The organism is Mycobacteroides sp. H003 (assembly GCF_001440135.1).
In the GTDB taxonomy this organism is placed as follows: domain Bacteria; phylum Actinomycetota; class Actinomycetes; order Mycobacteriales; family Mycobacteriaceae; genus Mycobacterium; species Mycobacterium gwanakae.
This window is the reverse complement of sequence record NZ_LJYL01000020.1, coordinates 57,271-111,889: the sequence shown is the minus strand read 5'-3', so window position 1 is coordinate 111,889 and position 54,619 is coordinate 57,271. Positions and strand designations below refer to the sequence as shown.

Sequence of the window (54,619 nt, the reverse complement as noted above, 5' to 3'; positions counted from 1 at the left end):
CTCTCCGAACTTGAGGACAACAGCGAGCCCACCGCACCCGACGAGGCCATTCGACCTCCCACGGTGGTGCCCGCGAATCGGTCCAGACACCTGGTGCAGCTGCTCGCCGAGGTGATCGGCGCCGACCACGCCGACTCCATCGACACCGCGATACCCATGGTCGCGATGGGCCTGGATTCATTGCAGGCGGTGGAGTTTCGCCGGCGCGTGCAGGCTGAACTCAACTTCGAGCTGCCCGTACAGGATCTTCTCGGGGGCGCCTCCGTTGACCACGTGATCGAGACTCTCGCCGCCCAGACACGCTGACCTTTACCCAACAAACTTGTTGGGTACACTGGTGGCATGGCAGCGACACGACGTGGCACCACCGGCAAGGCCGTTGTGGCGTCCGAGCCCGCGAAGAAGCGTGCGTCAACGACAAGCCGATCGGTGAGCACCCCCCAACGTGTGGTCGTCGGCAATCTGGCGATCGCCACACAGCCCGCGGACGATCCGCTCGCCCCGCTTCGGGTGTCATACCTGGTGGATGCCGTGGGGGGAGCCGCCCAGTTGGCCCGGATCATCGGAGTAAACCGATCGCAGCCATCACGATGGATCTCCGGTGAGGAACGACCTGGCGGCCGCACCGCCCCACTCATCATCGACCTCGAGCATGTGGTGTCCCGGGCCCGTCTGGTGTGGGGCGACCCGGCATCGACAACGTGGCTGGAGAGTGCGAACAGCTATCTCGGGGGCGCACGCCCCCTGGACGTATTGTTGAGCGAGGGGCCTGGTCGGGTCCTGGATGCGCTGGATGCGGTTACCGCAGGGTCCTTTTCATAGATGCTGGCATACCGGATCTTCCCGTATCTCGCCAACGCGAAGACGGGACAACCTGGGCATCCGCTGTATCAGCACCGGCCGCAACGCGGTGGTCGAATCGATCATCCCGACTACTACGTCTGGTATCTGGGAACACGACCCGAGGTGGCTTGCGGGGAGGTGTTCGGCGATCTACAGGTCTGGGACGACTCGATACTGGAGTTCCCCCTACTGGGTGCGCGCAGGGCCCTCGGGGTGTTCAGTCTGCCGGATGACCTCCGGGTGTGCGATCTCGATGATGCGAAACAACTTGTCAGGCTTGGACTTCGCCCCACTCAAGTAGTCGCGCGCAACCTCGCCATCACCCAGGCATGGGGACATCAGATCTGGTCGGAGACCATGGCCGACGGTGCGGATCAGCGATGGCAGGCCGTCCGATGGTGGTCATACCATCGCCCGTCGTGGCCGGTACTGGCGAGCTGGCTCCGTCCGAAACTGGAGCAGGTAGAACTCCTGGACCTCGACCACCCGGCCATCATCGACGCGGCTGCGGCGCTGAACCGTCCGATCGCCCGCTGACGACTAGCGCCCCAGGATTCTTCGCACGGATTGTTCGGGGCGGAGATCCAAGCGGCGCAGTAGCTGTGCGTTGAGCGCGACGACCACGGTGGATGCCGACATCAGAATGGCCCCCACACTCATCGGCAGCACGAATCCGATCGGCGCGAGCACACCCGCCGCCAACGGAACCGAGATCAGGTTGTATCCAGCCGCCCACCAAAGGTTTTGCTTCATCTTGCGGTAGCTGGCACGCGACAACTCGATAACCGAGAGCACCGATCGCGGATCGGAGCTGCCCAGGATGACGCCGGCCGATGCGATCGCGACATCGGTTCCAGCTCCGATCGCGATACCCACATCGGCCTGTGCCAACGCGGGGGCGTCGTTGACACCGTCACCGACCATCGCCACGGTGTGTCCTTCGGACTGCAACTGCGCCACCGCTGCCGCCTTGTCCTCCGGACGCACCTCGGCGAACACCCGATCCACACCGAGCTCAGCAGCCACCGTGTTGGCCACGGCATGTGCGTCACCGGTGATCATGACCACCGATACACCCAGCCTGTGTAGCGCCTCGACGGTGTCACGGGACTCCGGCCGGATGTCATCGGCCAAGCGCAGCGCGCCGGCGACCTGCCCGTCGGTCAGCACATGCAGAATGATCGCGCCTTCGGTACGCCATCTGTCGGCGATCGGTAGCTCTTGCGCACCATGCCTTTTCAGTAAAGCAGGGCCACCCACGGCGACCTGCACGCCTGCGACGTCCGCGGTGACCCCCAGGGCAGGCTCGGAGGAAAAGCCGCTCGCGGCAACGATCGACAGTCCCCGTCTGCGAGCGGCCTCCACGATGGCGCGGGCCAGTGGATGCTCGCTGTCGGTCTCGGCCGCGGCCGCCAGCCCCAACACGGTGTCGGCATCGCGTCCGTCGGCAGGTTCGACACCCGTCACGGTGGGGGCACCCTTGGTCAGCGTTCCGGTCTTGTCGAACAGCACGACGTCCACGGTGCGCATCTGCTCCAGGGCCAGGCGGTCTTTCACCAATACCCCGCCCCGGGCCGCACGCTCGGTGGCGATGGAGACGACCAGAGGAATGGCCAGACCCAACGCATGCGGGCAGGCGATCACCAGCACCGTGATGACGCGAACCACCGCGGTGTCGGGCTCCCCCAGGATCGTCCAGGCCACGGCAGTCAGCGCGGCGGCACCCAGAGCGAACCAGAACAGCCATCCCGCAGCGGTGTCGGCGATCCGTTGCGCGCGCGAGCTGGAGGCCTGCGCATCGGCGACCAGCCGCTGGATCCCGGCCAGCGTGGTGTCATCACCGACCGCGGTGACTTCCACGCGCAGGCCCGAATCGGTGGCCACGGTTCCGGCAACCACCTGATCGCCGATCTGACGGCGCACCGGATGCGACTCCCCCGTCACCATCGATTCGTCCAGATGGGCACTGCCCTCGGTGATTCGGCCGTCGGCGGGCACCGAGCCACCCGGACGCACGACAACGATGTCACCGACCCGAAGATCGGCCGGCGCGACGGGCACCACCGCATCCCCCTCGACGCGTTCGGCACTATCGGGCAGCAGTGCCGCCAGCGAGTCGAGCGCCGACGTAGTCTGCGCCAGCGACCGCATCTCGATCCAGTGCCCCAGCAGCATGATCACCACCAGAAGCGCCAGCTCCCACCAGAAATTGAGCTGGTGATCGATCAGGCCGAGACTGGCGCCCCACGATGCGACAAAGGCCACCGTGATCGCCAGGCCAATCAACAGCATCATTCCCGGCCTGCGTCCGCGCACCTCGGCGACCGCCCCGGTCAGGAAGGGCTTGCCGCCCCAGAAGTAAATAACGGTGCCGAGAATCGGCGATATCCACGGGATCCAGCCGGTGGTGGGCAGTTGGTAGCCGATGACCATCGCAAACATGTCGTTGAACGCGACCACCGGCACCGAGAGCCCCAACATGATCCAGAACAACCTGCGGAACTGCCCAACATGATCACCATGGCCCGCGTGGTTGTGATGCTGATGTTCGGTGTGATCCGAACCGGCCGCGCCGCCATGCCCGCCATGGTGATCCGAGTCGCACGTTGCGGCAGGCGCGTGAGACAACGGATGTTCAGGGTGATCCCGGTGCGTACTCATACCCCTGATTAAATACCCCCAGGGGGTATAGGTCAAGGGATCAGCACTGGATATCGACGTGATACACGCTGTACAGCCACACCCGCCTGGTCGGCCCGGACGAGATGTTCGGGTAGATGCGCGGGTTGCCGAAGACGTCGAGATCTTTGCGTACCCGCGTGGCCACACATTGCGACAGTGGCTTGTTGCCCGTCTTGGTGACGATGACCTTGTTGCCCTGAGCCTTGAGGCCATCGATGACCTGTTCGGCATCGCCTAGGGCGCCCGGGCCGGCCTGGGCGACCGGTGCCGCAAGCAACCCCGCGACAAGCGCAGCCGCGACCAGTGTCAATCTGGGCAGCAGACGCCCGGGAATACGGGCCGCCCGGCGCGCGATCAGCATTGAACGTCGACGTACACGGTGCGGTATATCAGCTGTGCCCCTACCCCGTTGGCACGTTTCGCGCGGTTGGGGTCGGCGATGCGAGGCTGAGTCCACCAGTACTGGGACTCTCCTTCTCGCACCGATGTCACGGTGCACATCTGCAGCGGTTTGTTGCCCGTGCGCTGGACGACGACCTTGTCACCTTGGCGTTGCAACTGCGTGATGACCTGGAGCGCATCGGGTGACGCCGGACCGGCCGAGGCGGCTGCAGATGTGGAGACGGCCAGCCCCGCCACGAGGATTGCTGCCGCCAGGATGGACCGACAAGGAAAAATGTTGCGGTACATGATGTTCCCTAGCACTGCACGGTCACGTACATGACGTGGGAGGCCAGCTGACGCTTGGCCGGGCCCTTGCGCTGCGGCACCTGGTCGTAAATGTGCCGCCCGACCAGTATCGAGGTTGCGGTGCATTGCGACAGCGGCTTGAGCGGCCCACTGCGGTTGATGATGACCTGATCTCCACGGAGTTTCAATGCGGCAATGAGGGCCTGGGCGTTACCCGGCGCCTGCGGCCCCGGTTGCGTCGGGCCCGCGGAAACAGGCACTGCCAACGCGATGGCGGCGAACCCGGCCGCCAATGCCGATCCGCCGAAGCGACCGGCGACTGCGCGCGGCGCAGCCAAAGATGATGTAGCCACGATAATCGTGTCCTTATCTGAAAAGTGTTGGAGTCATGAATGATTGGCGAAACGCCAGCGCGTCGCAGCCCGCGGGGCAATGGGCATGCTTTCGTGCGCTAGCGGTGGCCGCCGGCGGGAATGCGGAAAGCTCTCAGCGCCGCATCACGCAAAAATGCAAGAGACGATCACTGCCGTCACTCAACAACAAATGGGGCTGCCCCCGCGGCGGACCGTGCGCTGTTGGACGCCACATCGCGTACACCGCGAGTGCCACGAACGCCACTACCGTGAGCGCGATGGCCCACCCCGAGAACACGCCGGACACCGCCGCGATGACCGCGGGCAGCGGGTAACAGTCGTGATGGTCCTCGGCACCGGGCAGAGAGGCGAGCGCATACGGCACCTCGGCGAGATGAACAGATGCAGCCGGCGTGCCCGTGGTTCCAGCGGCGGCGTCTCGCGCCGCGGGACACTTCAGCACCGGCACCAGCACGACCGCGATGATCAGCAGGGCCCGCAGCATCACCGATGCCATGCCGAAGCCCGGGCGCAGCGCTGCGCGTTCGCCGCCGGGTGCCATCACTTCACGGTACACCTACACCCCATACCCGTAGCGGGTATGCGTCGATACGGGTCAGGCCTCGCCGACGTCACCACGGGCGGCGCGCTGCAGAGCGGCCACCTCGGCGTCCATGCGGGGCAGGATCTCGGGAATCATGCCCCGCATGGGCAGTTCGCCGAGCGATGTTGACAACACCGGTTTGAGCCAACGGGTCACCCCCACCCAGCCGGGGCAGTTGATGCGCCGACGCCGCTTTTCGATGCCCTTGACGAAGGCCTTACCGCACGCTTCGACGGAAGTCACGGTTCTCAATGGCGGTGGCAGCCGGGTCAGCATCTCCGAGAACGCCGACAGGTTGGCCTTCTGGTCGTTCACCATCGAGGTGTCGATCCACGACATGTGTGCCGAACCCACGTCAACGCCTCGATGCGCCACCTCCAGACGCAACGCGTTCGCGAAGTGTTCGACGGCGGCCTTGGAGGCGTTGTACGCCGTGACCCCTGGTGCCGCCGCGTAGGCGGCCAGGGAAGACACGATGAGCACGTAGCCCTTGCGCTCGATCACCGAGGGCAAGGCTGCGCGCACCGTGTGAAACACCCCGAGGATGTTGACATCGATCAGCTTCTTGAAGGCCGCCGGGTCCACCTGCAGCACCGAGCCGAACGTCAGCAGGCCCGCGTTCGCCAGCACCACATCGATGCCGCCGAATCGCTCGACCGCCTGGGCGACGGCCCCTTCCAGCGCTGCCAGATCGCACACGTCGGCGACCGCCACCAGTACGCGATCCCGGCCCAGATCGTCGGCAACGGCCGCAAGCTTTGTCTCGTCCAGATCGGTCAGCACAAGGTTGGCACCCTTAGCGTGCAATCTGTGTGCGACTTCCACACCGATGCCGCCGGCGCCGCCGGTGATCATGACCGTCTTGCCGGCAATGTTGTTCAGCGTTGAACCCATGGCCCGACGCTACAGCTGCACTCCCAGTAGGGCATCCACCGCATGACGTACGTGTGCACCCGCCGCGGCATCGTGCCCACCGTAGGCCAGCGCATCGGTCACCCAGTTATCCAGTGCGGCAAGCGCTTTTGGCGTATCGAGATCATCGGCGAGATAGCGCCGCACCCGAGACACCACATCGCGGGCGCTCGGCGCGGCGGGCAGTGCCACGGCATGGCGCCAGCGGGCCAACCGGGCCTGCGCGTCGGAGAGCACGGCATCACTCCAGGACCGGTCGGCGCGATAGTGGCCGGCCAACAGCCCGAGCCTGATCGCTGCCGGATCCACGCCGTCGGCCGTCAACACCGAAACCTTCACCAGGTTCCCCCGGCTCTTGGACATCTTGTGCCCGTCCCAGCCGATCATCCCGGCGTGCACATAGTGACGCGCGAAACGGCGTTGCGCCGTAACGGCTTCAGCGTGCGCGGCACTGTATTCGTGATGCGGGAAAATCAGGTCGCTACCGCCGCCCTGGATGTCGATACCGGCACCGAGCTCACGCAGCACGATCGCCGAGCACTCGACATGCCAGCCCGGTCGGCCCGATCCGAACGAGGCCTCCCAGCTCGGCTCTCCCGGCCGTGCCGCGCGCCAGAGCAGAGCGTCGAGTTCGTTGGTCTTGCCGGGCCGGTCCGGATCTCCGCCGCGTTCGGCGAACAGCCGCGACATGGTCTCGATGTCGTACCCCGACTCGTAGCCGAACTGCTCGGTGGCATCAACCCTGAAGTAGACGTCCGGATACTCGGGATCATCCACGACGTACGCGGCGCCCGAAGCCAGCATCTTCTCGACCAGTTCGATGATGCAGGCAATCGACTCGGTGGCGCGCACATACTCCCGTGGTGCCAGCACCCGCAGCGCGGTCATGTCGCCCCGGAACAAATCGGTTTCCCGGTCCCCCAGTTCGCGCCAATCGATGCCATCCCGGTCGGCACGTTCGAAGAGCGGGTCGTCGATATCGGTGACGTTTTGTACGTAATGCACATCCAGGCCCGCGTCGAGCCATTGCCGGTAGATCAGGTCGAACGTGAGATACGTTGCGGCGTGGCCCAGGTGGGTGGCGTCATAGGGCGTGATGCCACACACGTACATGGTCGCGCTGGAGCCAGGACCGGACGACGGCGTCACCGGCCGCACCTGACGATCGGCGGTGTCGTACAGCCGCAGCTGCGGACCACGACCGTCGAGCTCAGGAACTGGCGGCGACGCCCACGACTGCATGCGCACAGCTTATTGGGCCGCCAGGTTGCCGCGGTGCGTGAGGTACTTGACCCCAGGTATATCGACTGGTCTACTTCCGGTAGACCGATCGGTTTTCCCCGTGCGGATCACCAGAAGCGCCACGCCATCACCCGAGGAGCCTCAATGCAGAAGGCAGCAGAAAAATGGGACGCGATCGTCATCGGGTCTGGTCTCGGTGGCATCTCTGCGGCCGCGCATCTCGCCGCGATCGGCCAGAAGGTGCTGGTCCTCGAGCAGTACGACGTTATCGGTGGCTCATCCCATGTGTTCCGGCGTAAACGTGAGTGGGAATGGGATGTGGGCGTGCACCACATGGGCGACTGCGGCCCGGACGGCATACTTCCTGCGTTATTCAAGAGCCTGGGCGGCGAAGGCCGTGTGGAATTTATCGAACTCGACCGCAAGGGCGTCGAGACGTACACCCTGCCGGGGCACACATTCACCACGCCGCGAGGATGGGACAACTACCTCGCCCGGCTGATCGATGCTTTTCCCGACGAGGAACGGAAGATCCGGCGGTTCGTCACGTTCGTTCGCCGCGCCGGCCGTGGACTAGACCGGGACCGTGGCCTGTCCAGTCTGGGCCGTACCGCAGCGGGAGTGCTGCGTTCGGGTATCGCTGCCCCGCTGCTGGGCCTGCCCATGTCGCGCGTCTTCCGGCTCTTCGGATTCTCCCCGGCCCTGCGGATCGTCCTGTCCCCGCCGTTCGGCAGCGTCGACGCACCCCCCAGCAGACTCCCCTTCGCCGTTTACGCGGTATTCCAAACCATGTTCATCGAGGGCGGAACCTGGTATCCCAAGGGTGGAGGCCAAGTGCTCTCCGCACATCTGGCCGATGTCGTGCGGTCGGCGGGCGGCAAGGTGCTCACCAACGCAGCGGTTTCCCGAATCATCATCGAGTCGGGCGCCGTCACCGGCGTACGCCTTGAGGACGGTCAACAATTCTCCGCAGCTGTCGTCGTCTCCAATGCCGATATCAAGAAGACGTACCGTGATCTTGTCGGGCACGAGCACGTGAAAAGTCGCACGGTGCGGCGCGTCGAGAAATACCGCATGGCCCTGCCGTTCTTCAACGTGTACATCGGTTCCAGCCTCAATCTCGCCGAGACGACGCCACCCCGGGACGCGTTCGTTTTCCCGACACTGGTCGACTTCGACGAGCTCGAGCGCCGCATCAGTGCCCCGGGCCTGACGCCGCAGGAATGGCTGGACCTGATCGGCGACCTTGCCCCGGCATACATCCATTGCTCGAACCTGAAAGATCCTCACGGCACCCGCTATGCGCCGTCCGGGTACTCCTCGATCGAGATCATGCTGCCCTTGCCGTACAACCCACGGCTGTGGCACATCGAACCAGGATCGGAGTCTTCATATCGCCGCGTCCCCGAGTACCAGCAGATGAAGGAAGACCTCACCGACATCCTCATCAAACGGGCCGCCACCGTGTTCCCCGGTTTCGAAGACTCGATCGTCTACCGCGAGGCCAGCACACCGCTGACCCAGGAGCGCTACACCCGATCCTCGGAGGGCTCCGCCTACGGAATCGAATTCAACACACGGCAGTTCGGTCCGCTACGGCCCGGTGTTCGCACCGAGATCGAGGGACTGTTCCTCGTGGGCTCAAGCACCTCGTGGGGCCCCGGCACAGAGGCGGCACTGCTCAGCGGGCGGTGGGCGGCCAGCGCGATCACGGGGCGTGATCTACAGCGCGAAGTACGCGGCGGAGCACGATTTGTGAATCCCAGTGATCTCACACCAATCGAAACTGGTTGGGATGCACTCGAATTCAGTAAAGCAATCGCAACACACAATCGCCCGCTGAGCGCCGCGGTAGCGGAGTGATTCGATGACCCACTCGACAGCCCGCACCAACGGGCCTAAAACCCCTCAGCGCCAACGCACTCGCACACTTGAGTGGGTCATGCTCGCGCTGGCCATCATCAGTTTCGTGGGGCTCAACGCCTCTGCCATCGGATTCTGCATCCAGCATGGTCCCGATGCGAAGCTCTTCTTCACATCCTGGTTCGCCAACTGGCCTTCCTCACAGCTTTTCGGCGATATCGGCGTGGTGCTGGTGGCGTTCTGGGTCTGGGCGATCGCCGACCACCGGCGCACCCGAACCCCTTACTGGTGGCTGTTGTTCCCGGTATCCATCCTCGTAGGAATCGGCTGCGGGATACCTCTCTACCTTTGGTTACGCGAGCGCCAGCTCCGCCTCGACGATGGCGTGGCGCCCAGCGGTTAGGCGCGCCCGGCGACCGCGTCCAGCAGCAACGGCGCCAAATCGGGCCTGCACATGATGAGATCCGGCAGATACGGATGTGGCTCGTTGTACCGCAGCGCGGACCCGTCGAGCCGGGAGGCGTGCAGACCGGCCGCCAGCACCACCCCGGCCGGGGCCGCGGAGTCCCATTCCCATTGACCGCCACCGTGCAGATAGGCATCGGCTTCGCCGCGTACCACCGCCATGGCTTTGGCCCCGGCCGACCCCATCGAAATGAGCTCCATGTTGAGCCGCTCGGCCATATCGGTGAGGAACTTCGGCGCCCGGCTGGCACTGACGACCACCCGGATCGGATCCGAGTCAGCGCGCGCTGAAAGGGTCACCCGGGTCTCGTCGGTACGGAACACGGTATCCAGTCCGGGCAGCGCCACCGCGGCGTCGGTGATCGACCCTCGGTGATCGTCGGCCTGCCACAGCGCGACATGCACCGCCCAGTCGTCGCGGCCCTCGATCCCGAACTCGCGGGTCCCGTCGAGCGGGTCGATGATCCAGACCCGCTGTGCGCGGAGGCGGGTCTTGTCGTCGACAGCCTCCTCGGAGAGCACCGAGTCCGCGGGCCTTTCGGCCGCCAACCGCTCCAGCAGCAGCGCGTTAGCACGCTTGTCGCCGGCCGCCCCGAGACCCTTCGGGTCGTCGAACCCAAGCTCGGCACGCACCTGCAAGAGCAGCTGTCCGGCTTCGTGGGCGAGTTCTGCGGCAAGCGCGGCATCGGAAAGAGTCACCCGGTCAGTATTACCCGATCCGGATTTGTCTGACCTCCTCGGCATACTCAGGCGCATGCCTGCCGCTATGCAGTATGGAATCGTCCTGACGACGGGAGACGCCGGCGATGTCGCAGAGCTGGCCATGCTGGCCGAGGAAGCGGGCTGGGACGCGATCTTCGGCTGGGAGCCGGTGTGGGGTGTCGACGCGTGGGTGGCATTGACCGCGGCGGCGATGCGCACCACCCGCATCAAGCTCGGCACCATGCTCACTCCGCTGCCACGCCGCAAGCCGTGGGATCTGGCGTCCACCACAGCGACGCTGGACCGGTTATCCGGAGGCCGCGTCATCCTCTCGGTGGGAATGGGTGCGCTGCATGACAATTGGCTGGCCTTCGAGCGCGATCAGGGCCGCAAGACCCGCGCCGAACTGCTGGACGAGGGCCTCGACGTGCTGTTCGGTCTATGGGCGGGCCAACCGTTCGGTTACGAGGGCAGGCACTACCGGGTGACACCGACGACGCACATGGTCCCCGATCCCCCGGTACAAGTGCCCCGCATCACGACCTGGTGCGTGGGCGTGAACGGGGCTCTCAGGTCCATGTCCCGCGCTGCCCGCTGTGATGGGTTGTTGCCGAACATCACCACCGCGGATGGACAGTTCGACTTCAATCCGCCGTTGGCCGGCTGGCTGGATTCGGCACGCGAGATTCACTCGCTACGAGTCGAATTGGGGCGCACCGGCCCATATGACGTGGTGTACGAGACCACCACCGATTGGAAGGATCTCGACGCCACCCGAGAGAAGATCGAGACCCTGCACGACGGCGGCTACACCTGGTACCTGGACTCGGACTGGCACACCGAACACAACGATCCACTGGCCGCGTTGCGTGCACGCGTCGAGAGCGGGCCCCCGCGCTAGACGTCAGTGCTTGACGTCGGGACATAAGGTCTTCGGAGCGATATCGACGATCGACGCCACTTCCCACCGAGGCTGGATGCCCGGAAACACTGTGGCGGCGGCGATCGCGTCCTCCTTCGAGGACCCCGCTCTCAACGCATCGCAGGCGCGATATCCACTGGCAAGGTATCGAGCGGAAGCGCCACCGAAAATCGCAGTGCCCGGCGTGGTGTCATTCAACATCTGCAGAAACTCGACCTCGCCATCAGCACGTGCGGGCGCGGCGAAGCCGACCGCCCCAACAACCGAAGCGGCAAGAATTCCGGCAGCCCAAAACCGGCGAAAGTTTGTGATCATGATGTCCCCTCTGATGAGAAGACGATCCTATGATCTCGTTCGCCCTGGTGGAGTGCGTTTTTCCTTAAGTCGATCGATCCCAGATTTCAAGATCACGGGGCGAATTCACCCGTACAGATCGCCATCGGCGGATCAGGGAACGCGAAGGAATGCACGACTCCGGGCTTGCCCTTGCATTGCGAGGACTCCTTCGTTCCGGGAATCAGGAACAACACCATGAACGCCTTCGGCGCCTGGCAGGAATCCGCAGCGACGAACACGGTGCTTCCCATCACCACTGCCGTCTGATAGCAGGAGCCGATACGCAGTTGCGGCGCAATGCAATACGAGAAATCACCGGCCGTGAACCCGGTATATGTCTGCCTGCACTTGCCGCCGGGAACGACCTCGATGACACGCCAGGCCGCCTTGGGATCCGTACAGGCAACCGCCTTGTAGTCCGATGGCGCAGCCAACGCGATGCAGTCGCCGACCACCGCGACCTGCCCCGGAGCCTTGGGCGCGCCCGTCGGCGCAGGGAGCGGCACAGGCATCTGGGGCGGCGCCATCGGCGTACGGGGCGGCTGCGCGGTCGGAGTCTGATAGGTGGGTTCACCACCTGCCGTGGGTGATTCAGGGTTCGCATAGGACACCGTGGTGGTCGGCGCACTGACCGACTGACGCGGATCACTGTCCCGGTTGAGAATCACGACCAGCACCACTGCGAGCACCACGACGACCGCGCCCGCGATCGAGGCAATCAGAATCCACGGTCTGGACTTTTTCTGCGATCCGAAGGGATCTTGTCCCGGGAGTCCGGGATACATCGGGGGAACCGCATAGTCCTGCGGTACCCCGTCATAGAGGCGACCGATCGAATCGTCCGGGTAATCCGCCGGGGCATAGCCGTACGGAGCCGTCGTCGGCGGCGGCGCCTGCCAGTGCCCCTGAGCCGGCCCCTCCGGCGCACCCCACTGCCCGGCCGGTCCCTGCTGATACGGGTCGTGCGGTCCCGTCACGTCAGCGCCCCCTTTTGCCCGTCCCTTCCCGGAACATCATGCTTGCCGACCAGGCTAGACGATCGACAATCAAAAGGCGGGCCACGGTATGGGTCTATTGCGATCGGGCATCGGCATCACCGGTTCATTCAGCATCATCACCGCGCGTAGGCGCACCGCGGTCACCTCGGCCGTGGTGATGTGGGTCGCGAGCGCGGCCCCCAGATCGCCGCGCAACGACTCCTCCAGCCGAGTCACATCGTCAAGCAACTCCGGCTCCACGGGCTTGCCCGCCCAACCCCACAGAACGGTCCGCAGCTTGTCCTCGCTGTGCAGACAGATCCCATGATCGACCCCGTAGACACCACCATCGGCACCTCGCAGAATGTGGCCGCCCTTGCGATCGGCGTTGTTCACCAAGGTGTCGAACACGGCCATCCGGCGCAGCAAGGCGTCATCAGCGTGCACCAGCACGATCTCGGCGCCATCGGCGTCCAGTGCACGCAGGATCGGCAAGTAGTCCTGCGGCACCGCCTGCGGCAGACAGATATCGACCAGATCGAGCGCCCCCTCGGCCAGCTCCGGCTCGTGGATCCACCGCTGTACCATGCCAACACCCGCCGGACCATCTCGAAAAACCGTATACGGCACCACATTCCAGCCCAACTCTGCCGAGATCAGGTACGTCGCGACCTCGCGGCCAGCCAGGGTGCCGTCCGGGAAGTCCCAGAGCGGCCGCTCGCCCCGCACCGGTTTGTAGACACAGTGCACGCTGTCCCCCGAATTGCCCTGAGCCTCACACAGAAACGTGGCATTGCTCGCCGAGCGAATGCGGCCGATGACGGTGAGTTCGCCATCACAGATCGCGGCGTGATCCTCGGGACTAGCGCTGGGCCCCGCATCGTCAGGACTCGGCGTCATCTGCCGCCCCGGGCACCGTCCCCCGGCGATAGCCGTTGGTGCGGACGCAGATATGCCCGGCCGGGTCGAGCGGTTCCTCACACAGCGGACACGGTGGGCGGCCCGCGGAAACCACCCGGGTGGAGCGCGTCGCGAATTGTCGCGCGGCTTCCAGGGACAGGAAGACCCGCACGGCGTCCGGGCCGTCCTCCGAGTCATCGAGCACCACCGAGGCGTCGAACTCCTGCTCGCTGACCGCGAGTAGTTCGACAACCACCGAATTGGCCTCGGCATCCCAGCCCAGCCCCATGGTCCCCACCCGAAACTCGGCGTCCACGGGCATCACCAGCGGGTTGAGATCCTCGACCACATCGGGCTCGGGCGGGATCTCCGTCCCGAACCGGCGATGAACCTCCGACAGCAGCGTTCCGATGCGCTCGGCCAGCACCGACACCTGCTGCTTCTCCAGCATCACGCTGACGATCCGGCTCTCGTGGACGGCCTGTAGGTAAAATGTGCGATTCCCGGGCTCCCCAACCGTTCCGGCAACGAAACGGTCCGGGCTGCGGAATACATGAATCGATCGGGGCATGGTGTCTCCAAAACTACCGGTCGATGAACCCCTCGTGCGAAGGGTTCTAATCGGTTGTGCCGCCCACCGGGGCATCGGACGCCGCTCCACCGGGCTTCGCGGGCGGCCCGGCGCTCAGGGCGTTGGACAGGTCGGGGCCGGTGTGGTTCATGTGTACAACAAAAGGCCGCAGCTCGGTGTAACGCACGACGCTCATCGACGCGGGATCGGCCACGATGCGCTGGAATGCGTCCAGGTGGGTGCCGAGTGCATCGGCGAGCACCGACTTGATGACATCTCCGTGAGTGCATGCCACCCAGACGCAGTCACCGCCATGCTCCTCGGATAGCCGCCGGTCGTGCTCACGCACAGCCGCCACCGCCCGTGCCTGAACCTGGGCCAGCCCCTCGCCGCCCGGGAACCGCGCGGCGCTGGGCTGCTGCTGGACGACCTTCCACAAGGGTTCGGACAACAGCTCCTTGATCTCGCGGCCAGTCCAGTCGCCGTAATCCACCTCCACCAGCCGATCCTCGACCGTTGGCGTCAGATTCAGTGCCGCCGCCAGCGGCGCCACGGTCTGCTTACACCGCAGCAGCGGTGAGGTGATGATCGCCTGAACCGTCACGGCGCCCAGTCGGTCGACCACGCCGCGCGCCTGGACCTGACCCTTCTCGTCGAGCTCGACCCCTGTGCTGCGGCCCGCGAGAGTGTGCGCGACGTTGGAGGTGGAACGCCCGTGGCGTAAGAGAATGACCGTCACGATGCGCTCACCACCCCGGCGGCCAGCAGACCCATCACCGTGACGCCCACCACCACGCGATATCCGACGAACCAGTACATGCTGTGGTTACTGATGAAGCGCAGCAACCAGGCGACCGCCGCGTAACCGATGACAAACGCGATCAGGGTGGCGACCAGTAACTGCAAGCCCGTCGCACTCATGCCCTCGGTCACCGGATGGAATGCGTCCGGAAGCGAGAACAGCCCGGAGGCCAGCACCGCCGGTATCGCCAGCAAGAATCCGAATCGAGCGGAGGCCGGCCTGTCCAGTCCGAGGAACAGTCCCGCACTAATCGTGGCGCCCGACCGGGAGACACCGGGTATGAGCGCCAATGCCTGTGCGCTGCCCACGATCACGGCGTCTTTCATGGTCAGTTGCTCGGTGTGGCGCACCTGACGCCCATAGTATTCGGCGGCGGCGATGACCAGCGCGAAGACGATGAGCGAAGCCGAGATAAGCCACAAATTCCTTGCACCGGAACGAATTTGATCCTTGAACGCCAGGCCCAGCACTCCGATAGGCATGGTGCCGACGATCACGTACCAGCCCATCCAGTAGTCAAAAGTTCTGTGCGCCTTGACAAACAGTCCGTCAAACCAGGCACGAAGGATGCGCCAGATATCTTTGGCGAAGTAGAGCAAAACCGCCGCCTCGGTACCCAACTGGGTCACCGCGGTGAAGGACGCACCCGCATCGTCACTGAAAAACACTCGCGACACGATGGCCAGATGGCCCGACGACGAGATCGGCAGGAATTCGGTGAGTCCCTGGACCACCGCCAGCACGATCACTTGCAACCAGGACATTGCCGCCACTGCCGAATCCACGACAGCGACCGTACTGGACGCGCCGGCGAATCGCCCTAGCCGGCCAGCAGCCGGGCGAGGCGGCTGATGCTCACCGGCTGCGCGTCGGCGACCAGATCACGCACCGCCGCAACGATGCTGCGTTCATCGGTGACATCGATATCGGTGATCGGACGGGTTCCCACCGCCACCACATCGCTGTCATCGGGAACCAGCTCGGTAAGGAAGGCTCGGTAGATCTCGACACGCAGCAACGAATCCTCGATGCGGAAAGCGAAGCTACGACCATCGCCCACCTCACCAAATCCATTCGCGTGCACGCCCGTCACGAGGACCTCGACGGTGAAGACCGGACTGTCGGCAAGCGTCATAGCCCTCACGATAGCCCCCAGCTACCGACTGCTAGCACCGAACGCGCCGAGAAAGTCATCTCCTGCCCGGCAACCCCAGGTCGATTGCGATGATGGACGCAATGAATCATCTACCGGTCCGCGCCATGCGCGGTATAAGGGGCACTGCCGCCGCGCTAACAGCCGTCATCACGGTGGTCACGGGTGCCGTATCGGGCTGCTCATCTGGCGATGATGCCGGCAATCCCGCCGATCCAGCCGTCATCACCCCGGCCTCCGCGGCACAGTCACCCCCCGTTGTGACGGCACCGGCCGGAACGGTGCACCGATTCACCGGCCGATCCCACGCCGTGTTGTTCGACACGTCGACCAACACAGTGTCAGTTCTGACCGAAGACGGCCGGACAGTGACCGTGTTCACTCGAGACAACCTCGATGCACCCCGTCACACGGTCGCGCTGCCCTCGCCGGCAACCGCCGCCGTTGGCGATGACCACGGCACGCTGTACCTGGCCACCGCGGGCGGCTACTTCACCGTCGACATCGCCTCGGGACGCGTGGACAAAATCGACATCCCGGGCGACGGAGCGACCGAGTTCTCGGCCATCACCCGTCGTCCCGACGGCCGGATCGTGCTGGGCAGCACCAACGGCTCGGTCTACACCCTCGATGCCCAGAACCGGGTGGCCGCTCGCGCAAAGGGCTTCGCCCATATCGATTCCCTTGCCTACCAAGGCAACACCGTCGCCGTGCTAGACCGCGCGCAGAGCTCGGTAACCACCCTGACCCAAGCCGGGGACGGCACCGCGCATGCCCTCCGGGCAGGCGAGGGGGCGACAACAATGCTCGCCGACGACAAGGGGCGTCTGTTGGTGGCCGATACCCGCGGCGGCGCTCTGCTGGTATTCGGGCTCGCCGATTCGCTCATCCTGCGCCAGCGCTACCCGGTTTCCGGCGCCCCCTACGGGCTGGCGTACTCCCCCAAGCTCATCTGGGTGTCGCAGACGGCGTCCAACACGGTTGTTGGCTACGATTTATCTACCGGCATCCCCGAGGAAAGGGCCCGATTCGCGACTGTGCGGCAACCTAATTCACTGGTCAGCGACGGATCCACGCTGTTTGTGGCATCCGGCGCGGGCGACGGGTTACAGGCGATCGATATCAGGAGCGCGGCATGAGCCGCGCCGCGCGCAGCAGCTTTCCCTCGGGCTGGGAGAGCGAACCCGATGACGAGTACGACTACTACCCACTGCGGCTGCCTCCGGAAATCACCAGGATCACCGCATCACTCCGGCTCTCGATTCAGGCCGAGTTCGGCGGCTGGGAGCTGACCCGGGTGCGGCTCTATACCGATGGAAGTCGCCGGGTCCTACTACGCCGCAAGAAGATACGCGGCAATGTGGTCGGCGGACCGTTCACGGCCCCGGTGATGTGATGCTGTACTCCATCCTATTGCGGCTGTTTTTCGTGGTGCCGCCCGAACGGGTACATACCCTGGTGTTCGCATCGTTGCGTGCCGCGGCGGCCTTCGCTCCGACGCGCCGGCTGATGAATCGTCTGTGCGCGCCGTCCGATCCCATCCTGGCCAGCGAGGTATTCGGGGTGCACTTCCCCGCTCCCATGGGTTTGGCCGCGGGATTCGACAAGGACGGCGAGGGCCTCAAGGTGTGGGGTCCGCTCGGCTTCGGCTATGCCGAGGTGGGCACGGTGACCGCGATCGCCCAACCGGGCAATCCGAAGCCCCGGCTCTTCCGGCTCGCCGCCGACCGTGGCCTGCTCAACCGGATGGGCTTCAACAACCACGGTGCGGCAGCACTCGCGCCCCGGTTGGCGACGCGAAAGGCCTCGGTGCCCATTGGCGCCAACATCGGCAAATCGAAGATCGTGGAGGCCGCCTTCGCATCCTCGGACTACCGGGTCAGCGCACGATTGGTGGGGCCCGCCGCCGACTTCCTGGTGGTCAACGTGAGCTCCCCCAACACCCCTGGGCTACGCGACCTGCAAGCCATCGGCGAGCTGCGCAAGATCCTTTCGGCGGTGCTGGAGGAGACCACCACCCCGGTGCTCGTAAAGATCGCCCCCGATCTCTCCGATGCCGATATCGACGAGATCGCAGATTTAGCAGCGGAACTGGGCCTGGCCGGGATCGTCGCCACCAACACCACCATCAGCCGTGCGCGCTTGAAGACGCCGGGCGTCGAAGGCCTGGGCGCCGGCGGCGTTTCCGGGCCACCGGTAGCCAACCGATCCCTCGAAGTGCTGCGACGGCTACACCGGCGAGTGGGAGACCGTCTGGTGCTGATCAGCGTCGGCGGCATCGAGGATGCCGACGACGCCTGGGCACGGATCACCGCCGGGGCTTCACTGCTGCAGGGTTACACCGGCTTCATCTACCGGGGTGGCTTCTACGCCAAGCGGATTCACGACGGGATCGCCCAACACCTGCGCGACGGCGGGTTCGGCAGCCTGCACGAGGCGGTTGGCTCCGCCTCCTAGCCGACCCCCGCGAGGCAGCTAGCGCTGCTCGTAGGTGCCGTGGATGACAGCGCGGGCGATCGCATGCCCAAACAGGTTGAAGCCCAGATACGCCGGAGTGGCACTCTCCGGCAGCTCCAGCTTCGGCACGCCCACGGCGTGCACGGCGATGTAATACCGGTGCGGTCCGTGACCGGCGGGCGGTGCCGCACCGATGTACCGCTTGAGGCTCGCGTCATTGGCCAACGTAATCGCATCCCCCGGCAAGTCGCTTCCGTTGCCCACACCGGCGGGCAGCTGCGTCGTCGTGGCGGGCAGGTTCGCCACCGCCCAGTGCCAAAAACCTGAACCGGTGGGGGCGTCGGGGTCGTACACCGTGACGGCGAAGCTCTGCGTTTCCTCGGGGAATCCGGACCAGCTCAGCTCGGGCGAAACGTCCTGTCCCCCAGCGCCCATGATCCCACTCACCTGCTCGATGCCGAGTGGCTGTCCATCGGTGACGCTGGCAGATGTCAGGGTGAAGGTCGGCAGCTGCGGCAAGGAATCGTACGGAGAGGCCATCTGGGCGTCCTTTCAGTCGGTCGTAATCAGTGGTTGAGCAGGAAGTGCTGAAGAACCTTGGTACCGAAAGTCAATGCGTCGACCGGCACGCGCTCGTCGACACCATGGAACAACGAAGCGAAATCCAGTTCGGGCGGCAGCTTCAGCGGCGCGAAACCGAAGCATCGAATACCCAACCGGGCGAATGCCTTTGCATCAGTACCGCCGGACAGCATGTACGGCACCGTGCGGGCCTCTGGATCGAATTCGAGCACCGCGGCATTCATCGCATCGACAAGGTCACCGTCGAACGTTGTCTCGTAGGCGGGGAGTAACTGCACCCATTCGCGTTCGACGTCGGGCCCGATGATCTCGTCGACCTCACGCTCGAAAGCCTCCAGCCGTCCGGGCAGCACCCGGCAATCGATGACGGCCTCGGCGGTCGCCGGAATGACATTCGCCTTGTAGCCGGCCTTGAGCATGGTCGGGTTGGCGGTATCACGCAGGGTCGCGCCGACAATCTTGCCGATCGAGCCCAGCTTGGCGACGGTGCCCTCCAGATCCGGTGAGTCCGGGTCGAAGTCGTAACCGGTCTCCTCGGCGACCGCGGCAAGGAACTGCGTGACCGCTTCGGTCAGCACCAGCGGGAACCGGTGCCGACCAAGCTTGGCGACGGCTTCGGCGACCGCCGTAACGGCATTGTCCTCATGCACCATGGAGCCGTGGCCGGCCCGCGCCTTGGCGGTCAACCGCATCCACGCGATGCCCTTCTCCGCCGTCTCCAGCAGGTACAGACGCCGCTCACCGCCTTCCTTGCGTGGCACGGTGAGCGAGAAGCCGCCCACCTCTCCGATGGCCTCGGTGACACCCTCGAACAGGTCGGGGCGATTGTCGACGAGCCACTGAGAGCCCCATTTGCCGCCGTTTTCCTCGTCCGAGACGAAGGCCCAGATCAGATCCCGCGGTGGGACCGTCCCTGATCGTTTGAGGTACCGGGCGATGGCCACCATCATGCCGACCATGTCCTTCATATCGACGGCGCCGCGTCCCCACACGTAGCCGTCGGTCACCGCCCCGGAGAAGGGATGCACGCTCCAGTCGGCGGCTTCGGCGGGAACCACATCCAAATGACCGTGGATGAGCAAGGCGCCACGATCCGGATTCGCCCCGGGAAGCCGTGCGAAGAGGTTTCCACGGCCGGGCGCACCCGCCTCGACGTATTCACAGGTGTATCCGACCTCTTCCAGCTGCTGCTGGATCCACCGGGCGCATTCGGCCTCGCCCTTGGTGGTCTCCAGCTCTCCGGTGTTAGAGGTGTCGAAACGGATCAGCGTGCTGACCAGTTCGACGACCTCATCCTCGGGCGCCGGTTTCACAGAAGTCACAACTACCTTTCCTACCATTGTCGGGAGCTGAGCACCGGTCGCCAGGTACCGGGCGTCAACGCGTCTGCCGCCGGTTTGGGCTCTGTACAGTGTTTCCGCTAGCCTGTGACGGCAGCCAACGGGCCTAGTGGCCCGGATTGCAGCAGGATTGTCCGAGTGGCGGAATGGCAGACGCGCTAGCTTGAGGTGCTAGTGCCCTATTAACGGGCGTGGGGGTTCAAGTCCCCCCTCGGACACAAAGCAATTAGCTGGATGCGTGCAAAAATCCACTTCGAAAACAAATCGGAGTGGATTTTTGCATTTGCCAGTGTCGGGTCACCGCCGACATGCCCACACAGCCAAGGTCTGCTGCGCAAGGGCGACTACGCCAAGTCCGGACTCGGGGCTGGAATCCGGGCGCGTCCTCAGCCCGTCAACAGGCCACTCAGCCCGCAAGCCAAAGGGGCCCACGAGAAAGCCAGTGAGGTGATCAAGGAGTTCAAAGCAGCGAAAGACCAACTGCCGCAAGCGCGCCCAGCCGCATCGTCAGAACCGAGCTGTCACTAGCGGCGCTCGTGCTCGTCAACGTCGTTATCAGTTCGCCAATTGGCCGCGGCGCCGCCGGCAGGGCCGTTCTTTTCGAGCGTCACGCGTCATCCGCTTCAGCCACTCACTGGCTGCGAGGCCCAAGCAGCCCGCGGATCCACCAACTGAATGCGTTATATATTTACCAGTCGACTGAAAAATATGTGCTAAGTTCGCGACATGTACGCGACGCAGCCGGCAACTCGGCGCACCCATGCCGAACGACGCGAAGCAACCCGTCTCGCGCTGCTCGACGCCGCGGTTGCCTGCCTGATCGAGGACGGGTACACGGCGCTGACCACGCGTAAGGTCGCCGAACGCGCCGGTGTTTCGCAAGGCGCCCAGCAGCACTACTTCCGTGGTCGCGCCGAACTGATCGTGGAGGCCGTCGGGCACCTGGCGACCCGCCTGGCCACTCAGGCGCGTGATGAGGTCCGCGATCACACGAACGAAGGTGACCGCTTCGCCGCGCTACTCGACCACGTGTGGGCAATCCACACCGGCCCCGCATTCCAGGCCGCAACCGAATTGTGGTCAGCGGCCCGCACCGACGCCGACCTGCGAGGGCCGGTCGAAGATCTCGGACGGGCCCTCGACCGCCAACTCGGCCAGATCGCCTCCGAGATGCTGCCCACGCTCCTCGGCGACGACACTGGGCGCACCCTTCTCGACCTATCCCTCGCCTCCGCACGCGGTCTGGCGATGCGGCGGCTCCCCGGACTCGAAACCACCGTCGACCGCCGGTGGCAGGCCACCCGCGCATTTCTGCTCACCGATTACCAGATCCACATCGACGACAGGACAACCCGATGACCACCGCCACCGCTCAAAACACCGATCCGGTGCTCCTCGAAAAACATGGCCCGGTGACCGTCGTGACGCTGAATCGTCCCGACAAGCTCAACGCTCTCACCGACGACCTGAGCAGATCGCTACTGCAGACGCTGCATCAACTGGCCGATGACGAGCACTGCCGCGCCGTCGTGCTCACCGGCGCCGGCCGCGCGTTCTGTGCCGGGCTGGACTTGATCGCGGGACTCGACCCCGGCGGCAACAAGGGGCCCGTCCAAAGCCGTCACCATGCCCTCACCCGCGCCGCCGAGACGTTTGTGACACTCCGCGAAATCCCGCAACCGGTCATCGCGGCCGTCCACGGCCACGCCGTCGGCGCCGGCCTCGCCCTCTCCGCGATGGCGGACATCAGGATTGCCGACACGACCGCCCGCTTCAACCCGGCCTTCACCCGCCTCGGGTTCTCGGGCGGCGATCTCGGCGCCTCCTGGTGGCTGCCGCGCCTCATCGGATTCTCCAACGCGGCCGAAATCCTCTACACCGCTGTGTCATTCGACGCCGAAGAGGCCCATCGCCTGGGGCTCGCCTCACGCGTCGTCGACGAAGGAACCGACGTGGCCACCGCCATCGAACTCGCCACCCAGATCGCCACCAACGCCCCGTTCGGCGTCAGCCAAACCAAGGACCTGCTCAACAGCGCCATCGGCATCGGCGACCTCCGCCAACACCTAAGCACCGAGGCTCGCGCCCAAGTCCTGTGCTCGCTCACCAGCGACGCCGGCGAAGGCATCGCCGCAACATTGCAGCGCCGCACACCGGCGTTCACGAACACCTGACATAGCCGCGCCGGTGATGTGGGCACCGTCGGACGAACCGACGTATCTGCTCAGATCAGTGCTTGAAAGCTGCAGGTTGGCAAACCTGGTCTCGGTAGATTTCAGACTTGTCCGCCAACGAGCCGGACGCTGGTGTCGCGCAAACGCTGTTGTAGCGCTGGGTCTTTGGGGCCGACGGTCACGGCAATGGGCTTCATTTTCGGGCCGAAGAATTCGCCGTTCACACTGGCTGCGGCAGGGTCGGTGGCCAGCCATACCGGCGTGATGGCCGCGGTGGCCGGGCTCAGTAGCAGGGTCTTACGCAACAACGGCTTGAGCCAGCGGCTGTCGACCGCCCGGAGCAGGAAGCTGTTGGCCTCGTTCTGCCGGATGTTGGTCTCGACCATGCCGGGCATGACGCCCGTGACCACCACGCCGAAGCCGCCGAGCCGCGCGGCCAGGTCCTGGGTCCAGACATCGTTTGCGGCCTGAGATTGCGTGAAGGTTTTCAAGGGAGTCAGGTTCGGGATGCCGGGCAGGCTCTCGAAGTCGAACTCGAGCTTGTTCATCCCGGCGCCGGCAATGATCACGATGCGCGCCCGCGCTTTGATGAGGGCCGGGAGCAGCCGCTCGGTGAGCAGGAATCGGGCCAGATAGTTGATGGCGAAGTTCTTCTCGATGCCGTCGTCGTTGAGTCCGTGCCGGATCTCGAGGATTCCGGCTGAGTGGACCAGGATCTCGATCTCGTCGGTGTCGGCGAGGATCGTTTCCGATAGGGCCCGCACCTGTGTCAGCACCGCGAGGTCGGTGGCGACGAACCGCACATCGCCATCGGCACGCAATTCCTCTTCTGCCACAGCGCCTTTGGCCTCGTCGCGGCCAATGATCCAGACCCGCTTGCCTCTGCGGGCCAACTCGCGGGCCACTTCTTTGCCGATGCCGTCGGTGCCGCCGGTCACGATCGACAGGGGCCGGCGCCCGGCGCTGGTGTTCGGGATGGTCATGTCAATGCCTCGCCTTCTCTGGAGTGGTTCCGGCGTACCTCCACAGCGCATTTCCGCATGCGGCGGGCAGCTCGCCATAACCGGTGGAGATTCCTCCGCTTATCGATAACGTAGCATAAACGGTGACAATGCCTCCGCTTAGTCGGATTCCCGAGGAGATGAGTGAAGTGAGCAAGACGCTGCCCGAGCGCCCGCGGCGAGCGGACGCGGTACGCAATCGCGCGCGACTGCTCCTCGCCGCCGATGAGGTGTTCGCCGAGCGGGGCCTGGGCGTCACCCTTGATGACGTGGCGCACTACGCGGGGGTCGGCGTGGGCACGGTCTATCGGCACTTTCCCGGCAAGGACGAGTTGATCGACGCGGTGTTCGAACAGAACTTCTCCGCGATGGCCGACGCCGCCGAGGAAGCCACCGCCGGGGATGACCCCTGGCACGCGTTTGCGCAGTACCTCGAGTTCGCGTGCGAAAAGATGGCCGGCAGTCGCGGCATGACCGAAGTTCTGTATCGCAGCGGCTGTCAGCGAGCGCAAGCCCAGAGCCACCGCATCGAAGCGGCCGTGGCAAAACTCGTCCAACGCGCCCACGACAGCGGCGTGTTACGGCCCGACGCACAACCCGACGATTTCTTCGCCATCGTCTTCAGTGTCGGCGCCTTGGCCGATGTCACCCGCCAAAGCAACCCCAACGCGTGGCGCCGCCATCTGGCGCTACTGCTCGGCGGGCTCAATAACGACCGTCGCCCTAGGCGACCCTTACCTGCCACATCCCCAACAGGGTCGGCGAACTGATGGCTGCAATCCATGGTGATGCGACGACGTCATCCGAAACGAGGCACCCAATAGCAGCGCCCCCAGAGGTATTCGCGAGCACCCACTCGGTCAAAGTGACTGAGCCGAACACCGGCTAGGAATACATCTGCTCGATCACGTCGCGGTAACCGACCGAGATCGGCTTGCGCTTGAGCTTGTTCGTCGGCGTCAGGTATTCGCCGCCGGGCTCCCACGTATCGGACACGATGGTGAACTTCTTGATCTGTTCCACCCGAGACAATTTGGCGTTCGCGGCGTCGACCCCCGCAGCGATTATCTGCCGGATGACACCGTCCGTGGCGAGCGCCTCGACCGCCCCGTCCGGCAACCCGTGCTTGGCGGCGTGCGCGGCAGCCACCTCCGGATCCAAACAGATCAGCGCGGTGTTGTAAGGACGCGCATCACCGATGGCAGCCACCGACCCGACCAACGCACAGTTCGCCGCCACCATGTTCTCGATATTCGTCGGCGACATGTTCTTGCCTGCCGCATTGATGATTAGCTCCTTCTTGCGATCCACGATCGACAGGAAGCCCTCACCGTCGATCGATCCGATGTCGCCGGTGTGCAGCCATCCATCGGAATCGATTGTTTCACTGGTTTTTTCAGCGTCTTTGCGATAACCGCGCATCACCATGGGGCCGCGCACCAACACTTCGCCGTCGTCGGCGATGCGCAGTTCAGCTCCCGGCACGGGCAGACCGACCGTGCCGATCTTGATGCGCCCGGGACGACCCACCGTCACCGCGGCAGTGCATTCGGACATCCCCCAGCCCTCGCACAGCGGCACGCCCAGTCCGAGGATGAATTCGTGCACGTCTGGCGGGATGGGCGCGGCACCGGTGACGGCGATCCGCACCTGATCCATGCCAAGTTGCGCGCGGACTTTCGAGAGCACCAGCCTGTCGGCGAGTTGGTACCGGATCGCACCGATGACGCCGGGCTGGCGGCCGGCCGTTTCGGTGCGGGCTTTCGCCTGCCCAGTCGCGAAGGCCCACCGCGCCAGGTTCCGCTTCACCGTGTTGGGTTCCTCGGCCATCCGCTGCTCCAGTGCCGCCTTGAGCTTCACCCAGACCCGTGGCACCCCGAGGAACCCGGTAGGGCGAATGTCGGTCAACGCGGCGAGCACCTGTTTGACGTCGGGGACCGTGGTGACTGTGACGCCATGGAGCAGGTTGGTGTAATGCGCGAACCAGCGGTTAGCGGCGTGGGCATCCGGGAGGTAGGAGATCACCCGATCCGACGAGCTGATGCCGCCGAAATCGTCGGTGATGCGCGCGTTCTCGATGAAATTCAGGTGGGTGAGCTCGACGCCTTTCGGCGGGCCGGTGGTGCCCGAGGTGTAGACGATGGTCAGCAGGTCCGTCGGCTGTACGGCCCGCCAGGTGGCGTCGAAATCGAAGTCAGGGGCCCGCGTCGCCTCAAGCGTGGCCAGACTGATCGCCTCGTCAGCTTCGCCATCGACACAGATCACCTGCTCGACCTTGCCACCTTGCCCCGACGCTGCGAGAACTGTTGGCAGAAACTGTTTCTCGCAGATGACAATGCGATTTCCCGCATTCTCGAACTGGTACGCGAGCACCTCCGCAGGATTGGTGTTGTATACCGAGAACGGAGTCGCACCGGTGTGCAACACCGCGGTGTCGCACACGTGGAACTCCGGCCGGTTGGTCAGCATCAGCGCGACCGTGTCACCGGGCACCACGCCCAGCGCCGCCAGACCGGACGCGATGGCGCGCACCCTCTCGGTGTACTGCCGCCAGGTGAGAGTCGTAGCGCCGTCAGCGCTACGGATCGCAATGGCATCGGGACGGCGTGCGGCCACCGACTGGAATGCCTCGACCAACGTACGTATCGTCATCGGAATCACTTTCACGCTTGACCGCGAGCGCGGTCCTCGTACGCCTTGCGCGCGGTGTTGTCCACCTTGTCGGTGAAGATGTGCTCGCCACCGAACAACCGGTTCAGTTCCTCGCCGAGGATGCGCGGCAGGAACTTCTGCGCCCCGATCAGTACACCGGCCAGTCGCGTCACGCGGACCTTCGGACGCGGGTTGATGATGAGGCCGACGATCGCATTCGCGATATCGGACGGTTCGGCGTTCTTGATGCCGCGAATACCGGTCGTGCCCGAAGTGAGTTCGGTGTTGACGAACGACGGCAGCACCGACGAGAACGCCACACCGGTCTTTCGGTTCTCCAGACGGACGGCGTCGGTGAACGAGAGCACCGCGGACTTGCTGGCACAGTAGGTGGCGAGTCCGGGCGTGTAGGTCTCACCGGCGAGCGAGGCCACATTGATCACGTGGCCCGCCGAGCGCGGAATCATCTGCTGCGCAGCGAGTTTCGTACCGATGATCACGCCGTAGACGTTGATGTCGAGCATCCGGCGGGTCACCGCGTCCGGCTCGTCGGCCAGCAGGCCGACCGGCATGACGCCGGCGTTGTTGATCAGCACGTCGAGCGGGCCGAGTTCGCGTTCGACATCATCGAGGAACGTGGTGAACGAGGCGAGGTCAGTCACGTCCAGTTTGCTTGCAAATACATCGATGTCGGCGCCGGACTGCTTGACCGTCAGCTCGTCGACGTCGCCGATCGCGACCTTCGCGCCGAGACCACGCAACATCGAGGCGGTGGCGAACCCGATACCACGAGCGCCTCCGGTAATGGCTATCACCTTGCCGCGCAAAATATCCGAACGATCTGACATCTAGCCTTCTCCTTTGGTGAGACCAATGCGTTGCAGGCCCTGTGCCCCGAATGCGCGCAGAGCGCCGTAGACGAGCCGGATGCGCGTCTTCGAGTACGGAAACCACATGGGTTCGTCGATCACCGTCGGCAGTCGCGGCTCGGTGACAGCGGTCTGCCGGCAGTACTTGCGTACCCCGGCGGCACCGCCCCAGCGCGACCCGACCCCGGACTGCTTCCAGCCGCCCATCGGCAGCGCAAAACTGAACAGATTGGCGATGACGTCGTTGATGTTGACGGCGCCAGCGTCGAGCCGGCGGGCCACCGCCTGTCCGCGGGCCTTGTCGCGGGTCCAGACCGATGCCGACAACCCGTAGCGGGAGTCGTTCGCGAGCCGGATCGCTTCGTCCTCGTCGGCGACCTTGATCACCGGAATGGTCGGACCGAACGTCTCTTCCTGGATGCACGCCATCGTGTGGTCGACGTCGACGAGCACGGTCGGCTCGAAGAAGGTACCGACACCGGTCGGCTTGCCACCGATCGTCACCCGCGCGCCGGCGGCCGTCGCCTCGTCGATATGTCGCCGCACGATGTCGAGCTGGTTGGCATTGGCCATCGGGCCTATCTCGAATCGGAAGTCCCTGCCGTCCTGACCTTGACGCAATCGCCCTACCCACTCGGTGAGCTTCGTGACGAACTCGTCGTACACCGGAGCCTCGACGTAGACGCGCTCGACCGACACACAGGTCTGGCCCGCGTTGAACAACGCACCCCACGCGATGCCATGTGCGGCGCGGTCGAGATCGGCATCGGCGAGGACCAGCGCCGGATCCTTGCCGCCCAATTCGAGGCTGTACGGCTTGAGCTGTTCGATGCACTGTCGTGCCACGGCTTTTCCGGTCCCCGTCGAACCGGTGAACTGGACATAGTCGACCGCGTCGACCACGGCCGCACCCGTCTCGCCGCGACCGGTCACCACCGCGAAGACCTTCGGCGCGCCGATCTCCGCCCAGCCGCGCGCGAGTTCCACCGCGCTCAGCGGGGTCACCTCCGAGGGTTTCAGCAGCACGGCGGCACCGGCCATCAGCGCCGGTGGAATATCCAGGCCCGGCATGGCGAGCGGAAAGTTCCACGGCGTGATGATGCCGACCAGCGGATAGGGGCGGAACACGGTCGTGAGTTTCTTGGTCCAGCCGATGGGACTGTGCGGGTTGGGCCGCTCGTCGGCCAGACGCTTGCCGGCAGTGCGGGCGAAGTAATTGATCAGGTCCACCCACGCCGGTACTTCGAACTCCGCGTCGGCTCGCGGCTTACCGGTCTCGGCCTGCAGGACATCGGCGATGTGCGCCGAGTGGTCGAGCAGCCATGCTTGCAGCTCGAACAGCCAGCGCGCACGACCCTTCGGCCCCAAGGCTTCCCATTCGGGCTGCGCCTCGCGCAGTGCGCGCGCAGTATCTCCGACCGATGCGGCAGATTCGTCCGAAACGCTGCCGACGATCCGGCCGTCGGCGGGGTTATGCACGGCGATGCGTGGCAGTCCGGCAGGTTCCGTCGCGGTGGCCGTCCGGCTATTGCGACTGTCCATAATCTTGTCCATTCACGCGGGGCGGCAATCACGGCGCGTTGCCATGACCAATTCTCTTGCCAGAGAGCAAATCTCGTTCGGAGCGTCAAGCTGCGGGCAGTGGCCCGCCTTGTCGAGCACGACCAGTCGGCTACCGGGCGTAGCCAGGTGCCAACCTTCACTCGAGGCGAATGCGACGAGTCGATCGCGGCGTCCGTGCACGAAGACCGCGGGACAAGAAACACCCACAACCGCAGGCTCGGCATCGACCGCAAATTTCATCGATGTGGCCCGTTCGAGCAATTCCCGGGCACCGCGGCGGCTGTACACCTGTGTACTAAGAATCCGCACCAACTCCGGATCAAGCCTGGATCGGTCACCATAGAGAAGGTAACCGGCGAGCATGTCGGCACCGCATCTGCGGATCCATCTGGGTGCACTGATGCCCGCCCCCCAGGTAAGCCAGCGCCCGTCGCCGACGAACGCCGCACGGACCAACGCCGTCCACCCCAGACCCGGCGTCGCCGTCGACACGATGCCACTGATCGGTAGCCGCATCGGCGACGCAGCCGCACGGACGGCCAGGTATGCGCCGAGGGAATTGCCGACCAGCACCACGGGTGCCTGCTGGCTGTGCGCAGCGACCACCGCGGCGACGAACCGATCGCCCTGGGGCAGCCACGCACTGGACGCGGCCAGATCGGCGGCGCCGAAGCCGGGCAGATCGACGGCAACTGCCGCCTGGCCGGCTTCGGCGAGCCGATTGAGGACAGGCCGCCATGCGTCGGCGGGATGGCCGAACCCGTGCAACAGCACGACGGTGGGGCCATCCCCCTCGACGAACAACTCTCGCGTGCCCACTCCGTCGTGGACCGTGCGTCGTTCGTTGATCACGCGATCAAACCTGCTCTGCCCATTTGTCCAGCTGGTTGGGTAGCTCGTCGAGCAGCCACGGCCCGTCGACCTCAACGGTTTCCACCGACGTCCACCCCTTGAGCAGGGTGATGGCGCCGCCCTGGACCGCCAGGACCTTCCCAGTGAGCGGGCACTTCTCATCGGCCAGATACGCGACCACCGGAGCGATGTTGGCAGGACTGAATGCGTCGAATTCTCCCTCGGGAATCTCTTCGAGGAACATCGCATTCATGCCGGGGGTGGCCAGCGTCAGGCGGGTCCGGGCGACCGGCGCGATCGCATTGACCCGCACCCCGTACCGCTCGAGCTCCATCGCCGCGACCTCGGTGATCGCGGCGATACCCGCCTTGGCGGCACCGTAGTTGGACTGGCCAGCATTGGGCATGAAGGTCCCCGATGCCGACGCGGTGTTGATCACCGCGGCGTTGACCGGGTCCCCGGCCTTGGACTGTGCCTTCCAGTAGCCCGCCGCGTGCCGCAGCACAGCGAAATGGCCCTTGAGGTGCACGGCGATGACGCTGTCCCACTGCCCCTCATCCATCGACGCGACGAAGCCGTCCCGCAGGATGCCAGCGTTGTTCACGACGATATCGAGACCACCGAACTCCGCGATGGCTTGCTCGACGAGGTTTTTCGCGCCGTCCCAGGTGGCGATGTTGTCGGTGCTGGCAACGGCCTTGCCACCAGCGGCGACTATTTCGTTCGCCACTTCCTGGGCGGGACCGGCATCGGCACCGGCGCCCTCGTTCGAGCCGCCGAGGTCGTTGACGACGACACTCGCGCCCAGCTTGGCAAGCAGCAGCGCGTGCTCACGGCCGATGCCGCGACCGGCGCCGGTGACGAGGGCAACCCTGTTCTCCATTGAACCCATGTGAGTTCCCTTCTGAAAGTCGATGATTGGGTCAAACAGCCAGAGCGGCGAGCTTCTCCAGCGAGGCTGCGATTTCCTTGTTCGAAGCGCGCTCGATGGCGCCGCCGATGGCACCGACCATCATCTGGCTGACGAACTCAGCGGCGACGGTCACGATGGAGGCGTCCGCACCCTTAGGCTCGACCTTCAGGCTGAAACTGATCTTCGCGCCCGCCATACCCGTGCCCGAGAATCTCGTCGAGTTCGGGGCGTCATATTCATCGACGGTGAAATCGATGGTGTTGGCCATACCCATGATGGTCAGCACCTCGCTCATGGTCGCACCCTGAGAAAGGGCCGACGGCGGGGCTGTCTTCCACTTGGTGTGCAGGGTGAGCCACTCTTCGAACCGGGCCGGGGCGGATAAGATTGCCCACACCTTCTCCTGCGGTGCGGCGATCTCCAGGGATCCTTTGGCGTTTGCCATTTTCTGACTACTCCTTTTCTTGTACTGAATGTGTTGCTGGATAGCAGGAATCAGCGGTCAGCTGATTTGTAGGCGGTGACCACGGCCGAACCGCCCAGACCAATGTTGTGCTGTAGGGCGACACCCGATCTACGGGCAGCGCCCTCGACCTGACGCTTATCGGCGGTGCCGCGCAGCTGCCAGGTCAGTTCGGCGCACTGCGCTAGACCGGTGGCACCCAAAGGGTGCCCCTTCGAAATCAGTCCACCCGACGGGTTGACCACCCAACGGCCGCCATAGGTGGTGTCGCCGTTATCGATGAGCTTGTGTCCCTCGCCCTCGGCCGCCAGGCCCAATGCCTCGTAGGTGAGCAGTTCGTTCGGGGCAAAGCAGTCGTGCAGTTCGATCACATCGATGTCATCAGGGGTGATCTGGGCCTGCTCGTAGACACGGTTCGCCGCGGTCCGACTCATATCGGCACCGACCAGGGTCGCCATGCTCTGGCTCTCGAACGTCCCGGGAGTATCCGTGACGAGGGCCTGTCCGACGATTTCCACTGCCTGAGAAGCCAAGTCATACTTCTCGACGAAGCCCTCACTGACGACGATGGCCGCACCCGAACCATCGGAGGTCGGCGAGCACATCGGACGGGTGAGTTGGCCCGGGGCGTAGATCATCTTCGCGTCGACGATCTGCTGCTCCGTATACACGTCCTGGAACTGCGAGTATGGGTTGTGCACAGAGTGGGCATGGTTCTTGACCGCGATCCGAGCGAAGTGCTCCGGGGTCGATCCGTACTTCTGGTTGTGCTCGACACCGGCAGCGCCGAACATCCACGGCGCGACCGGGAAGGCGAACTCCTGCAGTTCGGCCATCGCCTCCAGGTGCTTCTGCATCGGCTGCTCGCGGTCGTCGTAGGTCGAACCGAGCGAACCCGGCTGCATCTTCTCGAACCCGATGGCCAGCGTGCAGTCCGCCAGTCCACCGCGAATCGCTTGTGCGGCAAGGAACAACGCACTCGATCCCGTCGAACAGTTGCTGTTGACGTTGAACACGGGGATCCCAGTCAGGCCGAGGCTGTAGACCGCGCGGTGACCCGAGCACGACTCGCCGTAGCAGAAGCCCGCGTAGGCCTGCTCGACCAGGTCGTAAGCGATACCGGCGTCCTCGAGAGCCTTCGTACCGGACTCTTGGGCCATCGCCGGGTAGTCCCAGCCTTCCCGGCGCCCCGGCTTCTCGAACTTGGTCAAGCCGACGCCGACCACAAATACCCTCTTACTCATAGCTTTTTACCTTCCTAGGAGATTTCGGCCAGGCCGTCGGTGATCACGAACTTGCCGGCCTTCTCGTCGCCGGCGGTCTCGAATGCGTAGCTACCGCCACCCGTATTCCAGAACGTGGTGGTGATGGTCTCCTTCGGCAGCGCGGGCTTGCTGAGCCGGACCGCGAGCCGCCGCAACCGGGTGGGGTCCTCGGGACTGACCTGTGACAGCAATGCATGCGAGGTGAACGCGATGGTGCACAGACCGTGAATGATGATGCCCGGCAACCCCATAGCCTTGGCAAAGTCGTCGTCCAGGTGGATCGGCATCGGGTCGCCAGCGGGATCGCTGTAGCGGAACGTCTGATCCTCGTCGAAAGTCTGCACCGAGGTAAACGCCGGTTCGCTATCACGCAGGGCCGCGTCGAAGGTGTGCTCCGGGCTCTTCTCACCGAACGAACCTTCGAATCTGCCGCCCCGGAAGAATCCGATGAAGTACTGCTCGTTCACCAGTTCGTCGTTGGAGTCCCGCGTTTCGAGCAATGTCGTGACGACAACACCGGAGTCTTTGCCCTCGATGCCGACCGGCTTCGCGCGAACGGTGAGAACCTCACCGGGCACGATCGGGCGGTGGAAGCGGAAGTCGTGCTCGCCGTGCAAGATCCGCAACATCAAGTCGTCGGGCACCACGCTCATCGTCGCGTCGGCCATGATCGCGGTGACCGGAACGACCGCGAACACCGGCGGCGCGTAGGTGCCGTCCAGATGTGCGGCGATCGGATCGTTGGTCGCCTTTGCGTAAGCGATGGTCTGAAGTGGCTCGACCTTGAATTCCTGTTCGTCGCCCCACTGATCGAGGCGGTCGAGGTGGAAATCTTCGTTGGTAGCCATGCACGCTCCTTGCGCGTCGTCGGGCGATCTGGTTTTGACGCTACGGTTACGCCGCCCGCCCGACGATGACCGAACTTCTCGCCTTCTTGACCGAACCGCTCGCGATGACGAGGCCGCTCCCCCGGGTTCCTTCCCACTCCCTTTCCGGAGTAGCTTCAGCACGTGCCCCCCGCCGACCTGACGACCGCCTATACGATCCCGATTCAGCGGGTGCAGGCGTTTGTCGGCCTGGCCCTGCACTGGGGCTGGGATATCGAAGCGATGTTGGGTTCCGCCGGAATTTCACCGATGCTGCTTGCCGAGGGCCGCTCCCGCGTCACCACAGAACAAGCCAGCGCGCTCTTTCGCCGACTGTGGCGCGAAACCGATGACGAACTGCTCGGACTCGGCCTGGATCCGGTGCCACGCGGCACCTTTCGGCTGCTGTGTTTCGCGATAGTCAACGCGCCGGATCTGGGGGCGGCACTGCGGCGGTTCGAAGATGTCAATCGGGCAGTACCGGGCATTCCGCCCGTCGCGATCACGGTCGACGGTGACGCTGCCCGGCTGTCAATCGACGTGACAACGATCCAGCGGCCGGTCGACCTGCTGATCGACACCCTGCTCGCCATCACCCATCGATTTATGAGTTGGGCAGTCGGCAAGCGGATACCGCTGCGTCAGGTCGAAGTGCCCTATGACGCACGTCCGGAGGTCGACGACTACGACCTCATCTTCGATGCGCCCGTAGTGTTTTCGGCTGCGCGGCCGGCGCTGGTGTTCGACAGTGCCAAACTGTCCGCACTGATCGTTCGCGATGACGCGTCGCTGGATACTTTTCTGCGTGGCGCACCGGCCAGTGTGCTGTCCTACCGTGGACACACGGCCTCGACCTCGAACCAGGTGCGGCGCCTGCTCGAACGGGGCTTGTCGGGCGGCTGGCTCAGCGCCGAGGAGGTCGCCGCGGAACTGGCTATGAGCCCGCAGACCCTCCGCCGAAAACTTCGTGAGGAAGACACGTCGCCGCGCGAAATCAAGGAGCAGATTCTGCGCGATGCCGCGATCGCGAGCCTGGTGCGCGGCGACGAAACCGTCGCCGCGCTGTCCCGTCGGCTCGGATTCTCCGAACCGAGTGCCTTTTCCCGGGCGTTCCGCCGGTGGACCGGCAGTCCGCCCGGGTCCTACCAGAGCTAGCCGAGCAGCCGCGCGATCTGGCTGTCGGAAACCATCCAGTCGGACAACAGCTTTCGCACTGTCGATTCATCCGCTGTCTGCGGTTCCGGGTGCGCTGCCGGGGTACGGCTGAACCGCGGCGCCGGCGCCGGCTGGCGGACGCCGTTGACCTCGATGAAGGCATCGCGAATCTGGTTGTGCGCATGCTCATGCGCCTCCCAGGGACTGAGTACCGGGGTCACACACGCGTCGGAGTCGGTGAACACGGCGGCCCACTCGTCGCGGGTGCGCTCCTTGAACTTGGCTCCGATGACCGCTTTGAGCTGCGGCCAGCCCGTCGGGTCAAGCTGGAACGGCAAGTCGGGGTCGTCGATGCCGAGTGCCGCCAAAAGCTGCATGTAGAAAGGGAATTCGACACAGCCGACGGCCACGTACCGGCCGTCGGCGCATTCGTAGGTGTCGTAGAACGGTGCGCCGCCGTCAAGTGCGTTCTCACCCCGGGGCTGGTTCCACAACCCGACAGCATGCATTCCGTGCATGAATGCGGTGTACAGGCTCGCACCGTCAACCATGGCCGCGTCGATGACCTGGCCCTTGCCGGACCGTTCGCGTTCGTACAGCGCGGCGAGGACTCCCATGGCCAGCAGCATGCCGCCACCGGCGAAGTCACCGATGATGTTTCCCGGCGGCACGGGGCGCTCACCGGGGCGGCCGATCAGCTCGAGCGCTCCGGTCAGGGCGATGTAGTTGATGTCATGGCCCGCGGTGCTGGCCAGCGGCCCCTGCTGACCCCAACCGGTCATCCGGCCGTAAATCAAACGCGGGTTGTGCTTTTCGAGCTCTTCGGGTCCGATACCCAAGCGTTCGGCGACACCCGGGCGGAACCCCTCGACGAACACATCGGCCTTGGCCACCAAGGCAAGCAGCGTCCCAACATCCTCGGGGTCTTTGAGATTCAGCGCGATCGTGTGCTTGCCCCGGTCGAGCGGACCGTCAGGAGGGGTCAGGCCGTCACCCGGCGTGCCGGCCCGCTCGACGCGCAATACGTCCGCTCCAAGGTCCGCCAGCACCATGCAGCCGAACGGCGCCGGCGCGAGACCGGCGAGTTCGACGACCTTGATGCCCGAAAGTGGCCCCGTCACAGTGACTTCGCAATGATCGTCTTCATGATCTCGTTGGTGCCGCCGTACACCTTCTGGATACGCGAGTCGGCATACAGCCTGGCGATCGGGTACTCCTGCATGTAGCCATAGCCGCCGAACAACTGCAGGCATTCGTCGGCCACCTTGACCTGCTGGTCGGTCAGCCACCATTTCGCCTTCGCGGCCGTCGGCACATCCAATTCGCCGGCGAGGTGCTTGACCACGCACTCGTCCAGGAAGCTCCAGGCGACGGACTTGACGGTGTCGCTCTCGGCGAGCACGAACTGCGTGTTCTGGAACTTGAAGATCGGGCGGCCGAACGCCTCACGCTCCTTGGTGTAGGTCAGCGTCACGTCGACGGTCTTCTCGATCGACGCTGCCGCGATGACCGCCAGCACCAATCGCTCCTGCGGCAACTGCTGCATCAACTGGATGAAGCCGAGACCTTCGACCGCGCCAACGAGATTAGACTGCGGGACCCGGACGTCATCGAAGAACAGCTCACAGGTGTCCTGACCGTGCTGGCCGATCTTCTCCAGATTGCGTCCGCGCCGGAAACCCTCACGGTGGGCCTCGACCAGGATCAGCGACACACTGTCCACCCCGCGACCTTCCGGATCCGTCTTCGCCGCGACCACAACAAGATCCGCGGTCTGGCCGTTCGAGATGAACGTCTTCGCACCGCTGATCACATAGTCGTCGCCGTCCTTGACCGCCTTGGTCTTGATCGCCTGCAGATCCGAGCCGGTGCCAGGCTCGGTCATCGCGATGGCGCTGACGACCTCACCCGAGGCCATCTTCGGCAACCACGTGGTCTTCTGTTCCTCGGTGCCGTACGAGCTCAGGTAGTGCGCGATGATCGCGCTGTGCAGCACCCCGCCGAAACTCGGTGCCATTGCACGGATCTGCTCGATCGCTACAACGGCCTCGTGTGCGAACGTACCGCCACCGCCGCCGTACTCCTCGGGGATACTCAAACACAACAGGCCGAGTTCGCCCGCCTTGCGCCAGACATCGCGATCGACCTGCTGCTGCCGGCCCCAACGCTCCTCGTTGGGAGCGCACTCCTTCTCGAAGAACCGGCGCGCCAGATCGGCAAGCGCGTCAAGGTCCTTGTCCATCCACGATGATCGGTGCAACACCACAGCAGAGCTCCTTCGATCGCAACTGTTGCAATCGACGCTACGGCGGCCGGCCGGCGGCGCCCATGACTCAACCGACCACAACCGTGACCGAACTGCTCGCAGCGGCTACCGAGGCGATGGCGTTGTCAGAGCGGTACCAATGCCACTACGACGGCGCGCAGGGCCATCGCCTTCCGGTGCCTTGATACACAGCGTTCAGCGGCTGGCCTTCCCCGCCGACGACGGGCGCACCATCATCGGCTGCGCCGTGCGGCAGAAGGAGACGGCCGGACACGACTCCGCCCCCGTCCACGCCGACTACATCCGCCTCACCGACGACAACACCACGACGACACGATCAGCCACCGGCGCCGTACGAGCACAGATCGCCCGCATCCTGTCCCTAGACATTGATGCCACCCACTTCCCCGCACTCGGCAAGAGCGATTCGGTCGTCGCTAACCTTCAGGCCGAGTTCCCTGGCCTGCGGCCGGTCTTGTTCTACTCCCCGTACGAGGCCGCGGCCTGGACGATCATCGGCAATCGAATCCGCATGGAGCAGGCCGCCCGCATCAAGGACCGCATCGCCAAAGAGTACGGCCACAGCATCGACGTTGCCGGTCGAAAGCTGCATGCCTTTCCCACTCCGGACCAATTGCGCTGCATCACAGTGGTTCCCGGCCTGACAGCCACCAAGATCGCCCGCTTGCACGCACTCGCCTATGCCACCGAAGACGGGCTCCTCGACCCGACCCGCCTCCGCGACCAGCCCCCCGAACTCTCCCTCTCCGAGCTGAAGAAACTCCCCGGCATCGGCACATTCTCCGCCGAGCTGATCCTCATCCGCGGCGTCGGACACCCCGATGTGTTCCCCACCGCAGAACCCCGCGTCGCCAAAGCCATGGCCGCGGCCTACGGCCTCGACCCAGCCACCGCGCACGATCTCCCGCGCTTGAGCGCTATCGCCGAGACCTGGCGCCCGTACCGCAGCTGGGTCACCCTGCTCCTGCGCACCCACGCACAGGAGTCGGCTTAAGAAACCGGTGCCGCCCCTCACGGCTGATCTCACACCCCGGCCAACACCGTGTTCAAAGTGGCGGAATGGCAGACACACTAGCCACCGCGCGACGTCAGATTGATCAACGGCAGATAGACCGTGTCGAACAGCACCGCAAGCTTGTCGCCGTCAAACGGCTTGCGGGTGAAGAACAATTCGTGGCGCATCAGCGCGAGCATGCTGGTCGCCACAGGCAGCGGAATGTGTTCCGGACCAATCTCACCGCGCTCGCGGGCCTCCGCCAATGCCTGCAGCACCGTTTGGTCGACCCATCCGGCAATTGCCGTGGTCATTTCTTCGGCCAACTCGTCGTCGGCCTCCGCCAATAGGCAGCGATAGTTCCCAATCCCGATGCGCTGCAGCTCCCGGAGCAAGGCCCCCAACAGTGCCAATACGTCTTCACGCAGGGAGCTGGCCGACGCGAGCCGGGTAGGTGGGTATCGCAGTGTCGGCAGCGCGTCGGCGACCATGTGCGCGCGTGATCGGTAACGGCGGTACAGCACCGGCTTGCTGGTCTTGGCTCGACGGGCCACCCCCTCAAAAGTGACCCCGGAGTATCCGTGCTCCTTCAGCTCCGCATACGTCGCGTCGCGGATTGCCGACATCAGCGCTTCGTCCCGCCGCCGTGTGCCGCCATCGGCCGGCGACGTTTCTGCGCTTTCCTTCACGCCTCCGGTAGACACGTTGCGTATCTTACGCGTGATACGATCGATCCATACAAGATACGATCCGTTTCTTATTGCACGGCCCTCGCCAGGACTGCCCGAGGAAAGGAAATCCATGAGCGTCGTTCTACCGACGGTGGCCGATTTGAGCCCCGCGCAACGGGAAGCATTCGAGCTGTTCCCCGCCAATCTGACCCGGGGCCTGGTGATGACGAAAAACAGTGCCAAGCCCTATCTCACACTGGGCCTCTCCTTCAGGGACGGCGGATTGTCCCCCGAGACCAGAGAATTGGTCATCTTGCGGGTCGGAGCGGTCACGCGCGCGCAGTACGAGATACACCACCATGCTCCCGAGGCACAGCGAGTCGGAGTGCCGACCGGGGTGATCGACGCGGTGGTGTCCGGAGCAGACTCGTTCGGCGATGAGCGCCTCGCTGCGCTCATCGGTTTCGTCGACGAACTCCTTGCCGGGATCGCGGGCCCACCCGCAAATACCGACGCCGTCCAGAAGTTCTACTCAGACAACGAAATCGCCGAAATCGTTTTGCTCACCGGGCATTACGTGATGACAGCACTCTTCCTCAAGACGCTGGGCATCACCGCCGACGGCGAGGATGCGACGCAGGACATCCTCACGACCGCCACGAACACATTGCGTGCAGAAGAAGGGCAGGAACTGATATGACACAGGACTGTGCGTTCCACAAGGGACTCGTCCAACTCGGCGGAGGCGCACACGTTTTCCTCTCCGGCGACGAGGGTTTCGGGCTCGCCAACGCGGGTCTGGTGGTCAGCGATGGCGAATCACTGGTCGTGGACACCCTTTACGATGTGCGGCACGCGCAGGAGATGCGTGATGCGTTCGGGCAGCACACCGCCAGCGCCCCGGTGCGATACGTATTCAACACGCACACCGACGGCGACCACTTCTTCGGTAACCAGGTATTCGCCAACGATGTCGAGATCATCGCCACCGAAGCCGCCAGTGCGCTCATGGTGCAAGAGCACGCCGATCTGACCGCCGAGCTCCTGGGCGGCAGCGCCGACCCGTCATCAGATATGCACGTGTTGGCCCCACTGGCCAAGCCCTTCCGCTTCGATGAAGTACGCGTCCGTCCCGCGGACACCACTTTCTCGGGCGAGAGGGCGCTTCGGGTGGGCAAGCTCGACGTCGAGTTGCACGAGCTCGGTCCGGCCCACACCGTCGGAGACGCGATCGCCTTCCTCCCCGAACACAAGGTGCTTTTCTCCGGTGACCTACTGACCCACGGCATCGTGAAAGTCGTCTGGTCGGGTTCGATCCCCAACTGGATCGCCGCGCTGGAGCGTATCCGCGCCTTTGGCGCCAAAACCGTTGTGCCCGGTCATGGTCCAGTGCTGGTCGGGGGCGAGATCGACGCGGCCATCGATCGCGGCATCGCGTTCTGGTCAGATTTACACGAGCAAGCGAACCGTCTCTACGACCAGGGCACCCCCGTCGAGGACGCGACAGCCCGCATGGACGTCACGAAATATCCTGAAGCGGCGGTCACCCTGCCGATCATCGTCGCGGCCATCTACCACGAACGCGACCCCGAAATCCCTTTCCAAAGCCTCACCCAGGCACTGGAATCCATCTCAGGACAGCTCACCAAGGCCGCAGCCGGCCCGAAGTAGAAGCGAGTCTGGGGTCAGCCTGCCGCGTTGGTACGCAGCGGCGGGCATTGCCCTTCGGCATCCGCGGTGAGCTCGTAGTGCCACTTCTCGTTGGCGAAGACCTGGCACAGGCCGAATTGCGTGCTGTGCGCCAGCATCCACCCGTAGGCCGATGCGGGGCCGATATCGACGGCCTTGCCCTGCACATGATGCGATTCGTCGGGAGTGGCCACCCACTGCCGTGCTACCGCCAGGCTTCCGTATGTCTGTACCGCGTCATCGAGTAACTGCTGCTGGAAAGCCCGCGACCGCCAGCCCGACGTGATCACAAGTGTCACACCGTCGGCCGCCGCGCTATTGGCGGCATCCTGGACAGCGCGCAGCAGCGGAGGGTCCAGCCTGATGACCGCTAGCGACGTGGTGTCGAATGGGCTTACCGGAGCGGACAATGCTCCCCCGTCCGGCTCCTCACCCAGCGTGCCGGACGAAGGAGGCTGCGGGACGGTCGTCTGGGCCGTCACCAAGACAATGCCGGCCACCGCATCCGAGTGTCCACCCGCAGCGGGCTCGGCGGCGTGGCATGCCGACAGTGCGAGCGTCGCGGCGATGGCCACGCCCACGACAGCGCTACGCGACATCTGGCAAGGTCCGGTCACGAGCGGTGTGGCTCGTCCTCATCATCGTCGTCGACGTCGAATTGCTCGTAGGTCTCTTCGGCCGAGGGGTGGTGGTGCGCCGCGGTGGCGACCTCCTTGAGGCTCACCGCGGCAGCGGCAGAGGAAGACGTCTCCGACACCCGTGGGATCACGGATGTCTCGCTTGGATCAGCTTCCGCCACATCGGCTTTCGCGTCACTCTCGGCAGAGTCGGCGGCAGGTTCCCCGGAATCTGCGCCTTCGGGCTCGTTCTCGCCTGCCTCGGCGTCCTGGTCGGACTCCTCGTCGGATTCCAGTGCACCGGCATGCCGGTCCCGGATCGCATCGACGATCATGAGCACCACGCCGACGGCGGCCGCGGCGATACAGACAAAGGCAAGAACCTCATTACTGGTGACCACCGCGGTCACCAGGGCCGCCAGACCGACTGCGGCCAATACCAGTGCGACGATCAGCATCGCGAATCACTCCTCATACGTGCCGCGAGCATAGACCGATCTAGATCAGTAGTTGTTCCCACGGTTGAACTGGCCGAAACCGGCTTCCTTGGATGCGTTTTCATTCGAGGCGCCCGCATCGACGGGTGCAGCCGAACCGCGCTGGCCAAGCTCCTCGAGCTGAGACTCCAGGTAGGTCTTGAGCCGGGTGCGGTACTCGCGCTCGAATGTACGCAACTGCTCCAGACGACCTTCCAGCACCGTGCGCTGCTGATTGATGGTGCCCATGATCTCCGAGTGCTTGCGCTCGGCATCGGATTGCAGGGCATCGGCCTTCTCCTGCGCCTGGCGCAGCTGGGTCTCGGAACGGGTCTGGGCATCCGAGAGTAGCGCCTCGGCCTTGGACCGTGCCTCGGTGACCGTCTTATCGGCGGTAGCGCGGGCCTCGCTGACAATCTGGTCCGCATTTGCGCGAGCATCGGCGAGCAGCTTTTCCGACTCGGACTTGGCGTTCCCGGTCAGACGGTCCGCGGTGTCCTGCGCCAGACCCAAGATCTTGGCCGCGCGGACATGGTGCTCCTCGGTCGACGCCGCGACGGGAGCGGCCGCCACAACCGGCGCCGGCGTGGGCTCGGGCTTAGCGGGCTCCGGCTTCTTCTCGGGCTTGGGCGCCTCGTAGACGGGGGCGGCGCCGCCACCCTTGCGGGCCTCGACCAGCTCCTGGTCCAGCTCCTGAACCCGCTGACGCAGATCCGAGTTCTCCTCGATCAGGCGGGCCAGCTCGTTCTCCACCAGGTCGAGGAAGGCGTCAACCTCATCCTCGTTGTATCCGCGCTTACCGATGGGTGGCTTACTGAACGCGACGTTATGTACATCAGCTGGTGTAAGCGGCATTGCCTGCCCCTATCAAGTCTCGACGTCTGGAATCGTATTGCAGTGTAAAGCGAACGTGGCGTCTCACTGTAACTGGCGTCCATCCTGTCACATCCGACCCGCCGGTCGCAGCAGAGCTTGTTAAGTATCCCTCTGACGTGCATAAAAATACTCTGAGGCTTTGGATATGACGCGCATTCGTATCCAGATCGATGTGAGTTGAATACCGAAATTCAGCGTCGCTGGAGGCTTAGCCAGCGGCCATCAGGAACGCCACCCGCATGCCAAAGAATCCGACCAAAAGCAACAAAGTAATGGACAAATCGAATCGCACCGCGCCAAGGGAGAGGGGCGGAATGAGACGGCGCAATAACCGCACCGGAGGGTCGGTGACCGTGAAGATGAGCTCCAGAATCACCACCGTGGCACCTCGCGGGTGCCAGTCACGGCTAATGGACTGAATCGTCTCGATCACTATGCGTGCGAACAGCAGCAAACAGAAAAGCAGAAGCGCATAGCCAATGATCTCAAAAAACAGTGCCAAGGGATCCCTCACCAACCAAGCGTGAAAACCACGCGCGGGCTTCTCTAACAACAGTCGCAGCCTACCGGCAGGCCCCACCGGACCGCCTGTCACACAACGAAACCCCTGGGCCATGCCACAGGTGCCACCACTAGCAACCAATGGTTGCATATCATTGAGCCGCCCCCTATGCTGAAACGCAACCGATAGTTGCGAGTAGGGAGAGACATGTCATACGAACGCATCGAGCGCGAGCTGTACATCGACGCCCTACCGGAGGTCGTCTTCTCCGTCATCAGCCGCCCGGAGCATATGAAGCAATGGTGGCCGGACGACGCCGAGTTCGCCCCGGCTCCGGGCGCCCGGGGCCAGATCTCCTTTCATGGCGAGGAAGCCGGTGAGGTCCATGTCTACGGCCTGACGCTCGTCGACGTGGAGCCGCCGCGGCTGTTCTCATTCCGTTGGTGTTATCCAGAAGGGCACTTGGCGAACGACGGGAATTCGCTACTGGTGACATTTGAGCTCACGCCCTCGGGCGCGGGCACGCGGGTGCGCATGACCGAAGTCGGCTTCCGGGAACAGGGACGCACCGAGGCCGAGGTCGTCGAACAGTACGAGTCGCATGAGGAAGGCTGGGCGCAGCACCTGCCCCGGCTGGCTCCCTGTGTGGGCGAGCTGGCAGGGCGGTCATGACTGCAGTAATCGACGACGACCTGTGGGCGGCGGTCGGCGATCCGACCCGGCGGCGGGTCTTCGACCTCATCCTCAACGACGGCGTGGCGACGGCCACGACACTGAGTGAGCGCCTGCCGGTCACCCGCCAGGCCGTGACCAAACATCTCGCGGTCCTCGACAAGGCGGGCCTGGTCCGCGCCACCTCCCAGGGGCGGGAGAAGCAGTATCGCGCCAACGGCGAGCAGGTCGCCCGCATCGCCGAGCAGCTCAGCGCCGTGGGAGCGGCATGGGATCGCCGACTGACACGAATAAAGCACCTCGCCGAGACCATAGAGAAGGCAACATCATGAAGACACCCCCGATCGTGTCGGCACCGGAATGGGACATGGCATACCAGCAGATGCTCGTCGAAGAGAAGGCATTCACCCGGGCGCGTGACGCATTGGCCGCCAAAAGACGGCGCATGCCCTGGACCGAGGTGAACGCCTCCTATCGGTTCGAGGGTCCGGAGGGGCCGATGAACCTCCTCGAGTTGTTCCAGGGGCGCCGTCAGCTCATCGTGTACCGCGCCTTTATCGATCCCGGTACCGGAGACTGGCCCGCACACGGCTGTACCGGCTGCTCGTTGATGGCCGACCACATAGGCAACCTGGCGCACCTGAACGCACGCGACACGACACTGGCCTATGTCTCGCGTGGGTCCCAGGCCGACCTGGAGCGGATCAAAAACCGCATGGGATGGAAAATCCCTTGGTACACAATAGTTCCCGAAAGCACCTTCGATCGGGACCTGGGCGTGCACGACTGGCACGGACACAACGCGTTCATCCGCGACGGCGACCGTGTGTATCGCACTTACTTCATCAACAACCGAGGCGACGAGGCGTTCAACAACACCTGGACCTTCCTCGACATGACGGCACTGGGCCGCCAGGAGACATGGGAAGACTCCCCGCCGGGCTACCCCCAATCCCCCGCGTACGAGTGGTGGGACTGGCATGACGAGTACGGATCACATGAACCGTCGCGATGGTTCGGCGACCCGGACCCCGACGACCCGCATGATCCGCGGCCTGTGAAGCCCTGCCACTAAAGCGAATTCGGGCGAGAAGATGCAGTTCGCATCTTCTCGCCCGAATTCGTCAGAGGTCTACTGGTAGGAGTAGAAGCCGCTCTCGGCGATCCGGCGGCGCTCCTCGGCGCTGACGTCGATATCGGCCGGAGACAGCAGGAAGACCTTCGTCGCCACCTTGTCGAACGAACCGCGCAACGCGAACGCGAGTCCGGCCGCGAAATCCACCACGCGCTTGGCATCGGCGTTGTCCATCGACACCAGGTCCATGATGACCGGGGTGCCGTCGCGGAACCGCTCACCGATGGTGCGTGCCTCGCTGTAGTCCTTGGGGCGCAGCGTGGTGATCTTGGACAACGGGCTGCCCTCTTCGAAGATCGCGGCGCGGCGCGGATCCATGGCCAGCGCGCCACGGGTGGGAGCGCTACCCCTCAATGAGCCCAAACGCGGTGCCGGACGGTCGAACTCACGCGGAGCAGGGTGCCGGGCGGCAAAGCGATCCTCCTCGGCGTAACCACCAGGACCACCGGAACGGTAGCCGGGCTCGTCGTAGCCGTACTCGGCATCGTCGGCGAACCGCTCGCCACGGCGCGGGTACCGGCGATCCTCGGCGGACGCGCGCCGGGGCGCATGCGCGTCGACGTCGTCGTAGTACTCGTCGTCGTAGTCGTCCATGGGAGCCATGCCGAAGTAGGCCTTGACCTTGTGCAGCGTGCTCATCGCGTGACCTTCCGTGCGTGGGCTATATGGAGTTCAGTTGTTCGCTCGGTCTCTACAGCTGTGTTGCAAATGTGACTGGAGTGACGATCTACCGTGACGTTAGCGGTCGTTGCCCCATCAGCGCCGTTCCGACACGCACACAAGTGGACCCATATTTAATGGCGGTCTCCAGGTCGTTGGACATTCCTGCCGATAAGTGATTCGCCTGCGGATAGCGCCGCTGAACGCGTTCGTGTTCTTGCTGGAGTCGACGAAAGGCCTGGTCGGCATCGGCCTCACGAGGAGGCAGAGCCATCAACCCGGCAAGCTCGAGATGCTCGCTGGCGACCACCTGCGCGCACAGCTCGTCGACTCCGGCCACGTCAGCGATATCCACTCCGCCCCGAGCGGTATCGCCATCGAGGCTGATCTGGAGGTACACGTGCAGTGGCTCGCTGCTGTCCCCCGCTGCGCGCGCTGTATCCAGCGCGGCGACCAGCCGCGAATTGTCCACCGAATGCACCGAATAGGCCCAGTGGGCAACCGATTTCGCCTTGTTGCGCTGCAGATTGCCCACCATGTGCCAGTGAATATCCGCATGGCCCACCTCCGCCACCTTGGCGGCAGCCTCCTGATCCCTCGATTCCCCGAACGCGCGGCAGCCCAACGAGTACAGCTCCTGGACGTCGGCCGCCGGGAAAAACTTGGTGACGGGCAGCAGTTCGATCTCTTGCGGGTCGCGATCAACAGCCTCGGCGGCAACGCGGACTCGCTCGCGCACCGCGGCCAGTGCGGTGCTCAGCTCATCGGCACGCGTCATCAACTGAGCCAGATCACCGAGGCCAGCCGGCCGGTACGCGGCTCACGGCGATAACTGAACAAATCCGGGTCCTCGACCGTGCAGCGCGGATCGATGTCGATTGCCCGCACACCCAATCCGGAAAGCTGCCGGGCGATTCCGGCCCGCAGATCCAGGCCCGGCGTGCCGGCGCCGGTCGTAGTGCGACTCCCCGGCAGCGCCGTCTCGACATCCGCGGCCATATCGGCCGGCACTTCGTAATACCGGCCGCTTACCGCCGGCCCGAGAAAGGCCGAGATACGGCCTACCTCCGCACCGGCTTCCACCATGGCTTCGACGGTGCGCGGCACGATGCCGAGTTTGGCGCCGACCCGACCGGCGTGGGCACCCGCGATGACTCCCGCGCTCGCATCGGCGAGTAGCACCGGGACGCAGTCCGCGGTCAGGACCGCGAGCGCGATACCGGGTTCGGTGGTCAACAGCGCGTCGGTGTCCGGGATAACCGATGTTCCGGGCCCCTCGACGCGGTGCACGTTGTCGCCGTGAACCTGCTGCATCCAGATCAGATGATCGTCCGGCAAGCTCAGCGCACCCGCGAGGCGTGACCGGTTAGCAGCCACCGCATCGGGGTCGTCACCAACGTGATCGCCGAGGTTGAAACTGTCAAAAGGAGCACGTGACACGCCACCGCGCCGGGTGGTGGTGACACGTCGAACTCGAAAACCCATACGTCAGAGGGTAGTTCGTCGGTTAAGTAGCAAGCCGTCAGCGCCGCATGAAGGGCGGCACATCGACATCGTCCTCATCGCCGCCACCGAGCGTCACCGTAGAGCCGTTGGTGTCCCTGGGCAGGCTCTGTGCGTCGATGGTGTCGAAAATGCTGGTCCCGTTGGAACCGTTGACCTGGCCGGCCTTCCCGGGAGCCACCGTGCCAGGCGCTGCCGTACCGCTGATCGGCTTGCGGCTGGGACCACCGGCGTCGAAACCTGCGGCGATGACGGTGACGCGCACCTCGTCACCGAGCGAGTCGTCGATGACGGTTCCGAAGATGATGTTGGCTTCGGGGTGCGCCGATTCCTGCACCAGCGAGGCCGCCTCGTTGATCTCGAACAGACCCAGGTCGCTGCCACCGGCGATCGACATCAGCACGCCCTGAGCACCTTCCATCGAGGCCTCGAGAAGCGGTGAGTTGATGGCGGTCTCGGCGGCCTTGAGCGCCCTGCCGTCGCCACGGGAGGACCCGATGCCCATCAGGGCGCTACCGGCGCCGGACATCACGCTCTTCACGTCGGCGAAGTCGACGTTGATCAGACCCGGCGTGGTGATGAGGTCGGTGATGCCCTGAACACCGTTGAGTAGCACCTCGTCGGCGCTGCGGAACGCGTCCATGAGCGATACCGCGGCGTCGCCCATCTGCAGCAGGCGGTCGTTGGGAATGACGATCAGGGTGTCGCAGCTTTCCCGCAACGAGCCGATACCGAGCTCGGCCTGGCCGCTGCGGCGCTTGCCCTCGAAGGAGAACGGCCGGGTGACCACGCCGATGGTCAGCGCACCGAGCTTGCGGGCAATGCTGGCCACCACGGGTGCGCCACCGGTTCCGGTGCCACCACCCTCACCGGCGGTGACGAAGACCATGTCGGCGCCCTTGAGGAGCTCCTCGATCTCGTCCTTGGCGTCCTCGGCGGCCTTGCGGCCCACGTCGGGGTCCGCACCCGCACCCAGGCCGCGCGTGGAATCGCGACCGACGTCGAGCTTGACGTCGGCGTCGCTCATCAGCAGCGCCTGCGCATCGGTGTTGATCGCGATGAACTCGACCCCCTTGAGGCCGTGCTCGATCATGCGGTTGACGGCGTTGACGCCGCCGCCCCCGATGCCGACGACCTTGATCACCGCGAGGTAGTTGTGTGGAGGCGTCATGGTCGCCTTCCTCCCTGGTTGCTGCCGTGGTCTGAGTAGCTGGAGCCTCTCTGCAAACTCTCAACCTCTACCTCAGGCTTAGAGTTATGTCAGGTTGTCCCGCTGAAACAGAACGGTAGGGGGCGCGGTTAGCCGCGCCCGGGAGGCGCGCCGATGGATCGCTGGATTTTCCCGTGGCTATTTCTGGAAACCGCGAGCAGTCCGGTCACCTACTTGACCGTGGGCAGGTCCGGGCTGGACACGTCGTACATGCGACCGGGCTGGGTAAGCAGGGCCCCCAGCTTTTCCGCCTTCTCCGCGGTGCGGTCGGTGGTCCCCCAGACGATGGTGCGACCGTCGTCGAGAGTGAGCGTGATCGACGACACCGACGGCGCAGCGATCTTGGCGACCTGTCGCGCCAGGTCGGGTGCCAGCGAGGTGAGAACCTGCAGTGCCGCCTTGGTCGTCGGGTCCTGCGGGCCTGGAGCCACCACGTCCAGCACCGGGATGCCAGGCGGCGGCGGTTCGTTGGCGAAGTCCACCCCGTCGCGGTCGATGAGGTGCGTCCCGTCGCCGCCCGCCCACGCCGCAACCGGGACCCGTTCGACGATGGTGACGCGCAAGGTGGACGGGTACTCGCATTGCACACGCGCGCTGGCCACCCGGCGGATGCTGGCCACCCGGTCCGCGGCGGCGGCGGTATCGATCTGCAGCAGCCGCGTGCCCTTGGCGATGTTCAGTTCTCGAAGGACGTCCTCTTGGGTGACCACCCCGGTGCCGGTCACCACGGTCTGGCGCACGGACATCAGGGGCGTGAAGTACAGGATCGCCCCCAGCCCCACCGCGATCACGGTGAGCAGCACCGCGAGCAGCAGGGTGTGCAAACCCTGAACCTTCCCGCGTCCCGCGCTCTTGCCCTGATCTACCTGCTTGCCCTTGGCGGCCGCCTTCGCCTCACGCCGCGCCTGTTCCAGGGCGATGGCGCGCCGCTGTGCGTCGCGGCGCTCCATCCGCTCGCGCCGGGCCCGCATCCGCGGCCCCTCGGCGGACTCGTCGGCGCCCGCCTGCTCGGCACTGGCATCCTCGTCGATCGCCTCGGCAGCGGAATCCCCGACCTCGTCAGACACTGGAGCGGACTCCGCCGCCTCCTCGGAAGTCTTGTCCGGCTCGCTCATTGACCGTTCCTCGGGGGCGGCCAGTCATTGGCACGCGCACGCAACGCGCGCACGATCTCCTTGCCCTGCAGCGTGACATCGCCCGCACCCATCGTGATCACCAGGTCCCCCGGCGCCGTGGCCGCGGCGACATGCGCAGCCACCGTCGACAGATCGGGCAGGTAATGCACCGGCACCCCGGAGATCTGCTCGACGATCAACGCACCGCTGACACCCGGCAGCGGTGCTTCGCGCGCGCCGTAGACATCGAGCACGAACACCAGATCGGCCACACTGAGCGCCTCGGCGAACTCTGTTGCGAAAGATGCTGTGCGGGAGTACAAATGGGGCTGAAAGACGACGACGGAGCGTCCAAATCCCTGTTGCGCGACGATCCCGGAAACCGCCTGCAGCACCGTGCGGACCTCGGTGGGATGGTGCGCATAGTCATCAAAGACCCGGACGCTCTCGACCTGACCGACCAATTCGAATCGGCGGCGCACACCTTCAAATCCGGCCAGCCCATCGAGCACATCCTCGACAGAGGCCCCGATCTCGGCGGCCGCCACCACAGCGGCCAGCGCGTTCAGGGCCATGTGCCGACCCGGCACCGACAGTCGCATGGTGCGCGAGGTCTTCTCGCCCGCCAGCTGGATCTGCGCGAACGCTCCGGTGTCCTTGAACTGCCAATCACGCAGCCACCCGGCCACCGGGACACCCGCGGCGTCGGCCTGTTCGGCGCTGCCGTAGCCACGTACTCGTAGGCCGCGCTCGTGGGCCCGGCGTGCCAACGCCGCGGACCCCGGATCATCCAGACACACCACCAAGACCCCTTCGGGACCTAAAGTTTCGGTGAATTCGTCGAATACCGCGGTATAGGCCTCGACACTGCCGAAGTGATCGAGATGGTCTGCCTCGATGTTGGTCACGACGATGAGATCCGGCCGGTACTGCAGCAGCGAACCATCACTTTCGTCGGCCTCGGCCACGAACACGTCCCCACTGCCGTGGTGGGCGTTGGTGCCGGCCTCGTTGAGTTCACCACCGACCGCGAACGATGGGTCGTATCCGCAATGCTGCAGCGCCACAATGAGCATGGAGGTGGTGCTGGTCTTGCCATGTGTTCCGGTCACCATGAGGGTGCGGTATCCGGCCATCAGGTCCGCGAGCACAACCGGGCGCAGCAGGACCGGTATTCCACGCCGATGAGCTTCCACCAGTTCAGGATTCGTCTTGGGAATGGCCGCGTGGGTGGTGACCACCACGGTGGGACCGCCCGGCAGCAGATCCAAGGCGTCGCCGTCGTGGCCGATATTGACCAGGGCACCGCGGGTACGCAGCGCGAGCACGCCACGAGATTCCTTGGCATCGGAGCCCGAAACCTGCGCTCCCCTGTCCAGCAGGATCCTGGCGATCCCCGACATTCCGGCACCGCCTATGCCGACCATGTGCACGCGGCGCAGATGCTCCGGGAGTGGGCCGATGTTCATCGCGATGCACTCCGTCCCTGAGATCGCTGCTGTCGTGCGACTTCGAGCGCCACCTGAGCCACCTGCCGTGCGGCGTCCGGATGTCCCGACAGCGCGGCGGCCGACGTCATCTCGGCAAGCTTGCCGGAATCGGAGGCGATTTCGATCACCATGTGTGCCAATGTCTCCGGAGTGAGGTCACGGTCGGCGACGATCACACCACCTCCGGCCTCGACGACCGGCAGCGCGTTGAGCCGCTGTTCGCCGTTGCCGATGGGCAGGGGCACGTAGATGGCGGGCAACCCGACCGCCGAGACCTCGGCGACGGTCATCGCGCCGGATCGGCACACGGCGATATCGGCCGCGGCGTAGGCCAGGTCCATGCGGTCCAGGTATGGCAGAGCCACATATTTGGGGGCACCCGGAACATCCCGCGGACCGCCCTGTGGCAGCTCGATCGTATTCTTCGGCCCGTGTGCATGCAGCACCGAAACACCGGCAGCGGCAAGGTCATTGGCTGCGGCCGAGACGGCATTGTTCAGGGACACCGCGCCCTGGGACCCGCCGAATACCAAGAGCACGAGAGCATCGTCGTCGAATCCGTAGTGAGCACGCGCCTCCTGCCGCAATGCGGTGCGATCCAGCGCTGTGATCGATCCACGAACCGGCACCCCGACCACCTCGGCATGGCGCAGTCCCGAATCCGAGACGGCCGACAGCACGCGCTGCGCGCTGCGCGCCCCGACCCGATTGGCAAGGCCGGCACGTGCGTTGGCCTCGTGAATAACCACCGGAACACGAGGACGGCGCAGCGGTCCTCGACGAGCCGCCAGATAGGCGGGCAGCGCCACGTAACCCCCGAAACCGATGACCACGTCCGCTCCGACGTTGTCGAACACCGCCCGGGTCTGCCGCACTGCCCGGCGCACCCGCAACGGCAGCCGCACGAGGTCACCGGTGAGGCGGCGCGGGAGCGGCACCGGCACGATCAGTTCCAGGTCGTACCCACGGTCGGGCACCAGCCGCGTCTCCAGGCCACGCTCGGTACCCAATGCGGTGATCCGCACCGACGGGTCGATCTCACGCAGTGCGTCGGCAACCGCCATGGCGGGTTCGACGTGTCCCGCGGTACCGCCGCCGGCCAGTACCACCGAAAGCGGCCGAAGTTCGTCACTCACTCCGGGAGCATCCTTTCGGTCTGGCGGCAATCACATGTTCAGCAGCTATCGATGGCTTCGGGCCCGTGAACTCCCGGCCCGGGATTGCTCACGGGACCGGCCGCTCGCGCGCGCGCCCGAGGCCCTGCGCACCTGCTGTACCTGCCTATGATGCCCTGCGTCGCTATCGGTACGTGCACGTGGCTTGCGCTTGCCCCCCTGCGCCGATTCTTGCTGCCATGTGCGCTCGGGCCGCCGATCGGCAGTCTCGGCGCCTCGTCCGGCCGACTTGGCGCGCAGTCGATCGCGTGCGGTGTCGATGCGCGGCGCCACATACGGCTCCGGCGCCGGGAGCCGCAGCAGCCTGTTCATCCGGTCACCCGAACCCGCACGCAGTGCGGCGACGGCCTCGGGTTCGTGGCGCGCCGCGTTAGCGATCAGACCGATCATGAAAAGGGCTGTGGCCGTGGCAGTACCACCCGAAGAAATCAGCGGCAGCTGGATACCGGTCACCGGCAGTAGGCCGATCACGTATCCGATGTTGATGAAGGACTGACCGATGACCCACATACCGGCGGTGGCGGTCAGCATCCGCAGGAACGGATCGGCACTGCGTTTGGCGATGCGCATGGCGGTGTATGCAAAGACGCCGAACAGCGCCAGCACCCCCATGCAGCCGACAAATCCGAGTTCCTCGCCGATGATCGCGAAGATGAAGTCGTTGTGGGCGTTGGGCAGGTAGTGCCATTTCGCCGAACCCTGCCCCAGACCCTGGCCGAAGAAACCACCCTGGGCCAGCGCGAATCGAGCCTGACGCGACTGATAACCGGTGGCCTGCGGGTCCGCCGACGGATCCAGCCACGCCTTGACCCGATCAGAGCGGTACCCGGCGGAGACGGCAAGGATTGCCGCGGCCAGTACGGCGGCGATCACCGAACTGAGGAACACCTTCAGCGGCAGCCCGGCATACCAGAGCAGCGCCAGCAAGATGATGCTCATGGACACCGTCTGCCCCAGGTCGGGCTGAATGACGATGAGCACGAGGGCGATGAGCGCGGCCGGCACCAACGGAACCAGCATCTCGCGCAGCGAGGCCTTCTCCATGCGGCGCGAAGCCAACAGGTGCGCACCCCAGATCGCGAAGGCGATCTTGGTGAGCTCCGAAGGTTGCATCGACATGCCGCCGTAGACGAACCAGCCACGAGAACCGTTGGAGTACGTGCCGATTCCGGGCACCAGCACCAAGGTGATCAAGACGATGGTGAAGACGAATGCCGGGAACGAGTACTTGCGCATCACCCGGATCGGCGTGCGCAGCGCGATGTAGAAACCGACCAGACCCACGCAGACCCAGAGCACCTGCTTGCCGAACACCGCCCACGCAGACCCGTCCACGTCATAGGACTCAACGCCCGAAGCGGACAACACCATGATGAGGCCCAGTGTGGTCAACAGCGCGGCCGTCGCGATGATCAGGTGAAACGAGGTCATCGGCCGGTTCAGCCAGGCACCCAAACGAGTCCGGGCCACCAACCCAGCGGTCTTCGCGTCGGACGATTTCTTGGCAGGCTTGGCCGCCGTCTTCGCCGCAGCGCGGTTCTCGGAGCGGAAAAACCTGGTGAACGGAGCGGTCAGGGTCGACACGGCGCTATTACCTAACCGGTAAGTGCGCGCACCGCCGCGGCGAATCGATCGCCACGCTCGGAGTACCCGCTGAATTGGTCGAAGGATGCGCCGGCCGGAGCCAGCAGCACGGTGTCGCCAGGCAGGGCCACAGCGCTGGCGTGCCGGACGGCCGCGGCCATGACCCGGGTACCCAGATCAGCGCCACCCCCATCCGCCTCATCAGTCACATAGACCACATTTGCCTCTTGCACCCCAGCATCCTCGCGCGTCACAACCGCAACAACGGGTACATCCGGCGCGTGTCGCGCCAAAGCCTCAGCAATCACACCCCGATCGGTGCCGATCAGCACAACCGCACCGAGCCGGTCGGCACATTCGCGCACCAGATCATCGACCGCCGCTCCCTTGAGCAACCCCCCGGCAATCCAGATGACGCGCCGATAGGCCGCGATGGACGCCGCGGCAGCGTGCGGATTGGTGGCCTTCGAGTCGTCCACGTACGAAACATCGTGTCGCTGCGCCACCAGCTCGGCACGGTGCCGCCCCACCTGGAATGCCTCCAGCGCCCTCGCAACAGCCTCCGCGGGCGTACCCACCGCACGCGCCAGCGCGGCGGCCGCCAGCGCGTTGAGCACACCGATCGGACCCGCGACCGGAAGCTTGGCCACCTCGATCAGGGGTACATCCGGCCCGAACGCCCGGTCCACCAGCAGGCCGTCACGCACTCCGAGCTCCCCGGCCCCGGGTTCACCGGTGCGGAACCCGGCCTTGATCGGTGCCGCCGCGCCGTAAAGCAGTCCGGCCGCCACCCCGTCATCGAGACCGACGACGGCGACCTCGCCGTCGAGCACTCGCGCCTTGTCCCGGGTGTAGGCGTCCATTCCCCCGTGCCAGTCCAAGTGATCCTCGGCCACGTTGAGCACCACGCCGGCGGTCGGCCGCACCGAGGGCGCCCAGTGCAACTGGAAGCTCGACAGCTCGACGGCCAGGTAGTCGACATCGCGATCCAGCACGTTCAGCACCGGGTCGCCGATGTTCCCGCACAGCGCACTGGTGCGGCCCGCGGCCGTCAGCATGTCGTGGACCATGGCGGTGGTGGTGGTCTTTCCGTTGGTTCCGGTCACCACCAGCCATCGCTTGGGCGGCCCAAACCGGCCGGAAACATCCAGACGCCATGCCAATTCGACATCACCCCAGATGGGCAGCCCGGCATGCACCGCGGCCAGCACGATCGGCGAGGAAGGACCGAAGCCGGGACTGACGATCACCAGATCCTGATCGGCCATGTGGTGCTGCGCCTCGGCGGTGGTGAGCGCCCCGCGCCCCGCATCGCGATGGCCCCGCAGGGCGTCCTCATTGTCGTCGCAGACGGTAATGCGCAGGTCGAGGTCGGCCAGCCCCGTCAACGCCGCGACCACGGCATCGCCTGTGACACGCGCGCCGCAAACCAGAACCCTTGCTCGGCTGGGCAGTTCGTCCATCTCAGAAACGGTCATCGCCGGTTAGTCACCGATCGTGGCGAGCCACTCGCCGTAGAACAACGCCAGACCGAGACCGCAGGCAATCGCGGTCAACAGCCAGAACCGGATGATGACTGTCGTTTCCGCCCAACCCAATAGCTCGAAATGATGGTGGAACGGCGCCATCCGGAACACCCTGCGGCCGGTGGTACGGAACGCGGCGATCTGCAGGACCACCGACACGATCTCGGCGACGAACAGTGCTCCCAGCACCACCGCGAGCAGCTCGGTTCGGGTGGTCACCGACAGGCCGGCGATGATGCCGCCAAGAGCCAGCGATCCGGTGTCCCCC

Annotated in this window: 62 protein-coding genes and 1 tRNA gene (2 of these 63 running past the window's edge); 20 read left to right on the top strand and 43 right to left on the bottom strand. The window is 65.0% G+C overall.

The window, feature by feature from the left end:
• The 3 genes in view from nbtC to AOT87_RS14645 are tightly spaced (at most 36 nt apart) and all read left to right on the top strand, a layout consistent with a single transcriptional unit that may run on beyond the window.
• A protein-coding gene (gene nbtC / locus AOT87_RS14655) for a nocobactin polyketide synthase NbtC (RefSeq protein WP_157859015.1) crosses the window boundary here: on the top strand, window positions 1-306 show its 3' portion. The gene continues 2,787 nt to the left of window position 1, outside the view; 306 of the gene's 3,093 nt are visible here — the last part of the coding sequence; its start codon lies off the left edge, out of view; its stop codon occupies window positions 304-306.
• A 36-nt stretch (window positions 307-342) separates the two neighbouring features.
• Entirely contained in the window at window positions 343-822 is a 480-nt protein-coding gene (locus AOT87_RS14650) for an MbcA/ParS/Xre antitoxin family protein (protein ID WP_081343171.1), read from the top strand.
• Window positions 823-1,380 (top strand): RES family NAD+ phosphorylase, encoded by a 558-nt coding sequence (locus AOT87_RS14645; protein ID WP_057968050.1) that lies wholly within the window; start codon window positions 823-825, stop codon window positions 1,378-1,380.
• A gap of 3 nt (window positions 1,381-1,383) precedes the next feature.
• Here AOT87_RS14645 and AOT87_RS14640 read toward each other — a convergent pair whose 3' ends face one another.
• From AOT87_RS14640 to mshC, 7 genes are all read right to left on the bottom strand, one after another.
• Window positions 1,384-3,324, bottom strand: coding sequence for a heavy metal translocating P-type ATPase (locus AOT87_RS14640; RefSeq protein ID WP_057968081.1), 1,941 nt, complete (start codon window positions 3,322-3,324; stop codon window positions 1,384-1,386).
• Window positions 3,325-3,544: 220 nt separating this feature from the next.
• Complete coding sequence (locus tag AOT87_RS14635; protein WP_057968051.1) at window positions 3,545-3,886, bottom strand: hypothetical protein; 342 nt, start codon at window positions 3,884-3,886, stop codon at window positions 3,545-3,547.
• A complete protein-coding gene (locus AOT87_RS14630; protein ID WP_057968052.1) occupies window positions 3,880-4,215 on the bottom strand; it encodes a hypothetical protein in 336 nt (111 codons plus the stop codon). The genes AOT87_RS14635 and AOT87_RS14630 overlap by 7 nt, the downstream gene beginning before the upstream one ends.
• Window positions 4,216-4,223: 8 nt before the next feature.
• Complete coding sequence (locus AOT87_RS14625) at window positions 4,224-4,571, bottom strand: hypothetical protein (protein WP_234795851.1); 348 nt, start codon at window positions 4,569-4,571, stop codon at window positions 4,224-4,226.
• Window positions 4,572-4,701: 130 nt separating this feature from the next.
• Window positions 4,702-5,130, bottom strand: coding sequence for a hypothetical protein (locus AOT87_RS14620; RefSeq protein ID WP_070949341.1), 429 nt, complete (start codon window positions 5,128-5,130; stop codon window positions 4,702-4,704).
• A gap of 54 nt (window positions 5,131-5,184) precedes the next feature.
• Entirely contained in the window at window positions 5,185-6,066 is an 882-nt protein-coding gene (locus AOT87_RS14615; RefSeq protein ID WP_057968055.1) for an SDR family oxidoreductase, read from the bottom strand.
• A 9-nt stretch (window positions 6,067-6,075) separates the two neighbouring features.
• Window positions 6,076-7,326, bottom strand: coding sequence for a cysteine--1-D-myo-inosityl 2-amino-2-deoxy-alpha-D-glucopyranoside ligase (gene mshC / locus AOT87_RS14610; RefSeq protein WP_057968056.1), 1,251 nt, complete (start codon window positions 7,324-7,326; stop codon window positions 6,076-6,078).
• A 144-nt stretch (window positions 7,327-7,470) separates the two neighbouring features.
• Here mshC and AOT87_RS14605 point away from each other — a divergent pair, with 144 nt between their 5' ends.
• Both AOT87_RS14605 and AOT87_RS14600 read left to right on the top strand, forming a co-directional pair.
• Window positions 7,471-9,189 (top strand): NAD(P)/FAD-dependent oxidoreductase, encoded by a 1,719-nt coding sequence (locus AOT87_RS14605; protein WP_057968057.1) that lies wholly within the window; start codon window positions 7,471-7,473, stop codon window positions 9,187-9,189.
• 4 nt (window positions 9,190-9,193) lie between these two features.
• Entirely contained in the window at window positions 9,194-9,592 is a 399-nt protein-coding gene (locus AOT87_RS14600) for a DUF2834 domain-containing protein (protein WP_078321966.1), read from the top strand.
• Here AOT87_RS14600 and AOT87_RS14595 read toward each other — a convergent pair.
• Window positions 9,589-10,353: a 3'(2'),5'-bisphosphate nucleotidase CysQ gene (locus tag AOT87_RS14595; protein ID WP_057968058.1), complete on the bottom strand. Its 765-nt coding sequence runs from the start codon at window positions 10,351-10,353 to the stop codon at window positions 9,589-9,591. The two genes, AOT87_RS14600 and AOT87_RS14595, sit on opposite strands and share 4 nt — an antisense overlap.
• A gap of 67 nt (window positions 10,354-10,420) precedes the next feature.
• Here AOT87_RS14595 and AOT87_RS14590 point away from each other — a divergent pair, with 67 nt between their 5' ends.
• Complete coding sequence (locus AOT87_RS14590; RefSeq protein WP_057968059.1) at window positions 10,421-11,257, top strand: LLM class flavin-dependent oxidoreductase; 837 nt, start codon at window positions 10,421-10,423, stop codon at window positions 11,255-11,257.
• Between the two features lie 3 nt (window positions 11,258-11,260).
• On the opposite strand, the gene AOT87_RS14585 is transcribed toward AOT87_RS14590, so the two are convergent.
• From AOT87_RS14585 to AOT87_RS14555, 7 genes are all read right to left on the bottom strand, one after another.
• The gene (locus AOT87_RS14585; RefSeq protein ID WP_030095544.1) at window positions 11,261-11,593 is read right to left on the bottom strand and encodes a DUF732 domain-containing protein; all 333 of its coding nucleotides are present in this window, start codon (window positions 11,591-11,593) and stop codon (window positions 11,261-11,263) included.
• Between the two features lie 92 nt (window positions 11,594-11,685).
• Window positions 11,686-12,591 (bottom strand): hypothetical protein, encoded by a 906-nt coding sequence (locus AOT87_RS14580; protein ID WP_057968060.1) that lies wholly within the window; start codon window positions 12,589-12,591, stop codon window positions 11,686-11,688.
• 69 nt (window positions 12,592-12,660) lie between these two features.
• Window positions 12,661-13,491: an SCO1664 family protein gene (locus tag AOT87_RS14575; protein ID WP_057968061.1), complete on the bottom strand. Its 831-nt coding sequence runs from the start codon at window positions 13,489-13,491 to the stop codon at window positions 12,661-12,663.
• Window positions 13,475-14,062 (bottom strand): DUF3090 domain-containing protein, encoded by a 588-nt coding sequence (locus tag AOT87_RS14570; protein WP_057964690.1) that lies wholly within the window; start codon window positions 14,060-14,062, stop codon window positions 13,475-13,477. The genes AOT87_RS14575 and AOT87_RS14570 overlap by 17 nt, the downstream gene beginning before the upstream one ends.
• A gap of 46 nt (window positions 14,063-14,108) precedes the next feature.
• Complete coding sequence (locus AOT87_RS14565) at window positions 14,109-14,801, bottom strand: histidine phosphatase family protein (RefSeq protein WP_030095540.1); 693 nt, start codon at window positions 14,799-14,801, stop codon at window positions 14,109-14,111.
• The gene (locus AOT87_RS14560) at window positions 14,798-15,628 is read right to left on the bottom strand and encodes an undecaprenyl-diphosphate phosphatase (RefSeq protein WP_057968062.1); all 831 of its coding nucleotides are present in this window, start codon (window positions 15,626-15,628) and stop codon (window positions 14,798-14,800) included. Before AOT87_RS14560 ends, AOT87_RS14565 begins: the two co-directional genes overlap by 4 nt.
• Before the next feature lie 56 nt (window positions 15,629-15,684).
• Window positions 15,685-15,999, bottom strand: a complete 315-nt coding sequence (locus AOT87_RS14555) for a hypothetical protein (protein WP_057968063.1) — start codon at window positions 15,997-15,999, stop codon at window positions 15,685-15,687.
• Between the two features lie 89 nt (window positions 16,000-16,088).
• Between AOT87_RS14555 and AOT87_RS14550 the strand changes: the two genes are divergently transcribed.
• Genes AOT87_RS14550 through AOT87_RS14540 form a run of 3 tightly spaced genes read left to right on the top strand, consistent with a single transcriptional unit; the run spans window position 16,089 to window position 18,474 of the window.
• Window positions 16,089-17,156 carry a hypothetical protein gene (locus AOT87_RS14550; RefSeq protein ID WP_057968064.1) on the top strand — a complete coding sequence of 356 codons (1,068 nt, stop codon included), beginning with the start codon at window positions 16,089-16,091 and terminating at the stop codon, window positions 17,154-17,156.
• A complete protein-coding gene (locus AOT87_RS14545) occupies window positions 17,153-17,413 on the top strand; it encodes a DUF5703 family protein (protein WP_046253436.1) in 261 nt (86 codons plus the stop codon). Before AOT87_RS14550 ends, AOT87_RS14545 begins: the two co-directional genes overlap by 4 nt.
• On the top strand, window positions 17,413-18,474 hold the full coding sequence (locus AOT87_RS14540; RefSeq protein ID WP_057968065.1) for a quinone-dependent dihydroorotate dehydrogenase: 1,062 nt from the start codon (window positions 17,413-17,415) through the stop codon (window positions 18,472-18,474). Before AOT87_RS14545 ends, AOT87_RS14540 begins: the two co-directional genes overlap by 1 nt.
• Window positions 18,475-18,492: 18 nt before the next feature.
• Here AOT87_RS14540 and AOT87_RS14535 read toward each other — a convergent pair whose 3' ends face one another.
• Window positions 18,493-19,014, bottom strand: coding sequence for a YbhB/YbcL family Raf kinase inhibitor-like protein (locus tag AOT87_RS14535; RefSeq protein WP_057968066.1), 522 nt, complete (start codon window positions 19,012-19,014; stop codon window positions 18,493-18,495).
• 26 nt (window positions 19,015-19,040) lie between these two features.
• A complete protein-coding gene (locus tag AOT87_RS14530; protein WP_198528414.1) occupies window positions 19,041-20,369 on the bottom strand; it encodes a M20/M25/M40 family metallo-hydrolase in 1,329 nt (442 codons plus the stop codon).
• 159 nt (window positions 20,370-20,528) lie between these two features.
• Between AOT87_RS14530 and AOT87_RS14525 the strand changes: the two genes are divergently transcribed.
• The 3 genes from AOT87_RS14525 (at window position 20,529) to AOT87_RS14515 (ending at window position 22,570) form a co-directional block, all read left to right on the top strand.
• A tRNA-Leu gene (locus tag AOT87_RS14525) sits at window positions 20,529-20,614 on the top strand.
• A gap of 508 nt (window positions 20,615-21,122) precedes the next feature.
• Window positions 21,123-21,755 (top strand): TetR family transcriptional regulator, encoded by a 633-nt coding sequence (locus AOT87_RS14520; RefSeq protein WP_057969843.1) that lies wholly within the window; start codon window positions 21,123-21,125, stop codon window positions 21,753-21,755.
• The gene (locus AOT87_RS14515) at window positions 21,752-22,570 is read left to right on the top strand and encodes an enoyl-CoA hydratase/isomerase family protein (RefSeq protein WP_057969844.1); all 819 of its coding nucleotides are present in this window, start codon (window positions 21,752-21,754) and stop codon (window positions 22,568-22,570) included. Before AOT87_RS14520 ends, AOT87_RS14515 begins: the two co-directional genes overlap by 4 nt.
• A 101-nt stretch (window positions 22,571-22,671) precedes the next feature.
• Here AOT87_RS14515 and AOT87_RS14510 read toward each other — a convergent pair whose 3' ends face one another.
• Entirely contained in the window at window positions 22,672-23,553 is an 882-nt protein-coding gene (locus AOT87_RS14510) for an SDR family NAD(P)-dependent oxidoreductase (RefSeq protein WP_057969845.1), read from the bottom strand.
• Between the two features lie 158 nt (window positions 23,554-23,711).
• Between AOT87_RS14510 and AOT87_RS14505 the strand changes: the two genes are divergently transcribed.
• On the top strand, window positions 23,712-24,341 hold the full coding sequence (locus AOT87_RS14505; protein ID WP_057969857.1) for a TetR/AcrR family transcriptional regulator: 630 nt from the start codon (window positions 23,712-23,714) through the stop codon (window positions 24,339-24,341).
• Between the two features lie 115 nt (window positions 24,342-24,456).
• Here the strand turns inward: AOT87_RS14505 and AOT87_RS14500 are convergent, their stop codons facing one another.
• From AOT87_RS14500 to AOT87_RS14465, 8 genes are read right to left on the bottom strand one after another with little or no spacing between them, the layout of a single operon-like run.
• A complete protein-coding gene (locus tag AOT87_RS14500) occupies window positions 24,457-26,223 on the bottom strand; it encodes a long-chain fatty acid--CoA ligase (RefSeq protein ID WP_057969846.1) in 1,767 nt (588 codons plus the stop codon).
• A gap of 11 nt (window positions 26,224-26,234) precedes the next feature.
• Complete coding sequence (locus AOT87_RS14495; protein WP_057969847.1) at window positions 26,235-27,071, bottom strand: SDR family oxidoreductase; 837 nt, start codon at window positions 27,069-27,071, stop codon at window positions 26,235-26,237.
• Window positions 27,072-28,634, bottom strand: coding sequence for an aldehyde dehydrogenase family protein (locus AOT87_RS14490; RefSeq protein ID WP_057969858.1), 1,563 nt, complete (start codon window positions 28,632-28,634; stop codon window positions 27,072-27,074).
• A 12-nt stretch (window positions 28,635-28,646) separates the two neighbouring features.
• The gene (locus tag AOT87_RS14485) at window positions 28,647-29,507 is read right to left on the bottom strand and encodes an alpha/beta hydrolase (RefSeq protein ID WP_057969848.1); all 861 of its coding nucleotides are present in this window, start codon (window positions 29,505-29,507) and stop codon (window positions 28,647-28,649) included.
• Window positions 29,508-29,511: 4 nt separating this feature from the next.
• Entirely contained in the window at window positions 29,512-30,399 is an 888-nt protein-coding gene (locus AOT87_RS14480; protein WP_057969849.1) for an SDR family oxidoreductase, read from the bottom strand.
• Between the two features lie 31 nt (window positions 30,400-30,430).
• The gene (locus tag AOT87_RS14475; protein WP_057969850.1) at window positions 30,431-30,865 is read right to left on the bottom strand and encodes an SRPBCC family protein; all 435 of its coding nucleotides are present in this window, start codon (window positions 30,863-30,865) and stop codon (window positions 30,431-30,433) included.
• 50 nt (window positions 30,866-30,915) lie between these two features.
• Window positions 30,916-32,127, bottom strand: coding sequence for a lipid-transfer protein (locus AOT87_RS14470; RefSeq protein ID WP_057969851.1), 1,212 nt, complete (start codon window positions 32,125-32,127; stop codon window positions 30,916-30,918).
• A gap of 14 nt (window positions 32,128-32,141) precedes the next feature.
• Window positions 32,142-32,996 (bottom strand): MaoC/PaaZ C-terminal domain-containing protein, encoded by an 855-nt coding sequence (locus tag AOT87_RS14465; RefSeq protein ID WP_057969852.1) that lies wholly within the window; start codon window positions 32,994-32,996, stop codon window positions 32,142-32,144.
• 162 nt (window positions 32,997-33,158) lie between these two features.
• Here AOT87_RS14465 and AOT87_RS14460 point away from each other — a divergent pair, with 162 nt between their 5' ends.
• Complete coding sequence (locus AOT87_RS14460; RefSeq protein ID WP_081343175.1) at window positions 33,159-34,169, top strand: AraC family transcriptional regulator; 1,011 nt, start codon at window positions 33,159-33,161, stop codon at window positions 34,167-34,169.
• Here the strand turns inward: AOT87_RS14460 and AOT87_RS14455 are convergent.
• Together AOT87_RS14455 and AOT87_RS14450 are read right to left on the bottom strand one after the other, a co-directional pair.
• Window positions 34,166-35,290: a CaiB/BaiF CoA-transferase family protein gene (locus AOT87_RS14455; protein ID WP_057969853.1), complete on the bottom strand. Its 1,125-nt coding sequence runs from the start codon at window positions 35,288-35,290 to the stop codon at window positions 34,166-34,168. The two genes, AOT87_RS14460 and AOT87_RS14455, sit on opposite strands and share 4 nt — an antisense overlap.
• Window positions 35,287-36,432 (bottom strand): acyl-CoA dehydrogenase family protein, encoded by a 1,146-nt coding sequence (locus AOT87_RS14450; protein ID WP_165589962.1) that lies wholly within the window; start codon window positions 36,430-36,432, stop codon window positions 35,287-35,289. The genes AOT87_RS14455 and AOT87_RS14450 overlap by 4 nt, the downstream gene beginning before the upstream one ends.
• 142 nt (window positions 36,433-36,574) lie before the next feature.
• On the opposite strand from AOT87_RS14450, the gene AOT87_RS14440 reads away from it, so the two are divergent.
• Window positions 36,575-37,450, top strand: coding sequence for a DNA-3-methyladenine glycosylase (locus AOT87_RS14440; protein ID WP_070953808.1), 876 nt, complete (start codon window positions 36,575-36,577; stop codon window positions 37,448-37,450).
• Window positions 37,451-37,527: 77 nt separating this feature from the next.
• On the opposite strand, the gene AOT87_RS14435 is transcribed toward AOT87_RS14440, so the two are convergent.
• Window positions 37,528-38,076 carry a TetR/AcrR family transcriptional regulator gene (locus AOT87_RS14435; RefSeq protein WP_057969196.1) on the bottom strand — a complete coding sequence of 183 codons (549 nt, stop codon included), beginning with the start codon at window positions 38,074-38,076 and terminating at the stop codon, window positions 37,528-37,530.
• Between the two features lie 175 nt (window positions 38,077-38,251).
• Here AOT87_RS14435 and AOT87_RS14430 point away from each other — a divergent pair, with 175 nt between their 5' ends.
• Window positions 38,252-38,821, top strand: coding sequence for a carboxymuconolactone decarboxylase family protein (locus AOT87_RS14430; protein WP_057964678.1), 570 nt, complete (start codon window positions 38,252-38,254; stop codon window positions 38,819-38,821).
• Window positions 38,818-39,792, top strand: a complete 975-nt coding sequence (locus AOT87_RS14425; protein ID WP_057964677.1) for an MBL fold metallo-hydrolase — start codon at window positions 38,818-38,820, stop codon at window positions 39,790-39,792. The genes AOT87_RS14430 and AOT87_RS14425 overlap by 4 nt, the downstream gene beginning before the upstream one ends.
• A 14-nt stretch (window positions 39,793-39,806) precedes the next feature.
• Here AOT87_RS14425 and AOT87_RS14420 read toward each other — a convergent pair whose 3' ends face one another.
• The 4 genes from AOT87_RS14420 to AOT87_RS14405 form a co-directional block, all read right to left on the bottom strand.
• Complete coding sequence (locus tag AOT87_RS14420; protein WP_057964676.1) at window positions 39,807-40,409, bottom strand: M15 family metallopeptidase; 603 nt, start codon at window positions 40,407-40,409, stop codon at window positions 39,807-39,809.
• Between the two features lie 14 nt (window positions 40,410-40,423).
• Window positions 40,424-40,885 carry a hypothetical protein gene (locus AOT87_RS14415; protein ID WP_030095512.1) on the bottom strand — a complete coding sequence of 154 codons (462 nt, stop codon included), beginning with the start codon at window positions 40,883-40,885 and terminating at the stop codon, window positions 40,424-40,426.
• 45 nt (window positions 40,886-40,930) lie between these two features.
• Window positions 40,931-41,758 (bottom strand): DivIVA domain-containing protein, encoded by an 828-nt coding sequence (locus tag AOT87_RS14410; protein WP_030095511.1) that lies wholly within the window; start codon window positions 41,756-41,758, stop codon window positions 40,931-40,933.
• Window positions 41,759-41,987: 229 nt separating this feature from the next.
• Window positions 41,988-42,281 (bottom strand): YggT family protein, encoded by a 294-nt coding sequence (locus AOT87_RS14405; RefSeq protein WP_030095510.1) that lies wholly within the window; start codon window positions 42,279-42,281, stop codon window positions 41,988-41,990.
• Window positions 42,282-42,488: 207 nt separating this feature from the next.
• On the opposite strand from AOT87_RS14405, the gene AOT87_RS14400 reads away from it, so the two are divergent.
• The 3 genes from AOT87_RS14400 to AOT87_RS14390 are packed head-to-tail and all read left to right on the top strand — an operon-like array spanning window position 42,489 to window position 44,028.
• Window positions 42,489-42,953, top strand: coding sequence for an SRPBCC family protein (locus AOT87_RS14400; RefSeq protein ID WP_057964675.1), 465 nt, complete (start codon window positions 42,489-42,491; stop codon window positions 42,951-42,953).
• Complete coding sequence (locus AOT87_RS14395) at window positions 42,950-43,285, top strand: metalloregulator ArsR/SmtB family transcription factor (protein ID WP_030095508.1); 336 nt, start codon at window positions 42,950-42,952, stop codon at window positions 43,283-43,285. Before AOT87_RS14400 ends, AOT87_RS14395 begins: the two co-directional genes overlap by 4 nt.
• Complete coding sequence (locus AOT87_RS14390; RefSeq protein WP_057964674.1) at window positions 43,282-44,028, top strand: DUF899 domain-containing protein; 747 nt, start codon at window positions 43,282-43,284, stop codon at window positions 44,026-44,028. Before AOT87_RS14395 ends, AOT87_RS14390 begins: the two co-directional genes overlap by 4 nt.
• A gap of 57 nt (window positions 44,029-44,085) precedes the next feature.
• Here the strand turns inward: AOT87_RS14390 and AOT87_RS14385 are convergent, their stop codons facing one another.
• From AOT87_RS14385 to mraY, 10 genes are all read right to left on the bottom strand, one after another.
• Window positions 44,086-44,727 carry a cell division protein SepF gene (locus AOT87_RS14385; protein ID WP_030095506.1) on the bottom strand — a complete coding sequence of 214 codons (642 nt, stop codon included), beginning with the start codon at window positions 44,725-44,727 and terminating at the stop codon, window positions 44,086-44,088.
• A gap of 88 nt (window positions 44,728-44,815) precedes the next feature.
• On the bottom strand, window positions 44,816-45,526 hold the full coding sequence (locus AOT87_RS14380) for a YggS family pyridoxal phosphate-dependent enzyme (protein WP_057964673.1): 711 nt from the start codon (window positions 45,524-45,526) through the stop codon (window positions 44,816-44,818).
• Window positions 45,526-46,233, bottom strand: coding sequence for a peptidoglycan editing factor PgeF (gene pgeF / locus AOT87_RS14375; RefSeq protein WP_030095504.1), 708 nt, complete (start codon window positions 46,231-46,233; stop codon window positions 45,526-45,528). Before pgeF ends, AOT87_RS14380 begins: the two co-directional genes overlap by 1 nt.
• 37 nt (window positions 46,234-46,270) lie before the next feature.
• A complete protein-coding gene (gene ftsZ, locus AOT87_RS14370; protein ID WP_030095503.1) occupies window positions 46,271-47,422 on the bottom strand; it encodes a cell division protein FtsZ in 1,152 nt (383 codons plus the stop codon).
• Window positions 47,423-47,631: 209 nt separating this feature from the next.
• Window positions 47,632-48,576 carry an FtsQ-type POTRA domain-containing protein gene (locus AOT87_RS14365; protein ID WP_057964672.1) on the bottom strand — a complete coding sequence of 315 codons (945 nt, stop codon included), beginning with the start codon at window positions 48,574-48,576 and terminating at the stop codon, window positions 47,632-47,634.
• Window positions 48,573-50,045: a UDP-N-acetylmuramate--L-alanine ligase gene (murC, locus tag AOT87_RS14360; protein WP_030095501.1), complete on the bottom strand. Its 1,473-nt coding sequence runs from the start codon at window positions 50,043-50,045 to the stop codon at window positions 48,573-48,575. The genes AOT87_RS14365 and murC overlap by 4 nt, the downstream gene beginning before the upstream one ends.
• Window positions 50,042-51,175: an undecaprenyldiphospho-muramoylpentapeptide beta-N-acetylglucosaminyltransferase gene (gene murG / locus AOT87_RS14355; RefSeq protein WP_057964753.1), complete on the bottom strand. Its 1,134-nt coding sequence runs from the start codon at window positions 51,173-51,175 to the stop codon at window positions 50,042-50,044. Before murG ends, murC begins: the two co-directional genes overlap by 4 nt.
• Window positions 51,176-51,247: 72 nt before the next feature.
• A complete protein-coding gene (ftsW, locus tag AOT87_RS14350; RefSeq protein ID WP_057964671.1) occupies window positions 51,248-52,825 on the bottom strand; it encodes a putative lipid II flippase FtsW in 1,578 nt (525 codons plus the stop codon).
• Between the two features lie 11 nt (window positions 52,826-52,836).
• The gene (gene murD, locus AOT87_RS14345; RefSeq protein ID WP_057964670.1) at window positions 52,837-54,303 is read right to left on the bottom strand and encodes a UDP-N-acetylmuramoyl-L-alanine--D-glutamate ligase; all 1,467 of its coding nucleotides are present in this window, start codon (window positions 54,301-54,303) and stop codon (window positions 52,837-52,839) included.
• Between the two features lie 6 nt (window positions 54,304-54,309).
• A protein-coding gene (gene mraY, locus AOT87_RS14340; protein ID WP_030095497.1) for a phospho-N-acetylmuramoyl-pentapeptide-transferase crosses the window boundary here: on the bottom strand, window positions 54,310-54,619 show its end. It continues 770 nt past the right edge of the window; 310 of the gene's 1,080 nt are visible here — the last part of the coding sequence; its start codon lies off the right edge, out of view — the gene reads right to left on this strand; it ends in the stop codon at window positions 54,310-54,312.

Excerpts from the sequence above, each read along its gene's own strand:
- AOT87_RS14650 (WP_081343171.1), top strand. The coding sequence starts at position 343 with ATGGCAGCGACACGACGTGGCACCACCGGCAAGGCCGTTGTGGCGTCC.
- AOT87_RS14645 (WP_057968050.1), top strand. The coding sequence starts at position 823 with ATGCTGGCATACCGGATCTTCCCGTATCTCGCCAACGCGAAGACGGGA.
- AOT87_RS14640 (WP_057968081.1), bottom strand. The coding sequence starts at position 3,324 with ATGTTGGGGCTCTCGGTGCCGGTGGTCGCGTTCAACGACATGTTTGCG.
- AOT87_RS14635 (WP_057968051.1), bottom strand. The coding sequence starts at position 3,886 with ATGCTGATCGCGCGCCGGGCGGCCCGTATTCCCGGGCGTCTGCTGCCC.
- AOT87_RS14630 (WP_057968052.1), bottom strand. The coding sequence starts at position 4,215 with ATGTACCGCAACATTTTTCCTTGTCGGTCCATCCTGGCGGCAGCAATC.
- AOT87_RS14620 (WP_070949341.1), bottom strand. The coding sequence starts at position 5,130 with ATGGCACCCGGCGGCGAACGCGCAGCGCTGCGCCCGGGCTTCGGCATG.
- AOT87_RS14615 (WP_057968055.1), bottom strand. The coding sequence starts at position 6,066 with ATGGGTTCAACGCTGAACAACATTGCCGGCAAGACGGTCATGATCACC.
- mshC (WP_057968056.1), bottom strand. The coding sequence starts at position 7,326 with ATGCAGTCGTGGGCGTCGCCGCCAGTTCCTGAGCTCGACGGTCGTGGT.
- AOT87_RS14605 (WP_057968057.1), top strand. The coding sequence starts at position 7,471 with ATGCAGAAGGCAGCAGAAAAATGGGACGCGATCGTCATCGGGTCTGGT.
- AOT87_RS14600 (WP_078321966.1), top strand. The coding sequence starts at position 9,194 with ATGACCCACTCGACAGCCCGCACCAACGGGCCTAAAACCCCTCAGCGC.
- AOT87_RS14590 (WP_057968059.1), top strand. The coding sequence starts at position 10,421 with ATGCAGTATGGAATCGTCCTGACGACGGGAGACGCCGGCGATGTCGCA.
- AOT87_RS14585 (WP_030095544.1), bottom strand. The coding sequence starts at position 11,593 with ATGATCACAAACTTTCGCCGGTTTTGGGCTGCCGGAATTCTTGCCGCT.
- AOT87_RS14575 (WP_057968061.1), bottom strand. The coding sequence starts at position 13,491 with ATGACGCCGAGTCCTGACGATGCGGGGCCCAGCGCTAGTCCCGAGGAT.
- AOT87_RS14570 (WP_057964690.1), bottom strand. The coding sequence starts at position 14,062 with ATGCCCCGATCGATTCATGTATTCCGCAGCCCGGACCGTTTCGTTGCC.
- AOT87_RS14560 (WP_057968062.1), bottom strand. The coding sequence starts at position 15,628 with ATGTCCTGGTTGCAAGTGATCGTGCTGGCGGTGGTCCAGGGACTCACC.
- AOT87_RS14555 (WP_057968063.1), bottom strand. The coding sequence starts at position 15,999 with ATGACGCTTGCCGACAGTCCGGTCTTCACCGTCGAGGTCCTCGTGACG.
- AOT87_RS14550 (WP_057968064.1), top strand. The coding sequence starts at position 16,089 with ATGATGGACGCAATGAATCATCTACCGGTCCGCGCCATGCGCGGTATA.
- AOT87_RS14545 (WP_046253436.1), top strand. The coding sequence starts at position 17,153 with ATGAGCCGCGCCGCGCGCAGCAGCTTTCCCTCGGGCTGGGAGAGCGAA.
- AOT87_RS14540 (WP_057968065.1), top strand. The coding sequence starts at position 17,413 with ATGCTGTACTCCATCCTATTGCGGCTGTTTTTCGTGGTGCCGCCCGAA.
- AOT87_RS14535 (WP_057968066.1), bottom strand. The coding sequence starts at position 19,014 with ATGGCCTCTCCGTACGATTCCTTGCCGCAGCTGCCGACCTTCACCCTG.
- AOT87_RS14520 (WP_057969843.1), top strand. The coding sequence starts at position 21,123 with ATGTACGCGACGCAGCCGGCAACTCGGCGCACCCATGCCGAACGACGC.
- AOT87_RS14515 (WP_057969844.1), top strand. The coding sequence starts at position 21,752 with ATGACCACCGCCACCGCTCAAAACACCGATCCGGTGCTCCTCGAAAAA.
- AOT87_RS14510 (WP_057969845.1), bottom strand. The coding sequence starts at position 23,553 with ATGACCATCCCGAACACCAGCGCCGGGCGCCGGCCCCTGTCGATCGTG.
- AOT87_RS14505 (WP_057969857.1), top strand. The coding sequence starts at position 23,712 with ATGAGTGAAGTGAGCAAGACGCTGCCCGAGCGCCCGCGGCGAGCGGAC.
- AOT87_RS14500 (WP_057969846.1), bottom strand. The coding sequence starts at position 26,223 with ATGACGATACGTACGTTGGTCGAGGCATTCCAGTCGGTGGCCGCACGC.
- AOT87_RS14495 (WP_057969847.1), bottom strand. The coding sequence starts at position 27,071 with ATGTCAGATCGTTCGGATATTTTGCGCGGCAAGGTGATAGCCATTACC.
- AOT87_RS14490 (WP_057969858.1), bottom strand. The coding sequence starts at position 28,634 with ATGGACAGTCGCAATAGCCGGACGGCCACCGCGACGGAACCTGCCGGA.
- AOT87_RS14480 (WP_057969849.1), bottom strand. The coding sequence starts at position 30,399 with ATGGGTTCAATGGAGAACAGGGTTGCCCTCGTCACCGGCGCCGGTCGC.
- AOT87_RS14475 (WP_057969850.1), bottom strand. The coding sequence starts at position 30,865 with ATGGCAAACGCCAAAGGATCCCTGGAGATCGCCGCACCGCAGGAGAAG.
- AOT87_RS14470 (WP_057969851.1), bottom strand. The coding sequence starts at position 32,127 with ATGAGTAAGAGGGTATTTGTGGTCGGCGTCGGCTTGACCAAGTTCGAG.
- AOT87_RS14465 (WP_057969852.1), bottom strand. The coding sequence starts at position 32,996 with ATGGCTACCAACGAAGATTTCCACCTCGACCGCCTCGATCAGTGGGGC.
- AOT87_RS14440 (WP_070953808.1), top strand. The coding sequence starts at position 36,575 with ATGCCACTACGACGGCGCGCAGGGCCATCGCCTTCCGGTGCCTTGATA.
- AOT87_RS14435 (WP_057969196.1), bottom strand. The coding sequence starts at position 38,076 with ATGTCGGCAATCCGCGACGCGACGTATGCGGAGCTGAAGGAGCACGGA.
- AOT87_RS14430 (WP_057964678.1), top strand. The coding sequence starts at position 38,252 with ATGAGCGTCGTTCTACCGACGGTGGCCGATTTGAGCCCCGCGCAACGG.
- AOT87_RS14425 (WP_057964677.1), top strand. The coding sequence starts at position 38,818 with ATGACACAGGACTGTGCGTTCCACAAGGGACTCGTCCAACTCGGCGGA.
- AOT87_RS14420 (WP_057964676.1), bottom strand. The coding sequence starts at position 40,409 with ATGTCGCGTAGCGCTGTCGTGGGCGTGGCCATCGCCGCGACGCTCGCA.
- AOT87_RS14415 (WP_030095512.1), bottom strand. The coding sequence starts at position 40,885 with ATGCTGATCGTCGCACTGGTATTGGCCGCAGTCGGTCTGGCGGCCCTG.
- AOT87_RS14410 (WP_030095511.1), bottom strand. The coding sequence starts at position 41,758 with ATGCCGCTTACACCAGCTGATGTACATAACGTCGCGTTCAGTAAGCCA.
- AOT87_RS14400 (WP_057964675.1), top strand. The coding sequence starts at position 42,489 with ATGTCATACGAACGCATCGAGCGCGAGCTGTACATCGACGCCCTACCG.
- AOT87_RS14395 (WP_030095508.1), top strand. The coding sequence starts at position 42,950 with ATGACTGCAGTAATCGACGACGACCTGTGGGCGGCGGTCGGCGATCCG.
- AOT87_RS14390 (WP_057964674.1), top strand. The coding sequence starts at position 43,282 with ATGAAGACACCCCCGATCGTGTCGGCACCGGAATGGGACATGGCATAC.
- AOT87_RS14385 (WP_030095506.1), bottom strand. The coding sequence starts at position 44,727 with ATGAGCACGCTGCACAAGGTCAAGGCCTACTTCGGCATGGCTCCCATG.
- AOT87_RS14380 (WP_057964673.1), bottom strand. The coding sequence starts at position 45,526 with ATGACGCGTGCCGATGAGCTGAGCACCGCACTGGCCGCGGTGCGCGAG.
- pgeF (WP_030095504.1), bottom strand. The coding sequence starts at position 46,233 with ATGGGTTTTCGAGTTCGACGTGTCACCACCACCCGGCGCGGTGGCGTG.
- ftsZ (WP_030095503.1), bottom strand. The coding sequence starts at position 47,422 with ATGACGCCTCCACACAACTACCTCGCGGTGATCAAGGTCGTCGGCATC.
- AOT87_RS14365 (WP_057964672.1), bottom strand. The coding sequence starts at position 48,576 with ATGAGCGAGCCGGACAAGACTTCCGAGGAGGCGGCGGAGTCCGCTCCA.
- murC (WP_030095501.1), bottom strand. The coding sequence starts at position 50,045 with ATGAACATCGGCCCACTCCCGGAGCATCTGCGCCGCGTGCACATGGTC.
- murD (WP_057964670.1), bottom strand. The coding sequence starts at position 54,303 with ATGACCGTTTCTGAGATGGACGAACTGCCCAGCCGAGCAAGGGTTCTG.